This window comes from Gilliamella sp. W8128 (genome assembly GCF_016100545.1).
Lineage (GTDB): Bacteria > Pseudomonadota > Gammaproteobacteria > Enterobacterales > Orbaceae > Gilliamella > Gilliamella apis.
In genome coordinates this window covers 1-57671 of sequence record NZ_JACFSE010000007.1, presented here as the reverse complement: position 1 = coordinate 57671, position 57671 = coordinate 1, and the positions used below count along the sequence as shown (strand labels likewise).

General features: G+C 35.9%; 53 protein-coding genes (1 of these 53 running past the window's edge). 18 read left to right on the top strand and 35 right to left on the bottom strand.

Features of this window, described 5'->3' with window-relative positions; genetic code table 11:
- Together slmA and H3U97_RS08440 are read left to right on the top strand one after the other, a co-directional pair.
- Positions 1-391: the 3' portion of a nucleoid occlusion factor SlmA gene (gene slmA, locus H3U97_RS08445; RefSeq protein WP_242650638.1), read on the top strand. It extends 197 nt beyond the left edge of the window; 391 of the gene's 588 nt are visible here — the last part of the coding sequence; the start codon falls outside the window, past its left edge; the stop codon is at positions 389-391.
- A 60-nt stretch (positions 392-451) separates the two neighbouring features.
- Positions 452-1288, top strand: a complete 837-nt coding sequence (locus H3U97_RS08440; protein ID WP_065652052.1) for a mechanosensitive ion channel domain-containing protein — start codon at positions 452-454, stop codon at positions 1286-1288.
- 59 nt (positions 1289-1347) lie between these two features.
- On the opposite strand, the gene cysE is transcribed toward H3U97_RS08440, so the two are convergent.
- The gene (gene cysE, locus H3U97_RS08435; protein WP_065579143.1) at positions 1348-2109 is read right to left on the bottom strand and encodes a serine O-acetyltransferase; all 762 of its coding nucleotides are present in this window, start codon (positions 2107-2109) and stop codon (positions 1348-1350) included.
- Positions 2110-2290: 181 nt separating this feature from the next.
- Positions 2291-3535: an oligosaccharide MFS transporter gene (locus H3U97_RS08430; RefSeq protein WP_065579122.1), complete on the bottom strand. Its 1245-nt coding sequence runs from the start codon at positions 3533-3535 to the stop codon at positions 2291-2293.
- A 192-nt stretch (positions 3536-3727) separates the two neighbouring features.
- Here H3U97_RS08430 and H3U97_RS08425 point away from each other — a divergent pair, with 192 nt between their 5' ends.
- A complete protein-coding gene (locus tag H3U97_RS08425) occupies positions 3728-4732 on the top strand; it encodes a LacI family DNA-binding transcriptional regulator (RefSeq protein WP_086360769.1) in 1005 nt (334 codons plus the stop codon).
- A gap of 40 nt (positions 4733-4772) precedes the next feature.
- Here H3U97_RS08425 and H3U97_RS08420 read toward each other — a convergent pair whose 3' ends face one another.
- Positions 4773-6242, bottom strand: coding sequence for a glycoside hydrolase family 32 protein (locus H3U97_RS08420; protein WP_065652055.1), 1470 nt, complete (start codon positions 6240-6242; stop codon positions 4773-4775).
- Positions 6243-6533: 291 nt separating this feature from the next.
- On the opposite strand from H3U97_RS08420, the gene H3U97_RS08415 reads away from it, so the two are divergent.
- The 3 genes from H3U97_RS08415 (at position 6534) to bioB (ending at position 8773) form a co-directional block, all read left to right on the top strand.
- A complete protein-coding gene (locus H3U97_RS08415; protein WP_065613721.1) occupies positions 6534-7493 on the top strand; it encodes an aminoimidazole riboside kinase in 960 nt (319 codons plus the stop codon).
- 3 nt (positions 7494-7496) lie between these two features.
- Entirely contained in the window at positions 7497-7604 is a 108-nt protein-coding gene (locus H3U97_RS08410) for a maltose acetyltransferase domain-containing protein (RefSeq protein ID WP_198198704.1), read from the top strand.
- 125 nt (positions 7605-7729) lie between these two features.
- Positions 7730-8773, top strand: coding sequence for a biotin synthase BioB (bioB, locus tag H3U97_RS08405; protein WP_198198703.1), 1044 nt, complete (start codon positions 7730-7732; stop codon positions 8771-8773).
- Between the two features lie 43 nt (positions 8774-8816).
- On the opposite strand, the gene ispC is transcribed toward bioB, so the two are convergent.
- The 10 genes from ispC to H3U97_RS08355 form a co-directional block, all read right to left on the bottom strand.
- Positions 8817-9995 carry a 1-deoxy-D-xylulose-5-phosphate reductoisomerase gene (gene ispC / locus H3U97_RS08400; protein WP_198198702.1) on the bottom strand — a complete coding sequence of 393 codons (1179 nt, stop codon included), beginning with the start codon at positions 9993-9995 and terminating at the stop codon, positions 8817-8819.
- 1 nt (position 9996) lies between these two features.
- Entirely contained in the window at positions 9997-10758 is a 762-nt protein-coding gene (gene deoR, locus H3U97_RS08395; RefSeq protein WP_198198701.1) for a DNA-binding transcriptional repressor DeoR, read from the bottom strand.
- A gap of 59 nt (positions 10759-10817) precedes the next feature.
- Positions 10818-11483, bottom strand: coding sequence for a deoxyribose-phosphate aldolase (deoC, locus tag H3U97_RS08390; protein ID WP_065579129.1), 666 nt, complete (start codon positions 11481-11483; stop codon positions 10818-10820).
- Between the two features lie 238 nt (positions 11484-11721).
- The gene (frr, locus tag H3U97_RS08385; RefSeq protein ID WP_065579130.1) at positions 11722-12279 is read right to left on the bottom strand and encodes a ribosome recycling factor; all 558 of its coding nucleotides are present in this window, start codon (positions 12277-12279) and stop codon (positions 11722-11724) included.
- A 28-nt stretch (positions 12280-12307) separates the two neighbouring features.
- Entirely contained in the window at positions 12308-13042 is a 735-nt protein-coding gene (pyrH, locus tag H3U97_RS08380) for a UMP kinase (RefSeq protein ID WP_065579131.1), read from the bottom strand.
- Between the two features lie 119 nt (positions 13043-13161).
- A complete protein-coding gene (gene tsf / locus H3U97_RS08375) occupies positions 13162-14022 on the bottom strand; it encodes a translation elongation factor Ts (protein WP_065579132.1) in 861 nt (286 codons plus the stop codon).
- Between the two features lie 84 nt (positions 14023-14106).
- Positions 14107-14844, bottom strand: coding sequence for a 30S ribosomal protein S2 (gene rpsB, locus H3U97_RS08370; protein WP_065579133.1), 738 nt, complete (start codon positions 14842-14844; stop codon positions 14107-14109).
- 356 nt (positions 14845-15200) lie between these two features.
- The gene (locus H3U97_RS08365) at positions 15201-15536 is read right to left on the bottom strand and encodes a zinc ribbon domain-containing protein YjdM (RefSeq protein ID WP_065579134.1); all 336 of its coding nucleotides are present in this window, start codon (positions 15534-15536) and stop codon (positions 15201-15203) included.
- Positions 15537-15631: 95 nt separating this feature from the next.
- Positions 15632-16402, bottom strand: a complete 771-nt coding sequence (locus tag H3U97_RS08360; protein WP_198198700.1) for a class I SAM-dependent methyltransferase — start codon at positions 16400-16402, stop codon at positions 15632-15634.
- 14 nt (positions 16403-16416) lie between these two features.
- A complete protein-coding gene (locus H3U97_RS08355; protein WP_065579136.1) occupies positions 16417-16764 on the bottom strand; it encodes a cupin domain-containing protein in 348 nt (115 codons plus the stop codon).
- Positions 16765-16979: 215 nt separating this feature from the next.
- On the opposite strand from H3U97_RS08355, the gene H3U97_RS08350 reads away from it, so the two are divergent.
- A complete protein-coding gene (locus H3U97_RS08350; protein WP_086321046.1) occupies positions 16980-17693 on the top strand; it encodes a Crp/Fnr family transcriptional regulator in 714 nt (237 codons plus the stop codon).
- A gap of 39 nt (positions 17694-17732) precedes the next feature.
- Here the strand turns inward: H3U97_RS08350 and H3U97_RS08345 are convergent, their stop codons facing one another.
- The 5 genes from H3U97_RS08345 to rpsL form a co-directional block, all read right to left on the bottom strand.
- The gene (locus H3U97_RS08345; protein WP_198198699.1) at positions 17733-19796 is read right to left on the bottom strand and encodes a TonB-dependent receptor domain-containing protein; all 2064 of its coding nucleotides are present in this window, start codon (positions 19794-19796) and stop codon (positions 17733-17735) included.
- Positions 19797-20177: 381 nt separating this feature from the next.
- The gene (gene tuf / locus H3U97_RS08340) at positions 20178-21362 is read right to left on the bottom strand and encodes an elongation factor Tu (RefSeq protein ID WP_034900851.1); all 1185 of its coding nucleotides are present in this window, start codon (positions 21360-21362) and stop codon (positions 20178-20180) included.
- A gap of 65 nt (positions 21363-21427) precedes the next feature.
- Complete coding sequence (gene fusA, locus H3U97_RS08335; RefSeq protein WP_065614139.1) at positions 21428-23530, bottom strand: elongation factor G; 2103 nt, start codon at positions 23528-23530, stop codon at positions 21428-21430.
- A 106-nt stretch (positions 23531-23636) separates the two neighbouring features.
- Positions 23637-24107, bottom strand: a complete 471-nt coding sequence (gene rpsG, locus H3U97_RS08330) for a 30S ribosomal protein S7 (RefSeq protein ID WP_065578189.1) — start codon at positions 24105-24107, stop codon at positions 23637-23639.
- 100 nt (positions 24108-24207) lie between these two features.
- The gene (gene rpsL / locus H3U97_RS08325; RefSeq protein ID WP_034883792.1) at positions 24208-24582 is read right to left on the bottom strand and encodes a 30S ribosomal protein S12; all 375 of its coding nucleotides are present in this window, start codon (positions 24580-24582) and stop codon (positions 24208-24210) included.
- Between the two features lie 289 nt (positions 24583-24871).
- Between rpsL and H3U97_RS08320 the strand changes: the two genes are divergently transcribed.
- Entirely contained in the window at positions 24872-26062 is a 1191-nt protein-coding gene (locus H3U97_RS08320; RefSeq protein ID WP_198198698.1) for a DNA-binding transcriptional regulator, read from the top strand.
- An 85-nt stretch (positions 26063-26147) separates the two neighbouring features.
- Here the strand turns inward: H3U97_RS08320 and xylB are convergent, their stop codons facing one another.
- The 8 genes from xylB to parE all read right to left on the bottom strand — a co-directional run bounded on the left by xylB (position 26148) and on the right by parE (position 39071).
- Complete coding sequence (gene xylB / locus H3U97_RS08315) at positions 26148-27605, bottom strand: xylulokinase (RefSeq protein ID WP_198198697.1); 1458 nt, start codon at positions 27603-27605, stop codon at positions 26148-26150.
- A gap of 72 nt (positions 27606-27677) precedes the next feature.
- On the bottom strand, positions 27678-28997 hold the full coding sequence (gene xylA / locus H3U97_RS08310) for a xylose isomerase (RefSeq protein WP_065578186.1): 1320 nt from the start codon (positions 28995-28997) through the stop codon (positions 27678-27680).
- A 301-nt stretch (positions 28998-29298) separates the two neighbouring features.
- Entirely contained in the window at positions 29299-30609 is a 1311-nt protein-coding gene (locus H3U97_RS08305; RefSeq protein ID WP_065578185.1) for an NCS2 family permease, read from the bottom strand.
- Between the two features lie 290 nt (positions 30610-30899).
- Positions 30900-32474 (bottom strand): TerC family protein, encoded by a 1575-nt coding sequence (locus tag H3U97_RS08300; protein WP_065650729.1) that lies wholly within the window; start codon positions 32472-32474, stop codon positions 30900-30902.
- Between the two features lie 143 nt (positions 32475-32617).
- Positions 32618-34063: a TrkH family potassium uptake protein gene (locus H3U97_RS08295; RefSeq protein ID WP_065650737.1), complete on the bottom strand. Its 1446-nt coding sequence runs from the start codon at positions 34061-34063 to the stop codon at positions 32618-32620.
- 15 nt (positions 34064-34078) lie between these two features.
- Complete coding sequence (gene djlA / locus H3U97_RS08290; protein WP_198196619.1) at positions 34079-34924, bottom strand: co-chaperone DjlA; 846 nt, start codon at positions 34922-34924, stop codon at positions 34079-34081.
- Position 34925: 1 nt separating this feature from the next.
- Entirely contained in the window at positions 34926-37154 is a 2229-nt protein-coding gene (gene parC, locus H3U97_RS08285; RefSeq protein ID WP_198198696.1) for a DNA topoisomerase IV subunit A, read from the bottom strand.
- A gap of 27 nt (positions 37155-37181) precedes the next feature.
- The gene (gene parE, locus H3U97_RS08280) at positions 37182-39071 is read right to left on the bottom strand and encodes a DNA topoisomerase IV subunit B (RefSeq protein ID WP_065614146.1); all 1890 of its coding nucleotides are present in this window, start codon (positions 39069-39071) and stop codon (positions 37182-37184) included.
- Positions 39072-39293: 222 nt separating this feature from the next.
- Here parE and H3U97_RS08275 point away from each other — a divergent pair, with 222 nt between their 5' ends.
- The 5 genes from H3U97_RS08275 to ubiA all read left to right on the top strand — a co-directional run bounded on the left by H3U97_RS08275 (position 39294) and on the right by ubiA (position 44794).
- Positions 39294-41744, top strand: a complete 2451-nt coding sequence (locus H3U97_RS08275; RefSeq protein ID WP_198198695.1) for a DMSO/selenate family reductase complex A subunit — start codon at positions 39294-39296, stop codon at positions 41742-41744.
- Between the two features lie 19 nt (positions 41745-41763).
- A complete protein-coding gene (locus H3U97_RS08270; protein WP_232343785.1) occupies positions 41764-42378 on the top strand; it encodes a DMSO/selenate family reductase complex B subunit in 615 nt (204 codons plus the stop codon).
- 1 nt (position 42379) lies between these two features.
- Positions 42380-43219, top strand: a complete 840-nt coding sequence (locus H3U97_RS08265) for a DmsC/YnfH family molybdoenzyme membrane anchor subunit (RefSeq protein ID WP_198198694.1) — start codon at positions 42380-42382, stop codon at positions 43217-43219.
- A gap of 61 nt (positions 43220-43280) precedes the next feature.
- A complete protein-coding gene (locus H3U97_RS08260; protein ID WP_198198693.1) occupies positions 43281-43838 on the top strand; it encodes a molecular chaperone in 558 nt (185 codons plus the stop codon).
- 125 nt (positions 43839-43963) lie between these two features.
- Positions 43964-44794, top strand: a complete 831-nt coding sequence (gene ubiA / locus H3U97_RS08255; RefSeq protein WP_198198692.1) for a 4-hydroxybenzoate octaprenyltransferase — start codon at positions 43964-43966, stop codon at positions 44792-44794.
- A 326-nt stretch (positions 44795-45120) separates the two neighbouring features.
- Here ubiA and folP read toward each other — a convergent pair whose 3' ends face one another.
- From folP to rlmE, 3 genes are all read right to left on the bottom strand, one after another.
- Positions 45121-45960 carry a dihydropteroate synthase gene (folP, locus tag H3U97_RS08250; protein WP_198198691.1) on the bottom strand — a complete coding sequence of 280 codons (840 nt, stop codon included), beginning with the start codon at positions 45958-45960 and terminating at the stop codon, positions 45121-45123.
- Positions 45961-46112: 152 nt separating this feature from the next.
- Complete coding sequence (gene ftsH / locus H3U97_RS08245) at positions 46113-47993, bottom strand: ATP-dependent zinc metalloprotease FtsH (protein WP_370545682.1); 1881 nt, start codon at positions 47991-47993, stop codon at positions 46113-46115.
- Positions 47994-48068: 75 nt separating this feature from the next.
- Positions 48069-48695: a 23S rRNA (uridine(2552)-2'-O)-methyltransferase RlmE gene (gene rlmE / locus H3U97_RS08240; RefSeq protein ID WP_065578175.1), complete on the bottom strand. Its 627-nt coding sequence runs from the start codon at positions 48693-48695 to the stop codon at positions 48069-48071.
- A gap of 98 nt (positions 48696-48793) precedes the next feature.
- On the opposite strand from rlmE, the gene yhbY reads away from it, so the two are divergent.
- Entirely contained in the window at positions 48794-49087 is a 294-nt protein-coding gene (gene yhbY / locus H3U97_RS08235; RefSeq protein WP_086320154.1) for a ribosome assembly RNA-binding protein YhbY, read from the top strand.
- A 40-nt stretch (positions 49088-49127) separates the two neighbouring features.
- On the opposite strand, the gene greA is transcribed toward yhbY, so the two are convergent.
- Complete coding sequence (greA, locus tag H3U97_RS08230) at positions 49128-49604, bottom strand: transcription elongation factor GreA (RefSeq protein ID WP_065578173.1); 477 nt, start codon at positions 49602-49604, stop codon at positions 49128-49130.
- Between the two features lie 236 nt (positions 49605-49840).
- Here greA and H3U97_RS08225 point away from each other — a divergent pair, with 236 nt between their 5' ends.
- Genes H3U97_RS08225 through hslO form a run of 3 tightly spaced genes read left to right on the top strand, consistent with a single transcriptional unit; the run spans position 49841 to position 52769 of the window.
- Positions 49841-51445 carry a hypothetical protein gene (locus tag H3U97_RS08225; RefSeq protein WP_198198690.1) on the top strand — a complete coding sequence of 535 codons (1605 nt, stop codon included), beginning with the start codon at positions 49841-49843 and terminating at the stop codon, positions 51443-51445.
- 60 nt (positions 51446-51505) lie between these two features.
- Complete coding sequence (gene hslR, locus H3U97_RS08220; protein ID WP_065578171.1) at positions 51506-51904, top strand: ribosome-associated heat shock protein Hsp15; 399 nt, start codon at positions 51506-51508, stop codon at positions 51902-51904.
- A gap of 1 nt (position 51905) precedes the next feature.
- Entirely contained in the window at positions 51906-52769 is an 864-nt protein-coding gene (gene hslO, locus H3U97_RS08215; RefSeq protein WP_198198689.1) for an Hsp33 family molecular chaperone HslO, read from the top strand.
- A gap of 211 nt (positions 52770-52980) precedes the next feature.
- Here hslO and tsaA read toward each other — a convergent pair whose 3' ends face one another.
- The 4 genes from tsaA to metN form a co-directional block, all read right to left on the bottom strand.
- Entirely contained in the window at positions 52981-53691 is a 711-nt protein-coding gene (tsaA, locus tag H3U97_RS08210; RefSeq protein ID WP_198198758.1) for a tRNA (N6-threonylcarbamoyladenosine(37)-N6)-methyltransferase TrmO, read from the bottom strand.
- 84 nt (positions 53692-53775) lie between these two features.
- Positions 53776-54675 (bottom strand): MetQ/NlpA family lipoprotein, encoded by a 900-nt coding sequence (locus H3U97_RS08205; protein WP_065614158.1) that lies wholly within the window; start codon positions 54673-54675, stop codon positions 53776-53778.
- Between the two features lie 14 nt (positions 54676-54689).
- Positions 54690-55331 (bottom strand): methionine ABC transporter permease, encoded by a 642-nt coding sequence (locus H3U97_RS08200; RefSeq protein ID WP_110453845.1) that lies wholly within the window; start codon positions 55329-55331, stop codon positions 54690-54692.
- A gap of 112 nt (positions 55332-55443) precedes the next feature.
- Positions 55444-56475: a methionine ABC transporter ATP-binding protein MetN gene (metN, locus tag H3U97_RS08195; RefSeq protein ID WP_065614159.1), complete on the bottom strand. Its 1032-nt coding sequence runs from the start codon at positions 56473-56475 to the stop codon at positions 55444-55446.
- 119 nt (positions 56476-56594) lie between these two features.
- Between metN and gmhB the strand changes: the two genes are divergently transcribed.
- Positions 56595-57131: a D-glycero-beta-D-manno-heptose 1,7-bisphosphate 7-phosphatase gene (gene gmhB, locus H3U97_RS08190; protein ID WP_065578167.1), complete on the top strand. Its 537-nt coding sequence runs from the start codon at positions 56595-56597 to the stop codon at positions 57129-57131.
- A 307-nt stretch (positions 57132-57438) separates the two neighbouring features.
- On the opposite strand, the gene H3U97_RS11435 is transcribed toward gmhB, so the two are convergent.
- On the bottom strand, positions 57439-57671 hold a 233-nt coding region (locus H3U97_RS11435; RefSeq protein ID WP_232343783.1), incomplete at its 5' end, for a hypothetical protein.

Sequence of the window (57671 nt, the reverse complement as noted above, 5' to 3'; positions counted from 1 at the left end):
TTTGCTTTCTCGTATTAATGTTATTATGCAAGATGAACCGAATACCTTTGTTCGACTGCAACTTATTTTAGCCTTAATACTTGGTTTTTCTGAAAAGAACCCAGGTCTGACTCGTATCATGACTGGGCATGCCTTAATGTTTGAGCAAGAGCAATTGCAAGATCGAATTAGTCAATTATTTGAACGAATCGAAACCCAGATAAAGCAAGTCATACGAGAAAGAAAAATTCGTGAAGGTATCGCTTTTACCACTGATGAACGTATTTTGGCTGGTCAGTTACTTGCATTTTGTGAAGGAATGATGGCACGTTATTCTCGTTCAGGTTTTAAGTATTTACCCACAACAAACTTTGAAACCCGTTGGGCTTTATTAGCAAAACAGTTAGTTTAATTCGACTCACTAACAATTATCGTTCTAACTATTTCTGTTATTGTTACAGAGGATAATTTCATGAATTTTGAAAATATAACTAATCAAATTCTATTCTTTATAGAAAAATATGATGGGGTAGTATTAAGTTATGTAGCTCATTTTTGTTTTGCCATTGTTATTTTTCTTATTGGCCGAACCATTGCTAAATTTGTTGCTCGCCAATTAAGAAGAATATTAACCAATCGTCATGTTGATCCAACCGTAGTTAAATTTGTCAGCTCTTTATCCTATTACGCCATTATAGTGATGACTTTCGTTGCTGTATTGGGACAACTTGGTGTGCAAACAGCATCAATTGTTGCTGTGATTGGTGCCGCCGGTTTAGCTGTTGGTTTAGCTTTACAAGGATCTTTGTCAAATTTTGCTGCTGGCGTGATTTTAATTATTTTTCGTCCTTTTAAAGTCGGTGAAACAGTGGTTATTAATAACCAAAAAGGGGATATTGATTCTATTCAAATCTTTTCAACGACTATCGTTACACCAACTAATGAAGTTGTTGTTATTCCAAATGGACAAGTAGTTAGTGCCAATATTATTAACTATACCCGTTTGCCGGAAAGACGTTTAGATTTAGTCGTTAATGTTGGCTATGATTCAGATATTCAAAAGGTTTATCAAGTTTTAAATCAAGCAGTGAATAAAACAAATAATATCTTAACCAGTAAAGATACAATTATCCGTTTGGATTTATTGGATGCTTCATCGATGAATTTTAATGTTTTAGTTTGGACTCTCAATGCCAATTATGGACCAGTTAAAGCTGAATTGCTTGAAAATATTAAAAATGGCTTAACTGAAAATGGTATTAACATTCCATATCCAACTATGGATGTAAATGTAAACTCTCAATCATAATTTTCAACTATGGTATTCCGTTGTTGGTTAGCAACGGAATACAACACTTCTTTTTGCAGTTAGATATCTTGATCCATATTTAATGCTGGTTTATCACAGTCAGGACAACCAACGATTTTAGCTGGAACACCTGCCACAGTAGTATGTTCTGGTACAGGCTCTAGAACGACTGAACCGGCACCAATTTTAGCACCTTTACCAATTTCAATATTCCCTAATATTGTCGAATGGGCACCAATCATAACGCCTTCACGAATTTTCGGATGACGATCGCCATTTTCTTTACCGGTGCCCCCTAAGGTGACTGATTGTAGGATAGAGACATCATTTTCAATCACTACCGTTTCACCAATGACAATACCTGTTGCATGGTCAAACATAACACCACAACCAATTTGGGCTGCTGGATGAATATCAACGCCAAAAACAATGGCAATTTGGCTCTGTAAGAAGGTTGCTAATGATTTACGATCTTGTTTCCAAAGCCAGTGTGCAATTCGATAAGCTTGTAATGAAAGGAATCCTTTATAATAGAGCAATGGCGTTGAATAGTAATTAGTGGCTGGGTCACGAACGTACACAGCAAGAATATCGGTAATGGCGGCATGGATAATATTATCATCAGCCTGATAAGCTTGTCTGGCTATCTCGCGGATTTCAATTGCAGGTACAACTTGGGTGGCAAGTTTATTGGCTAAAATGTAACTTAAGGCACTACCTAGATTTTCATGATTAAGTAACGTTGCATGGAAATAACTCGCTAACATTGGTTCACTTTCAACTAGCTTCGATGCTTCTTGTCGAATTGTTTGCCACAACATAGCTGGTTTAACAAATTTTTTGCTTGTATTCATGCCAAATACCTATATAGATTTAAACATTAGTCATAATATTTAGTATTGTTTCGCAAACAATGGATAGACGCAAGCTTTAATAGACAAACAGATGATAATTTGTGAAATGGGAACCGACTGTTCCCATTTTTATTCAATTATTGAGTTATTATTGATTATTTGCTTGTTTATTATCACTTAAAGTAAATATCGCGATGCATGAAATGATTAGCACGATACTAGCAAGTATATAAAAAGTCGTTGAATAACCATGATTATCAAATAATTTACCCACAGGTTTTGACAACACAATAACCCCTAAATTTGATGAAATATTAAAACCAACCAAATAAAGTGTTGCTGAAAGTCTGGCATCGAAATTAGCTACAATATATTTGAACATTGCCAAAATAAATAGTGGAATTTCAATTGCATGAAATAGTTTGACCAAAGAGATTAGATAGACATTATCTAAGCTTGCTGATAAACCTATTCGACAAATCATAACTAATGCCGCCACTAATAGTGATTTTTTAGCTCCCAATTTATTAATAAAATAAGGTGCAATAATCATACAACTTGCTTCAAGAAAAACTTGGAATGAATTTAAATAACCATAAATTTTATAACCGGTTTCCTCTTTTTCGAAAAAACTGGTGTAAAAATTCGGAAATAGCTGTTGATCATAAATGGTATAAAAACTGAAAGTACCAATAATAAAGACAACAAATAGCCAAAATTTACGAAGAGCAAAAAGTGATAATATTTCACTGATTGTAGGAATATTTGGCTTCGGTACTATTATTTGCGGTGTGTTATTGCTTACCGATAATTTTTGTGTAGGTTTAAAAAATAAATTGATGATGAAATAGATAGCTGCGACGCCAGAAGCGAGCCAAAAGTTAATATGTGGATCAATGCCAAATGAAAGACCAGCAACAAGAGTCGCAGCAGCATAGCCAAATGAGCCCCAAAATCTTGCTGGGCCAAATTCAAAGTTACATAAACGACTTATCCGCTCGATAAATGAGTCAATTAAGGCACTGCCAGATATAAAGCCTGCACTTAATACCGGTGCTCCGATACAAACACCTAATATAAAATCCTGCCTTAATAGAGGTTCATAAACATAAATCAAAAAAGGGCCAATCAGTATCATCATGATACTTTGAAAAGTAACAACCGCTTTTCCTATCTGTAATTTATCTTGAATGAAACCGTAAAAGATCATAAAAAACATGGCTGCAGCAGAATTAGCTGCATACACAACCCCTAGTTGTTCTCCGGATAATCCAATTTTGCTTTTAAGCCAAATCGCATAAAAAGACCACCAAAGCGACCATGCAGCATAAAAGGTAATAAGATAGCCTGATGAGAACCAATAATTTTTATTTTTTATCATATCTATATTCATTTTTTAGTCTCTTCTATTTGGTAGTTTAACGTTAACATGTTAATGTTAACATTATGGTCATAATTGAAATAAAATAGATACAATCAGATCTCATAAATGTTACTTTCCTCACACTTTTTATCATTTTTATTTGTGGTATCATCACACTAACTAAATATTAATTATTTTTATGCTGAGTAAAAGGATCCAACTATGGCTTCACTAAAGGATGTGGCTAAACTGGCATCTGTTTCATTGATGACAGTGTCTAGAGCGATTAATAATCCTGAAAAATTAAATAAACAAACTTATAAAAAAGTGAAGAAAGCTATTGAAGAATTGAATTATGTGCCCGATTTATCGGCACGTAAAATTCGAGGTGATAATTCAGGACCACATGCTATTGGTGTGCTGGCATTAGAAACGGCAACGACACCATTTTCAGTTGAATTACTTCAGGCAATAGAAAAAACGGCACAGCAACATGGTTGGAATACATTTATTGTCAATTTATTTGATGATAAAGATGCTGATCATGCGATTAATACGCTTTTATCTTATCGGCCTAATGGTATTATTTATACCACAATGGGATTAAGAAAAGTTGAACTACCTGAAAAACTATTAGGTAAGAATCTAGTATTAGCCAATTGTATTAGTGATTCAGAACAACTTGCTTGTTACATTCCTGATGATTATTCTGGTCAGTATCAAGCCATGCAAAACGTGATCAACAAAGGCTATAAAAAACCACTCTGCATCTATTTATCAGAAAATACCTTAGCTGGTAAAATTAGACGTAAAGCGGTTGAACAAGCATGGCTAGATGCAGGTAATGATTTAGCGGATATCACAAGCTATCATACGTCTATATCCCCTGATAATCTTGCGTTAGAGTATATGATGACGGTAGAGATCTTAGCAAAACATTGTATTAAAAAACCTGATTTTGACGTATTGATCTGCGGTAATGATCGCATAGCTTTTGTTGCATATCAATTTTTACTTAGCAAAGGGTTTCATATACCGAAGGATATCGCCGTTCTTGGCTATGATAATATGGTTGGCACTGGTGAGCTTTTTTATCCTGCACTGACTACCGTGCAATTACCTCATTACGAAATAGGACAAGCTGCTGCCTTACATATCATTAATGGCCTAAGCGAAAAAAATGTCACGCATATCCCATCGCCTTATTTAGCACGAGAATCTGTCTAGAGTAAAAAAACCACCATAATATGGTGGTTTTTATTGTCAATTATTGATAAATAGATTTTAATTGCCAGCTTTCTAATTTGCTAATTCTTGCTTGTCCATTTTCAGCAAATAAATTAATTAAACGTGTAGCTGGTAATTTTGGATAAATACGGCTTGAAAGACTATATAAATCTTTGTTGACGAAAACCTCGACTGATGATGCATCCACAAAAATATGCAATGTTACTTTTTTGTTTTTTGGTAATGGCACGCTGCGATAACCTTTTAAATCGAGTCCAGAAAGGCTTCGATCAAGAACCAGTCGATTAGATTGCAAGTCAATATACAATAATGTAGCTTGTTTACCATCTGAGGTGGCAGCGAGTTGTAAGCCAAAACGTTCGGCATTACTATTGGCTAAATCAATTTCAACATTAACTTCACAACTAATTGACTCGATATCGGTATTTTTTAATTCATTATTTAATGTGATATTGGTTAATAATTGCGGTTTTTCTCGCAAAGCTTCAAGTTCTTTTACTGGTCGGTTACGAACTTTGTTTTGGCGGTCTAGTATTAATTCACGTGGTAAAGTAAAAACCCCCATCCATTTATCGTGTTTACTTGGCATTTTTGACTCCCACATATCCATCCATGCAAATACAATTCGGCGACCATCAGCGGCAAGAAATGATTGTGGTGCATAAAAATCATGACCAAAATCCATCTCTTGGAATGATTTAATGACGGTAAATGGTTTACCAGGTTGCCAATCACCAACAATATAACCTGACTGGAATCGATTACGATATTGATAACCTTTAGCGTGCATGCCTTGTGGTGAAAACATCAAGATCCATTTATCACCCAATGGGAAAAAGTCAGGACATTCAAGCATATAAACATTAGGATCAATATCACTGATAAGTACTTGATCAAATATCCAATCTTTTAAGTCAGTTGAGCGATAAAGCAATACTTGCCCGATGTCATTGGCTTCTCGTTGCCCAACCACCATCCACCATTTTCCTTGTTGTTGCCAAACTTTAGGATCACGAAAATGCATAATCCCTTCTTTTGGTGTCAGCACAGTACCATGTTTTTCGAAATGAATACCATCTTTACTGGTAGCAAGACATTGGGTTTCACGAATATGTTCATCATTGCCTTGACCATTTAGCCAGATATGACCAGTGTAAATTAAGCACAGTTCACCATTATTATCTACCGCTGAACCAGAGAAACAACCGCTTTGGTCATAATCATGATCGGGTGCAATAGCAATAGGTAATCTTCGCCATGTAATCAGATCATCACTTACTGCATGACCCCAATGCATAGGCCCCCAATTTTCATCATAAGGATGATGTTGGTAAAAGGCATGATATTGCCCTTTATAATAAACTAATCCATTGGGATCGTTCATCCAGCCAGCTGGTGGTGCTAAATGAAAATGAGGGTAATACTGTTTATTTATTTGTTGTTCTAGTTTTTCTACAGCTTGGTTTGCTTTATCAATTGCAGTATTCATAACATTACCTTCGTTCAAATTGAGTTAAGTTAATATAATTACATACTACCTCAAAATATTTGTTAACGTTAACCTATAATAAAATAAACGTTAATTTATGTGATACTAGTCACATATTTTTAACGTTAACAATGATTTTTTTTATAAATGTTTTAGTTTATTATTAATATTGATTATCAGCATATCAATTAATTAGTCATTAATTAACTAATTTAATCGAAAAGTATAGTGCAATAACATTAATCGTGTTACATACATTCAATCCCTTTTAACAATAATATGAGTGACAAAATGAAAAATACAAAAGTATGGTCTCTTGGTGATGCCGTTATTGACTTATTGCCATTTGGTGAAATGAACTATCGAGCTTGTGCTGGCGGGGCTCCCGCGAATGTTGCCATTGCGATAGCTAAGTTAGGGCTACCATCGGCTTTTATTGGTCGAGTTGGTAATGATCCATTTGGCCACTTTATGGAAAAAACTTTTTGTGAACATCATGTTGATTGTCAAAGTCTTGAAAAGGACGATGAGCATAGAACGAGTACAGTGGTAGTTGATTTAGGAGACAATGGTGAACGCAGTTTCACTTTTCTTGTTTCGCCTTCAGCTGATCAATTTTTATCTGAACAAGCATTGCCGGATTTTAATCAGGACATTTTACATTTTTGTTCTTTGGCGTTAGTTGGCACAACCTGTCGACAAACATTAAAAACAGCTATTGAAAAACTGACTGCCAAAAATGGCTTAATTAGCTTTGATATTAATTTGCGCGAACAAATGTGGCAGGATAAAAATGAAATGCGCACTATTATTACCCAATTTTGTCACGATGCAGATATTCTTAAACTTTCAGATGAAGAGCTATTCTGGTTAACGGAAAGTCAAGATTGGCATGTAGCACTTAATAAACTGCAACAACATTATAATGCACCACTTAAATTAATCACTAAAGGTAAAGACGGTAGTATTGTGTTATGGCAAGGTAAAACGTTTAGTTTTGACTCTTTCCACGTTAATAGTATTGATACAACAGGCGCAGGCGATGCGTTTGTTGCTGGATTACTTAGTAGTATTGCTTCATCGGGAATGCCGGAAGATAAATTAATGTTAGAAAGTATGATGACGATAGCCAGCGCTTGTGGGGCATTGGCTACTACTAAAAAAGGCGCATTAACAGCATTACCGGATAGTGCATTTTTACAATCCTTTATTAGTGATAACCCAGCGCTAATTGCTAAACAAATGGTGTAAATAATGACAGAAAAACAAAAAATGCTAACAGGACTACTTTATGATCCTAGTATCGATGAACTTGAAAATGAACGGCTTTATGCCCAAGATATCTGTTTTCAGTTAAATTAACTTTTGTATAGCAAAAAGGCATAGCAATCCTTTTATGTAAACAATTTAAAGTTAAAATAGTTGACAATGTAATGCTATGTATTATGATGCACACAGATTTATTTTGATTCTTAAAAGGATTTTCTATGTCATTAAATGGCATTCGCCATGACTGGGTATTGTCTGAAGTAATGGATATTTTTCAGTTACCTTTCAATGATCTTATTTTCAAAGCACAAACCATACATCGACAATATTTTGATGCGAATAAAGTACAGGTGTCTACTCTGCTATCAATAAAGACAGGTGCTTGTCCTGAAGATTGTAAATATTGTCCTCAGTCTATCCACCATGATACTGGCTTAGAAAAAGAAAAATTACTTGAAGTACAAAGAGTAATTGAAGAAGCTAAAGCCGCCAAAGCTGTAGGGGCTACACGTTTTTGTATGGGGGCTGCTTGGAAGCATCCAACAAATCGCGATATGCCTTATCTCTTGGAGATGGTAAAAGGCGTCAAAACTCTGGGGATGGAAACCTGCATGACTCTGGGGCAACTATCCCAACTACAGGCTTACGCATTAGCCGATGCAGGTTTAGATTTTTATAATCATAATTTAGATACTTCACCTGAGTTTTACCAGCAAATAATTACTACTCGTACATACAGTGAGCGTTTACAAACATTGGCTTATGTAAGAGAAGCTGGTATTAAAATTTGCTCGGGTGGTATTTTGGGTATGGGGGAAACTTTAAAAGATCGAGCCAATTTATTGATACAACTTGCTAATTTAGACCAACACCCAGAAAGTGTTCCCATTAATAATTTAGTCAAGGTTAAAGGTACCCCGTTAGCAAATGAAAAAGATATTGAACCATTTGATTTTATTAGAATGCTAGCTGTCACTCGTATTATGATGCCTAAATCTTATATACGCTTGTCAGCAGGAAGAGAACAAATGAATGAGCAAATGCAAGCACTGGCTTTTTTAGCCGGTGCTAATTCAATATTTTATGGTGATAAGCTATTAACTACATCTAATCCGCAAGTCGATAAAGATAATGCTTTATTTTTTAAATTAGGCATTAATCCAGAAAAGATCCAAGATTATAGCGATGAGGTACATAAGGCTGCTATTGTGCAAGCAATTAGTGAGCAAGCGCAAAATAATCAATCTGGCGATAATTCTTAAGATTTAAATATAAGAACATTAATCTTAACTTTTTGGCCGATTGCTATAAGTTTGCGCAGGTTTGTCTTGCCCACAGATCGATAGCAAATACGTCTTCAATCGTGGTTGGTTCAGGAAAATCAAGTGTTTCTAAAACTGTTGCTACCTGTTTAGCAATATCCATAAAGCCGATTTTATTTTGTAAAAAAGCCGCTACCGCCATTTCATTAGCCGCATTGAGTGCCGTTGTTGCTGCTTGTCCTTGATTGAATGCCTCAATAGCTAACTTTAAACAAGGATAACGGTTAAAATCGGGTTGAGAAAAAGTCAGTGATGAAATTTGCGTAAAATCTAATGCCGGCACGCTTGATGCAATTCTATCTGGATAAGACATTGCATAAGCAATTGGTGTACACATATCTGGAATGCCGAGCTCGGCAATCACACTGCCATCTTGGTAACGAACCATCGAATGTATAATTGATTGAGGATGAATGATAATTTCCATCTCTTCTTCACTGGCATTAAACAGCCAACGAGCTTCAATATATTCTAGTCCTTTATTCATCATGGTAGCTGAATCGACAGAGATTTTCTTACCCATTGACCAATTAGGATGAGCAACCGCTTGTTCAGGCGTAACTGTGGTTAATTGATTTAACGGTAAATCTCGAAATGGTCCTCCTGAACCGGTTAGGACAATTTTGGTGATGCCATAATCGGCTAAATTAGCAAATCCTAAATTTTGTTGAACTTCTGATGGGAGGCTCTGAAAGATTGCATTGTGCTCACTATCAACTGGTAATAACTGTGCTCTATATTGTTTAACTGCCTGCATAAATAAATGGCCACAAGTTACCAAAGATTCTTTATTCGCTAACAAAATCCGTTTGCCTTTTTTAATGGCGGCAAGGGTAGGTTTTAATCCTGCAGCCCCGACTATAGCTGCCATTACCATATCTACTTCAGTAAGCTCTGCTAAATCGCATATAGCTTGTTGACCATGAAATACTTCAATATTTAATTTTAGGTCTACGAGATTTTTTCTAAGTTGCTGTGCTGCTTCTTCATCAGCCATTGCGACATAATTTGGCCTAAATTCCAAACATTGTTCAGTCATTTTGCCAACATTTTGCCCACCAGTTAAAGCAAATGCTTTAAATAAATCTGGATTTTGTCGAATAATGGCCAAAGTGCTGCAACCTATTGAACCTGTTGAGCCTAAAATTGTGATATTTTTCATATTAGTAAATTAAACTTATGTTGATTTCATTAAAAAAAGAGACAAATTTTTCATCGGGCAGTTTATCAGTAATTATCTGATCGAACAAAGTCAATTCACTAATAAATGCCGGCTTTATTTGATTAAATTTAGTATGATCGGCAATCAATATTTTTTGCGCTGATTTTTTCATTGCTTGTTGCTTCATATCTAATTCTTCAAAATGATAACAGGTTACCCCTTGTTGCAAATCGATACCAGCAGCTGAAATAAATGCTTTATTCGGACATATAGAATCTAATTGATTGTGCTGATTTACACTTGTGAAGATAGCATTATTGAGTTGATAATGACCGCCACATAAAATAATTTTACATTTCGGTTTATGTTGTAGTGCCAATAAACTATTTAATGAATAACAGATAGCAGTAAATGCAATATCATTATCTATTGCATTAATGATAAAAGGCATGGTGGTGCCACAATCAAAAAATATTGTATCGTTTTCATTGATAAATTGACTAACAAGTTTTGCAATATAAGCTTTTTCTTCAACTTGCTTATCCTGCTGATCTGAAATGAAATACTTTGCGATTGAATGACGGTCTTCATTGACAATATAGCCACCTAAGACAATTAATGAGGAGGGGTAATTGTTAAGATCACGCCTGATAGTCATTTCTGACACGGCTAATTGTTCAGCCGCTGCTTTTAGGTGGATCTTGTCAGTGTTTTTTAGGATTTCAAGGAGTTCATTTATTCTTTTTTGTGGTTGAGTTTCCATTGTTTTTCCTAAATAACAATAAGCTACATAATATATATGTAACTTATTGTTATGATTGATTAGTAATTGCTAGATGATGTACTGTTACCTGAAACGATTGCAATACCAGCACTTGCGCCTAAACGATTTGCACCAGCTTGAACCATTTTTTCGGCAGTCATACGATCACGAATACCACCAGACGCTTTTACGCCCATATTTTCACCGACTGTTTCACGCATTAATTTTACATCTTCAACTGTTGCGCCAGAAGTACTAAAGCCAGTAGATGTTTTGACAAAAGCAACGCCAATATCTTTACAAATTGTACAAACTTTAACAATTTCTTCTTTGGTTAATAAGCAAGTTTCTAAAATAACTTTTAATGGTACTGAACCGCAGGCTTTGAATACCGCTTCGATATCATTTTTAACTGCATCCCAATTATTGCTTTTTAGCCAACCGACATTGATTACCATGTCAATTTCTTCTGCACCAGCTTTAACAGCCATTTCTGTTTCATAAGCTTTAGCTGACGTAAGCATAGCACCAAGTGGAAAACCGACTACTGAACATACTTTTACATCACTACCTTTTAATAACTCTGCCACTAAAGGTACATAGCCAGAATTAACGCACACAGAATAAAAATGATATTCTTTTGCTTCATCACAGAGTTTTCGAATCTGATCTTCAGTCGCATTCATCGCTAATAAAGTATGATCAATATACTTTGCATAATCCATAAGGGTTTCCTTAAATTTTTTATTAATGTTAAATCTAGTTAATTTTGTTAATCTGTAAATAGTAATGTTATAAAAATAACAAATATAACCAAATAATGTTACTTTAATAACATTATATCGCTAATTTGTGAGAATTTGAAATATAACAACTGCTATTAATATGTTAAAGAAATAAATAAAAACGCCCAATTTAATAAAATTGGGCGTCAAAATGGTATTTATGAATTTTTGAAATAGATTAGAATTCCATTAATTCTTTCTCTTTCTCAGCAAGTACCGCATCTAATTTTTTAATGGCAGCATCAGTAGCTTTTTGAATTAAGTCTTGTGATTTACGTTCATCATCTTCAGAAATTTCTTTATCTTTCAATAATGCTTTGATTTGATCATTGGCATCACGACGGATATTTCGGATCGATACACGGCCTTGCTCTGCCTCACCACGAACAATTTTAGTTAAATCACGACGGCGCTCTTCAGTAAGCGGTGGTAACGGAACTCGAATAACGGTACCCGCTGATGCCGGATTTAATCCTAAATCTGAAGTTAAAATTGCTTTTTCAATTAATGGTGTTAATGATTTATCAAATACTGTAATTGCAAGGGTTCTTGCATCTTCAGCAACTATATTGGCTAATTGACGAAGTGGTGTTGGGCTACCATAATACTCAACCATAATGCCATCTAATAAACTTGGCGATGCACGACCAGTTCTAATTTTAGAAATATGATTCTGAAACGCATCAATACTTTTTTCCATGCGCTCTTGCGCTTCTTTTTGAATCTCATTTAGCATAATAAAAAACCTTTTTAAATAAATAAGACTAGCAGCTAACTGTAGCCTGATTATTGATTAATGTTCCTTCTGATTCGCCTAGAATGACGCGACGTAATGCCCCCGGTTTATTCATATTAAACACACAAATTGGTAAATTATGATCACGTGCTAATGTAAATGCGGCTAAATCCATCACTTTTAATTCATCATCTAACACTTTCTCGTAATTAAGTGTTTTATAAAGTGTTGCATTAGGATCTTTTACGGGATCGGCTGAATAAACACCATCAACTTTGGTTGCTTTTAAAACCACATCAGCTTCAATTTCAATACCTCGTAAACAGGCTGCTGAGTCAGTTGTGAAAAATGGGTTACCGGTTCCAGCCGAAAGGATAACGACCTTACCATGTTTAAGCAAGCTGATTGCTTCAGTCCAGCGATAATCATCACAAACGCCGTTTAATGGAATTGCCGACATCAAACGGGCATTAACTTCAATTCGGTGCAATGCATCACGCATAGCAAGACCGTTCATTACTGTGGCAAGCATACCCATATGGTCACCAACAACACGGTTCATGCCTGCTTTAGCAAGTCCTGCACCACGAAATAGATTACCACCCCCAATAACAACAGCAACCTGAACTCCCATGTCGATAAGTTCTTTAATTTCTTGAGCCATACGATCAAGAACGGTTGGATCAATACCAAAACCTTCATCACCTTGCAGCGCTTCACCACTAAGTTTGAGAAGGATACGTTTATAGAAAGGGGTTACCATATGAAGTCTCACTATTTCGTTATTTAATTACTTAAAAAGCTAGCATAACTAGCTGGCAATCATTTTAAAATATTTTGTGGATAAACAAAACCGCCATGAAGGCGGTTTTGATAAAACAATTAAGATTGTTTCGACATCGCAGCCACTTCTGCTGCAAAATCAACTTCGACTTTTTCGATACCTTCACCCACTTCAAAGCGGATAAATGATGCAACAGTCGCTTTTTTCTCAGTAAGTAAATCACCAACTGTTTTGCTTGGATCCATTACAAATGGTTGACCAGTAAGTGATACTTCACCAGTGAATTTACGCATACGGCCTTCAACCATTTTTTCTGCGATTTCACGAGGTTTACCAGATTGCATTGCAATATCAATTTGAATATTACGTTCATGCTCAACCACATCTGCAGGTACATCGCTAGGGTCAACATATTCTGGTTTGCTTGCGGCAATGTGCATTGCAATGTGTTTAACTAATTCTTCATCACAACCACTGTTAGCTGCAACTAAAACACCAATACGTGCACCGTGTTGATAACTACCAACTACATCGCCAGTAATTTGTTGAACACGACGGATGCCGATGTTTTCACCAATTTTAGCAACTAATGCAGTACGTTCTTCTTCAAATTTTGCTTGTAAAGCTGCAATATCAGTGATTTTATCATTTAAAGCAGCTGTTGCTACTTTATCACTGAATTCTAAGAAACCAGCATCTTTAGCAACAAAGTCAGTTTCACAGTTAATTTCTAAAATAACACCAACTTTTTTATCTGCTGAAATTTTAGAAATAATTACACCTTCAGCTGCTACACGACCTGCTTTTTTAGCTGCTTTGGCTTGACCTGATTTACGCATGTTGTCGATAGCAAGATCGATATCACCATTTGCTTCAACTAATGCTTTTTTACATTCCATCATACCTGCGCCAGTTCTTTCGCGCAGTTCTTTTACCATAGAAGCGGTAACTTCAGCCATTTTAAAATCCTCTATTTAACCATTATGATGATTTTCATTAGAATGGGTCGACGATATTATCGACCCTGAAAATATTTGAGTTTATTATTCTGCTGCTGGAGCTTCTTCAACAAAGCTTTCTTCAGATACTGGAGATTGGTTTTGTTCACGACCTGAACGTACTGCTTCAGCAACTGCATTTGCATATAATTGAATTGCACGGATTGCGTCATCATTACCAGGAACAATGTAATCAATACCATCTGGATCTGAGTTAGTATCAACAACAGCAATGACTGGAATACCTAAATTGTTAGCTTCTTTGATTGCGATATGTTCATGGTCTGCACCAATAACAAAAATCACATCGGGTAAGCCACCCATATTTTTAATTCCACCCAAGCTATTTTCTAATTTAGCCATTTCACGAGCACGCATAAGTGCTTCTTTCTTGGTTAATTTATCAAATGTACCATCATTAGCTTGTGTTTCTAAATCTTTTAAACGTTTGATTGATTGACGTACTGTTTTCCAGTTAGTCAACATACCACCTAACCAACGGTGATTAACGTAGTATTGTCCACAGCTTTCTGCTGCTTGTTTAATTGCTTCACTTGCAGCACGTTTTGTACCAACAAATAAAATTTTACCTTTACGCGCAGCAACTTTGTTTAATTCAGCTAATGCTTCATTGAACATTGGTACTGTTTTTTCAAGATTGATGATGTGAACTTTGTTACGAGCACCAAAAATAAATGGTTTCATTTTTGGGTTCCAATAACGAGTTTGGTGTCCAAAGTGTACACCTGCTTGTAACATATCGCGCATTGATACTGTAGTCATGATTTCCTCATTTTTACGTTGGGGTTATGCCTCCACATATCCGCTTTATCCGACCTTATTACTTTAAGTAAAAGGCACCCCGGCAAAGAGTAATGATATGTGTGTGTTATAACGTTAATTAATTATTAAATTTTATGCTGATGTTTCATTATTATTTTCGATAAAAATAATCTGAAATATAGCGCGCGTTTTATACCACATTTAAATTAAGATTACCAGAAGTATTTATTTTTATAGGTGATGAAATATTAGTTTTTTATTAAAGGTTGTGGATTTGGTCTGGAAAAATAACGATATAAGCTAACAAAGTCAATTTATTAGCTTATATTAAAAAAGTTGCATGTTGCTTTAAATCATTAAGCCTTTTTAACAAAACAAGCTTTAAGCATTACTTTCATGCCATCGATTTTACAATCAATTTCGTGGTCACCGTCTACTAGACGAATGCCTTTAGCTTTAGCCCCTTTTTTGAGGACGGTTGATGAGCCTTTTAATTTTAAATCTTTAATCAAAATAATATCATCGCCATCAACTAACAAATTACCATTGCTATCTTTAACTTGTAATTCATCGGTTGTCGAAGTTTCTTGATTTGGATCCCATTCGTGTGCACATTCCGGACAAACATAAAAAGTACCATCGTGGTAAGTGTGTTCAGATTGGCAAGCCGGGCAATTAGGTATAGATTCCATAGTTTTTCATTAATCCAAATTAAATAAAATGATGTCCACTATAGCAAAAAAAGACTATTTAGTCATGATATTCAGCTATACCTAATAGTTTTTTATTATTTCGGTTTGACACTATAGATAGCAATGTAATTAAGGTATTTTTTATTTTTTCTAAATGTTTTAAACATTTTGATAAATTGTGGTCGATTTTGTTTATGTAATGCATTACCAACAATTTTGATTGCACCAAAAAATCCTTCATCGGTAATCATACCTCGTGGTGACATTAACGTCATAGCGGCATGTTCTGATTTTATATTGATAAATCCTATAGTTGAAAAAAGATTAATCCATTCATCATGACTCATAGGCTGTGCATTAACATTGATCGCATTATGAATTTGTGCCGTGACGTCTTGAGAGTTTTCTGGATTTACTAACATAATGTCATGCGTTAATAATTTTCCACCTGGTTTTAATACTCGAAAATACTCGCTGAGTAAGCGAGCTTTCGCTTTGTCTGCATACATGGTTAACATCGCTTCATTAATTACAATATCAAAGCTGTTATCAGCGAAAGGTAATTTGGAAGCGTCGGCTTGTTGTATATCGACTAACTGACTAACATTATTTTTTATAACATTTTGTTTGGCTTTCTCTAATGCCATTTTATCCATGTCGATACCAATAATATGGCATTTAAATCGCTTAGCTATTTCGATAGAGGTCGTACCCATATTGCATGCGATCTCTAACACTTGGCTTTGTGGCGTAAATTCTGCTTGTTTAAATAACCATTCTGTAGCTTTCTTTCCGCCTGGTCTTAAACGTGTTTTACCGAGACGGGCCAAAAATTTATGGCCGGCTTCTTTTTTAATTTGTTCCATTGTCTATCCTTAGTTTAATTAGTCTTTAATGTGATTTCTCTCAACATAATTAATAGCATTTTTGCTGGTATTGGTGCTTCAACAGCATGAGGGATATTAGCTGGCATTTTTACTATCGTTCCTGGTTCAGCTTTAACTGGTTTGCCATCAATAATTAAATTTAATTGCCCTTCTATGACCATAACGATCGCATCAAATGGTGCACTATGTTCAGAGAGCCCTTGTCCTTTATCAAAAGCAAATAAGGTTAAGTTACCACCAGATGTTTTAGCTAATACTCGACTAGCAATACCTTGCTCCGTTTGTTTAATTAATGAAGCTAAATTTAGTTCTTGTGCTGGAGGAATAGTATTATTTGGCATAAGATGCTCCTGTTTTTCAGTAAGTGCAAAACAAAATATAATTGTTATTTTGGTCAATGCTTATGATATAGGTTATAAGTGGTTAAATTATTATTGTTAAAAAACATTATATTTCATATGGTTATTGATAATTAATAATAAGGCTTTATTTATTGAAATAAGAATTATTATCAATTATATTGAAGTCATTCTAAAGTTATTATTAGGCAATCCCTATGACATTTGTCAAAAATATACCAACTCAAGATGAGATTTTAACTTGGTTAAATAATGTAAAAATGTTTGATGGGCTAACCACTGATGCATTAATACCAATTCTTGAAAATGCTAGTTATATGGAATTTAGTACCGGTGAGCTAATTAGTTATGAAGGTATGCCTTTTTCTGGTTGTTCGTTGGTTCTTGCTGGTAAAGTTGAGGTATTTAGAAATACTTATTTAGGTGAAGAAAAAGTTTTTGGGATTTTTTCGCCTTATGAATTAGTTGCCATTGCTGCAGTGTTTATGCCTCATAATCGCTTTCCCATGACAATTCGAGCAAAAACTAATTGCTCATTATTATTACTTGAAAAAAATAGCGTATTACAAGTTTGTATGAATAATCCTATTGTTATGCAACGCTTGTTAGTGCAATTTAGTACTAAACTATACGAACAAATTAATAACATCGATTGGTTAACATCCAGTTCGGCAGAACAGCGTTTAGCTGCTTATATTTTATCGTTATCTTCGAAACAAGATACAAGTTTTGTGTTACCAATATCACGCAGTCAATTGGCAACTAAGCTCGGTATCCGTTATGAAACGTTAAGCCGACTAATTTCTAGTTGGCGTAAACAAAAAATAATTGAAATTAAATTGAATCAGGTAACAATTTTAAAGAGAACCTATCTTCACCAGCTTACGCTTCCTTCACAACGTTCATTTTAAGTAGCTGTATCTGACAGCATTACTGTCAGATACACTTTTTTAGAAGTGATAAACAAGCCCACTATTGAGATTGAATCCCATAGCTGGGAATAAAGTATTTTCCTGTTTTGATTTTACTACATCATTAGCAACCGAGGCGGTAGCATAATGTTTGTTGGTTAGGTTATCTGCAGTTAAATAAGCCGACCAACCATTAGGATTTTGATAATTAATTTTAAAGCCTAAAGCTACATATTTATCTCGGTATTGAACATTCATATTATTGGCATGATCAACCGGCGTATTAGTTGGGGACCAGTGAATATTTGGGCCAAGTGTCCAGTTATCATATTTATATAAAATTTCTGCAGTAATCGTATTTCTTGGGATGCCGGCAATATAATTACGATTATATTCGCCACCCATAAAACGAAAATCGTTATACGTCCAAGCTAGACGATATTCAATATCGCCAGAAATAAAAACTGAAGGTATTAGTCCTTTTAGGCCTGCTTCTATCCCTTGATGACGTGTTTTGGCGCCATAATTAAATACCCCTATTGCCGTTCCACTTGTGTCGTAAGTGGTAATATATTCATCTTTAATGATGCTTCTATATAAAGCAATATCCCAGTTTAATTCTTGGGTTATCTTACCATTACCACCAATTTCAGCAGTAATGCCTTTTTGACGATTTAATTTGTTAATTTTGGCTTTCATGCCATCGCTAGTAATAATTTCACGAAAGGATGCGGGTTCGTTACTGGTACTTAAATTGGCATAAAATCGCGTATCATTTGTTTGATTCCAAATTACCCCTAATTTAGGTGACCAAAATGTCCATGCTTGATCAAGGGCGTTTTTATTGTGCCGCGCATCAACCTCTCGTTTGGCATGCGTGATTTTAGTATCTAAATTGAGTTGCCATTCATTGTTGATTTGCCATGAGGAACCAATGGATCCATATACGTTTTCTGCGGTAGCATCATATTTTCCCAGTGAACGTTTATTCATTTTGGTATGACGTCGATTCATCAATAATTGACGATCAAGATTGGTTTTATCCCATGCTAGAGCTGATCGATAGCTAAAATTATCAAAGGTCATATTATAAGTTAATTGACTACCAATAGTGTTACTATCACTTAAAACATAATCGGTTGGCGTAACAAAATTATCATGTGTACGCTGATACCATAATCCTAGCTCAATCGCTTGGTTATCTAGGGTCCAATTTGCGCGGTTAGCAATACGCCCCTGTTGAACATTACGATGCGGATCTCGCATTTGCACAACTTTAAAAATACTCGTTGGATCACTTTTGCTTTTACGTTGCGATAAAGGTCCTGGAATATCAAAACGTAAATCTGTCCAACTTAACCATGTTCTATTTTCAAAGTTTTCATTACTATAACCAAAGTTAGATCGAACTGTTTTCCGTTGCGAGGTTGAATGATCTCGATAACCATCAAAATGGTCATAAGATAGGCTAATGCGACCATCCATATCATCACCGCTATGACCTAATGCTATTTGCGCGGCTTCTCGACCAAATGCTCCATATTCATAACGAGCACTACCAAGTTCATCTTTTCCTGTGTAGGAGATGAAATTCAATTCTCCACCTAAACTATTAGCTTGAGGATGAGTATTATTGGCTCCACGGTAGACTGAAATTAACCGAGCTTCACGCATATCTAAGGTACTAATATGGAAATCACCATCAGCATCCGTGATAGGTAGCCCATCTTGTAATAGTAAGACACCTCGTGATAGCGGGGCACTTTGCACTCCGGAGCCACGAATGTTTAATCTTGGTTGATCTGTACCGCCAAAAAAGTTTTGAATAATAATTCCAGGTTGATAATCAAGCGCATCTTGTAGTGTGGATAATCTATTTTCCTGTTCTGGAATGATTAAGTTAGTTGCCCCAGCAGTTTGTTTCTGTTTAACTTGTTCCTGCTGAAAAGTCGGAGACAATGAATTTTTTCTATTATCACTATCATTAGGGGTAACAATAATTGTATCATGACTTGTCTCGGCTAATGCATAACCGCTAAACATCATAGGCGAATAGAATAGGGTTAATATACTTATTTGAATAACTTTATTTTTTCTGCACATAACATCTCACTTCTCATTCGATTTAATGATAATGATTATTATTTACACAAAAAATAAGAAACACTATGACATTTGTCAAATATAACAAAAAATAAACAATAAAAGTTTAAGGAATAGATTATCTCAGACTTTTGTCAATCAAGAATAATAGTATAAATTATTTTTCTTAGTTGCTTTTTCTTAGTTTTGGTAATGCCTTTAGCAGCTATATATAGCTGCATCTTCACTGATATCGCCTTTAGCTTGATACCTAGGTCTAAATAGGTTAATTAACCTGTTTAATTCGTTTAGTTAAATATTGAGGACAATAAAAAAGGTGCACAGAGTGCACCTTTTTGGAACTGATAAGAGCATTTAACATGCTCTTTAGTTACGCTCAAATTATTTGATAACTTTAGCAACAACACCAGCACCAACAGTACGACCACCTTCACGGATAGCGAAACGTAAACCGTCTGCCATTGCGATTGGGTGAATTAATGATACTGTCATTTTGATGTTATCACCTGGCATTACCATTTCTACGCCTTCTGGTAATTCAATAGTACCTGTTACGTCTGTTGTACGGAAGTAGAACTGTGGACGGTAACCTTTGAAGAATGGAGTATGACGACCACCTTCATCTTTACTTAGAATATACACTTCTGATTCGAAATCTGTATGTGGAGTGATTGAACCTGGTTTTGCTAATACTTGACCACGTTCGATTTCTTCACGTTTTGTACCACGTAATAATACACCTACGTTCTCACCAGCACGACCTTCGTCTAGTAATTTACGGAACATTTCAACACCAGTACAAGTTGTTTTAGTTGTTGGTTTGATACCAACGATTTCAACTTCTTCACCAACTTTGATTACACCGCGCTCTACACGACCTGTTACTACTGTACCACGGCCTGAGATTGAGAATACGTCTTCGATTGGTAATAAGAATGGTTTATCAATGTCACGCTCTGGTTCTGGAATGTAGCTGTCTAATGCTTCTGCTAATTCTACAATTTTGTCTTCCCATGCTGCATCGCCTTCTAACGCTTTAAGCGCTGAACCACGAATTACTGGTGTATCGTCACCTGGGAAATCATATTGAGATAGAAGTTCACGTACTTCCATTTCAACTAATTCTAATAACTCTTCATCATCAACCATATCACATTTGTTTAAGAATACGATGATGTAAGGTACACCTACTTGACGACCTAAAAGAATGTGCTCACGAGTTTGTGGCATTGGACCATCAGTTGCTGCTACTACTAAGATAGCGCCGTCCATTTGTGCCGCACCAGTGATCATGTTTTTAACATAGTCAGCATGGCCTGGGCAGTCTACGTGTGCGTAGTGACGAGTTGGTGTATCGTATTCAACGTGTGAAGTATTGATGGTGATACCACGAGCTTTTTCTTCTGGTGCGTTATCGATTTGATCGAATGCACGAGCTTGACCACCGTATTTTTTAGATAATACTGATGTGATCGCTGCAGTTAAAGTTGTTTTACCATGGTCAACGTGGCCGATTGTACCAACGTTAACGTGGGGTTTTGTACGTTCAAATTTTTCTTTAGACATCTTAATGTTCCTTTATTAAATCACTTCCCTAACAATAGGGAAGTGTTACTTATTTATATAAATAATTATTTCGCTTTACGAGCTTCAATAATTGCAGTTGCAATATTGGTTGGCGCTTCATTGTACTTCAAGAACTCCATTGAGTAAGAAGCACGACCCTGGGTTTGTGAACGAAGGTCTGTTGCATAACCAAACATTTCTGAAAGTGGAACTTGTGCTTTAACTGTTTTACCAGTTGCAGTATCTTCCATTCCTTCGATCATACCACGACGACGGTTTAAGTCACCGATAACGTCACCCATATAATCTTCAGGAGTTTCAACTTCTACTTTCATGATAGGTTCTAAAAGCACAGGTTTAGCTTTCATGAAGCCATCTTTAAATGCCATTGAACCGGCAATTTTAAATGCCATTTCTGATGAGTCGACATCATGGTAAGAACCATCATAGATAGTGACTTCAACATCAACAATTGGGTAGCCAGCAAGAACACCGTTTTTCATTTGTTCCTGACAACCTTTATCAACTGCTGGGATGTATTCTTTAGGAACCACACCACCAACAATTTCATTGTTGAATTTGTAGCCTTCGCCACCAGCTTCTAATGGTTTAATTCTTAACCATACATGACCATATTGACCACGACCACCAGACTGACGAACAAATTTACCTTCTTGTTCAACTTCATTACGAATAGTTTCACGGTAAGCAACTTGTGGTTTACCAACATTTGCTTCCACTTTAAATTCACGCTTCATACGGTCAACGATGATTTCTAAGTGAAGCTCACCCATACCAGAAATAATTGTTTGACCTGATTCTTCATCGGTGTGAACACGGAATGAAGGATCTTCTTGTGCTAGTCGACCTAAAGCAAGTCCCATTTTTTCTTGGTCAGCTTTAGTTTTTGGTTCAACAGCAACAGAAATTACCGGTTCTGGGAACTCCATTCTTTCTAGAATGATTGGTGCGCTCTCAGCACATAATGTATCACCAGTTGTTACCTCTTTAAGACCGATAGCTGCTGCAATATCACCTGCGCGAACTTCTTTAATTTCTTCACGTTTGTTAGCGTGCATCTGAACGATACGACCAAAACGTTCTTTTTTATCTTTAACAGAGTTAAGAACGGTATCACCAGAATTTACTACACCAGAGTAAACACGGAAGAATGTTAAGTTACCAACAAATGGGTCAGTTGCAATTTTAAATGCTAATGATGAGAACGGTTCATCATCACTTGAATGACGCTCTGCTGCTTCACCATTTGGTAATTCACCTTTGATTGCTGGAACATCTGTTGGTGCTGGTAAATATTCAATTACTGCATCAAGCATGAATTGAACACCTTTGTTTTTAAAGGCACTACCACAAGTTACTAAGATGATTTCGTTAGCAAGCACACGTTCACGTAATGCTAATTTAACTTCTTCTTCAGTTAACTCTTCACCACCAAGGTATTTTTCCATTAACTCTTCATTTGCTTCAGCTGCTGCTTCCATTAAGTTTGCACGCCATTCTTCGACTTGCTCAACCATATCTGCAGGAACATCTTCATAAGTGAAGCTTACACCTTGATCAGCATCATTCCAGTTAATTGCTTTACGTTTAAGTAAATCAACTACACCTGTAAAGCCTTCTTCAGCGCCGATAGGTAATACTAATGGAACTGGTACAGCTGCTAAACGAGTTTTGATTTGATCAACAACACGTAAGAAGTTAGCACCCATACGGTCCATTTTGTTTACGAACGCGATACGTGGAACTTTATATTTGTTTGCTTGACGCCATACTGTTTCTGATTGAGGTTGAACACCACCAACCGCACAGTAAACCATTACCGCACCATCTAAAACACGCATAGAACGTTCAACTTCGATTGTGAAGTCAACGTGTCCCGGGGTGTCGATGATATTGATTCGGTGTGGTTCAAATTGTTGACCCATACCAGACCAGAATGCAGTAGTTGCCGCAGAAGTGATAGTGATACCACGTTCTTGTTCTTGTTCCATCCAGTCCATGGTAGCTGCGCCATCATGAACCTCACCAATTTTGTGACTTACGCCAGTGTAAAACAAAATACGTTCAGTTGTCGTAGTTTTACCTGCGTCAATGTGTGCACTGATACCGATATTACGGTAGCGTGCTATAGGGGTTGTACGAGCCATATTAATCCTCTATTTAGAATCGTTTGCTTATAAAATATCTTTTTGGGGACTGATAATAAATATTAATTATCAGTCTAATTTCAAGCGTCTTATATAAGCGCTTAAATTACCAACGATAGTGTGCAAACGCTCTATTAGCTTCAGCCATACGATGAACATCTTCGCGTTTTTTCACAGCGGTACCTTTGTTTTCAAAAGCATCCATAAGTTCATTCGCTAGGCGTAATGCCATTGATTTATCGCCACGTTTACGTGCAGCATCTACAATCCAACGCATTGCAAGTGCATTACGACGAACAGGACGCACTTCAACAGGAACTTGGTATGTAGAACCACCAACGCGACGAGACTTAACTTCTACAGTTGGTCTTACGTTATCTAATGCAACTTCGAAAGCTGCTAAGTGGTCTTTTCCACTACGCTCAGCTAATTTATCAAGAGCTGAATATACGATTGATTCTGCGACAGATTTTTTACCATCTATCATTAAAATATTTACAAATTTCGCCAGCAAATCTGAACCGAATTTCGGATCAGGTAAAATTTTTCTTTGACCGACAACATGACGACGTGGCATTGGAATACTCCGTTTATATGTTACAAATTTTCAGGTTTACCCAAAACTCAAATGAGTTATATGGAATTTATATAGTTTGGCCTTACTTAACGGAGTTCCATTAAGCTTTAGGTCGTTTCACACCGTATTTAGAACGGCTTTGTTTGCGATCTTTAACACCTGCGCAGTCTAATGCACCACGAACAGTGTGATAACGAACACCAGGTAAATCTTTAACACGACCACCGCGGATTAAAATCACGCTATGTTCTTGTAAGTTATGACCTTCACCACCGATGTAAGAAGTTACTTCAAAACCGTTGGTTAAACGTACACGGCATACTTTACGTAATGCTGAGTTTGGTTTTTTAGGTGTAGTGGTGTAAACACGTGTACATACACCTCGTTTTTGCGGGCATGCTTCAAGTGCAGGAACGTTACTTTTCGCTTCCTTTAGTGCTCTTGGTTTGCGTACCAGCTGATTAATTGTTGCCATTAATAAGCTCCTGATTAATTAAAATAAATTTAAAAATTGCTTTTTAGATACGTAATTAATAACTGTAGCCCAAAGCCTATTTATATAAGTTTTGGGTCGCAAGATTCTAGACCTCAATAGCTATAATGTCAAGTATTAGCACAGGTTCTTTATGTTATTTATCAATAATTTTTATGCATGAATAAATGCAAAATAAAAATACATTTTTTTTATTTTATTGGTGCTTTTTATCGCACTAGTTTATCCTAATAGATGGGATATAAATTAATACCAATATATAAATGTGACAATGAAAGATACACAGGTTGAAAGTTACAAAGTTGTTTTGCTATTTAATGCAAATAATATTTATGATCGACAAATCCTTAAAGGAATAGGCGATTTTCTAAAAGCGAATAATATTCACTGGAATATCTATATTTCCGAAACCATGCGTTATGATACAAATACAGCTTTCCATTTTGATTGTGATGGTATTATTGCTAATTTTGATGATCCAGATATTCAAGATCTACTCACTAATGTTGATATTCCAATAATTGGCGTAGGTAGTTCACATCATGATAATTCAAGTTATCCAAAGGTTCCTTATGTTGCTGCGGATAATTTTGCGATTATTGAGAGTGCTTTTAATCATTTATGTTCTAAAGGCATTAATCAATTTGCTTTTTATGGTCTACCACCTCATCGGTCTTGTCGTTGGGCGGCAGTAAGAGAACAGTTTTTTGAGCAAATCGTAAGTCAAAAGGGTTATGAAGGGTTTATTTATCAAGGAACAACTACATCTCTTGATAATTGGCAAGATAGCTTAGATAAACTCTCTAAATGGTTATTAACTCTGCCAGTTAATACCGGCATTATTGCCGTAAATGATGCGAGAGCTCATCATATTTTACAAGCTTGTGATAGAGTTGAAATAAAAATACCTGAAGAGCTATGCTTAATTGGTATAGATAATGAAGAAGTAATCAATGATCTATCGATGGTTTCCTTATCTACTGTAAAACAAGGAACCGAGGAGATGGGATTTGAAGCAGCTAAACTGTTGCAAAAAATATTTAATAAGGGAAAGGTTTCTACCTCGCCACGGTTAATTTCACCGAAAAAAGTTATTGAACGTCGTTCGACCGATTACCGTTCAATACAAGATCCTTATGTTATACAAGCTATTCATTATATCCGTGATTATGCTTGTAAAGGTATTAAAGTAGATCAAGTAACTTCGGAATTGCAAATATCTCGTTCTAATTTAGAACTTCGCTTTAAAACATCATTAGGTAAAACCATTCACACGGTCATTCATGAAGAGAAGTTTAATCGAGCCAAATATCTATTAATTGAATCCTCATTATCGATTCAAGCAATATCTGAGCAATGTGGCTATCCATCAGTGCAATATTTTTATTTTTTATTTAAAAAGTTATATGGCATGACTCCGAAGGATTTCAGAAGTAAATTTACCAATCTTAATTTACTATAATCAACTTAACATAAAGTTGAAAAATAGATTTATTAACTCGCTAAAAAGCAGAAGAGTGTTACCAAAGATCTTCTGCTTTTTAATATCAAGACATTAGCGGTTTTAATTGTTGATAAATGTTTCTAAACATAGCACGCTGTTGTTGGTAATATTCATGTTTTTCCCTATCTGGCTGGTGAGTTTGAATGGTTGATAATGGTGTTAACCATTGTCCTAAATCACTATCTGGGTTACAGGCTATTTGTGCCAGTTTAGCGGCGCCTAAAGCGGGACCAACTTCGCCACCCTCACAATAAACTATAGTATAACCAGAGATATCGCTAATTAATTGGCGCCAATATTTACTTCTAGCTCCGCCACCAATAACAATAATTTTATCAGGTGAAATGCCGGTTTGTTTTACCACATCTATACCATCTGCTAGGCCATAACTCACACCTAACAAGATTGCTTTAGCTAAATCGACTTTATTATGTTGATAGGTTAAGCCAAAAAATACGCCTTTAGCTTCTGGGTTATTATGTGGTGTTCTTTCACCTGATAGATAAGGTAAAAAATAGACTGGTGGTTTATCGTCAGATGGTTGTTCTTCTATCAAGCTAAATAATGTAGCAACATCTTTAATGTCTAACAATTGGCATCCCCAATCAAGACATGAAGCACTACTTAACATAACCGACATAAGATGCCAGCGATTGGGTAATGCATGGCAAAAGCTATGAATTGCCTGTTCAGGCTGGCTGATAAACCGATCAGTAACGGCAAAATAAACCCCTGAAGTACCAAGTGAAAGCATTGCTTGTCCTGGTTGATAAAGACCAACACCGATAGCACCGGCAGCATTATCGCCACCACCGGCAATAACTGGAATTGAATTTATTTTCCAACGTTTAGCAATATCATCAGTAACATAACCAGTTATTTGATTGCCTTCAAATAAGGTTGGCATATGTCGTCGACTTAAACCACAAGCATTTAACAATTGATCGTTCCAATCACGTTTTTCAACATCTAACCACATGCTGCCAGCAGAATCAGACATATCTGATGCATATTCGCCTGTAATTTTAAAGCGTAAATAATCCTTTGGTAAAAGTACTTTATCTATTTTGGCAAATATTTCTGGCTCGTGTTTTTGCACCCATTTTATTTTGGGTGCAGTAAAACCTGCCATCATCAAATTGCCAGTAATTTTTCTAGAATTTGGCACTAATTGTTCTAATTCATGACATTCAATATCACAACGACCATCATTCCATAAAATTGCTGGCCTTAATACTTGAGATGAACTATCTAATAGTACTGCTCCATGCATTTGTCCACTTAAGCCAATTGCTTTGACTCGTGTTAAGTCATGTTGATGGCTAAGTTCTTGTAGTGCTGAATCTGTTGCTTGCCACCATTGCTGCGGATCTTGTTCTGACCATAATGGGTGGGGACGGGATACGGTGAGTGACTTTGTATTTGACGCCACAATGCGTTGTTTTTCATCCATTAAAATTACTTTGACACCAGAGGTGCCTAAATCAATACCAATATACATATCTGCCTCCATTATGCAGCTATCAGAACTATAAATATAATAGTTCTGATAGATAAATACACAATGATTTTTTTAACCAAAAATAGATTTATTAACAATATTTTCTAATTGCTCTTGTGCTCCACTACGCGCTTTAGGTTGCAGATTATTTGCAAGACTATATTGTGCAATTTCTTGTAGCGACATATTCCCTTGTAAAATATCTTTACCTAAATTTTTGTCCCAATCGGCATAACGCTCAGCCACTTTTTGATTTAATAGTTTATCTTCAATCATTTTCGCTGCACATTTTAATGATAATGCCATAGTATCGATAGCACCAATATGGCCATGAAATACATCATATTTATCAATGCTTTGTCGTCTTATTTTGGCATCAAAGTTAAGTCCACCAGTGGTAAATCCGCCACTTTTTAATATTTCATACATAACTAGGGTGTTTTCCTCGACACTATTCGGAAATTGATCTGTATCCCATCCCAATTGTGGATCACCTCGATTAGCATCAAGTGAACCAAATATATCTAAGGCAATAGCTGAAGCTACCTCATGTTGAAATGAATGGCCGGCAAGTGTTGCATGATTTGCTTCAATATTGACCTTGATTTCTTTTTCTAAGCCGAATTGTTTTAAAAAGCCATAAATGGTTGCAACATCATAATCATATTGATGTTTGGTTGGCTCTTGTGGTTTTGGTTCAATCAATAATGCGCCATTGAAACCAATCTTGTGTTTGTTTTCGACAACTAGTTGCATAAATTTACCAAGTTGTTCACGTTCTTGGCGTAAGTTAGTATTTAATAGCGTTTCATAACCTTCCCGGCCTCCCCATAATACGTAATTTTGACCACCTAACTTATGAGTAGCATTCATTGCATGGACAACTTGAGTGGCAGCACAGGCAAAAACTTCCGGATCAGGATTGGTGGCCGCACCAGCTGCATATCTTGGATTTGTGAAACAGTTAGCGGTTCCCCATAATAAATTAACGCCGGTTTCCTGTTGCTTTTGTAACAGGATATCCGTCATCATGGATAAATTAGAGATATATTCTTGAATTGAATTACCTTCTGGGGCAACATCGACATCATGAAATGCATAAAAAGGAACATTCATTTTATAAAAAAATTCAAAAGCAATATCTGCTTTTGCCTTGGCATTAGCTAGTGGGTCAGCCCCCTTTTGCCACGGATAATTAAATGAATTTGCACCAAACATGTCGGTGCCAGCCCAACAAAAAGTGTGCCAATAACAGATAGAAAAGCGTAAGTGCTCAGCCATTGTTTTTCCCAAAATTATCTGCTCTGGATTGTAATGCCTGAACGCAAAAGGATTATTAGTTTGTGTTCCTTCGTATTTAACTCTTTCTATTTTTTCATAATATTGACTCATAATGTACCTCTAAATACCATTAATTAACTTAAAATCTATATTTTGGTTACTAAGTTTTCTAGATAACTAAACGTTGCTAAATCAGGTAATCAATATGCATGAGTTTTAACAACAACAACAATTACTAAATTTTGTAGCGATTTTATGTTTTTTGTTTTTTGTGACGCAGATCAAATTCTATAAAGGGCTAAAAGAAGGTGAAATGATTGTTGTAGTCTGTTTGAAATTTCAGATGAAATAATTGTATGGGGGGGGAAGAAGCTATTTCTACCATGTTAATGGTAGAAATAGTTTGATGAAATTAATGATGATCAATAAAGATGAATTTTAAAGCAAACAGTAGTGCAAAAACTATCACACAAAGATTTAATTCTTTAAACTTACCAGTAAATGTTTTCAATATCACATAAGAGATAAAGCCAAGTGCGACCCCTTCAGTAATAGCAAAAGCAAATGGCATCATTAATGCGGTAATAAATGCTGGTGTTGCATCAGTTAAATCAGACCAGTTAACTTTCATTAAACTTGATACCATTAAGATACCAACAAAAATTAGTGCACCTGATGTGGCATAAGGTGGTACTAAATGTGCTAAAGGTGATAAGAAAGTCATCATTAAAAATAATAAGCCAACCACCACTGCAGTTAAGCCAGTACGTCCACCAACTGAAATGCCTGCGGAACTTTCAATATAAGTTAATACAGATGAAGTACCAAATAACCCACCAAGTGAAGAACTGAAACTATCAATTAATAAAGCTTGACGCATTTTAGGAAAACGACCTTTTTCGTCAGAAAGTCCTGCTTTATCGGTTAAAGCTAAAATAGTACCCGATGAATCAAACAAGCTGACAATCATTACTGAAAAGATTACCCCGAGGATACCAATATTCAGTGAACCAGCAAGGTCAACATGGCCAACAACGCTGCCAACACTCGGTGGAACTGCTGCAATTCCTTGATAACTAATATTTGGATCAAGCCATAGCGCTAGTAGGGTCACGACAAGAATAGAAACTAACACGGCAGCATGAAAATTGCGGGTAGCAAGGATAACGATAATAAAAAATCCAAGCGAACCTAATAAGACTTTAAGTGACAAAATATTGCCTAAGGTTAGTAATGTAGCTGGCGATGCGACCACAATACCCATATTTTGGAATCCCATAAAAGCAATAAATAAGCCAATACCAGCACTAATACCGGCGCGTAAACACTGTGGAATATGTTCGATTAACCAATGGCGGACTTTAAATAGTGATAATGCAAAAAAGACCAATGAGCCCCAAAATATCGCTCCCATCCCAACTTGCCAAGAATAGCCCATTGCACCGCATATTCCATAAGCAAAAAAGACATTTAGCCCCATGGCAGGTGCTAAAGCAATCGGTAGATTGGCAAATAATCCCATCATAATTGTCGCAAAAGCGGTGACAACACAAGTTAGGACAAACACTGCTGATTTATCCATTCCTGTTGCAGATAAGATTGAAGGATTAACAAAGATAATATAAACCATGGTTAAAAAAGTGGTGCAACCGGCGATAAGCTCGGTACCAGGGGTGGTTTTTTTCTCTTTTAATTGAAAGATTTTTTCGAATAGTGAATTCATAAATTAAAGCCCAATTTAGGTTGATAGTGATCCATTTTGATATAATTTTATATCTTTATTTTTACCGAAGTAAATTTACGGTAAAAATAAAAAAGATATAAAGTGATTACTTCATATCTTTAAAAAACGTAAAAACACTGCGCTATTATTGCCAGTAATTTATTTTGGTCAAGCGTTATTCTAAATAACAAATAGCATTTTATTAGTGATCAATTATGCTTATAACTTAGCGCTAACATAGTTTTTAGCTATTTAATGGTACACTGGATAAAATGCTGATTATCAATAGATTAGTTAGCCAAAATATCTAATTTATTTTTAGTAATTTTTACTTTTAAAATCCGATGACTTTCGATCTCGGCGACTTCAAATAGATAGTCACCAATCTGTATGGTTTCACCAACATTGAGTAGATGTTGGGCTTTTTCCATCAATAATCCCGCAAGGGTATGATATTCTCGCTTATCATCAATCGGAATCGGTACAAATCTTACTAATTCTTCTACTGGGATGTAGCCATTTGCAATCCAACTATCATCATCTAAACATTGGATGTCATGTTTAGCATCGATCTCTTCTTCTTCAGTTGGAAAATCACCAGCAATGGTTTCAATAACATCGGTCACTGACACCACACCTTGCATTGATCCAAATTCATCAACCACAAAAGCAAAGTGAGTTTTGGCTTTTTTGAATTGTTCCAGCGCTACAAGTAATGATACTGTTTCAGGAAAAATTAATGGTTGTTTGATTAATGAATTAATATCAAAGGGTTGTTTATTTTGTAAAATATCTTTTAACAGATCATTAACTTGAATGATACCTAATGGTTCATCAATTGAAGCATTATCAGTCACTACTAAACGTGAATGAGGATTGTCAAAAATTTCTTTTAATATTACTTCTCGATCATCATTGATATTGACCATATCAACATCTAATCGAGATGTCATGATACTGCTTACTGAACGTTGAGCTAAACCTAATACTCGCTCAACCATGTTTAATTCTTGATGATTAAATACTGAGGTTTTTTTATTATTATCAGATACCACATCAATGGTATGGCTATCGGGATCTTCTTCAGCATCGCCTTTAAGTAAATGTAAAATAGCTTCGGCGGTACGTTCGCGTAGAGGTTTTTTGTTTAATGCTTTTCGACGGTTAAATATGGCTAGTTGATTAAAGAATTCAATCATAATCGAGAAGCCGATAGCTGCATATAAATAGCCTTTTGGAATGACAAAACCGAAACCTTCGGCAACCAAACTAAAGCCAATCATCAATAAAAAGCTTAAACATAAAATAACAATCGTTGGATGGGAGTTAACAAAATAGGCTAATGGTTTACTGGCAACCATCATAATCGCAATAGCAATACAAACAGCGATAATCATCACAGGAATGTGCTCAACCATTCCTACAGCGGTAATTACTGAATCGAGTGAAAATACGGCATCAAGTACCACGATTTGCGCAACAACAGTCCAAAAATGTGAGGTTTTTTTCGGTTTGCCATCCTCGTGTGATGCACCTTCTAAACGCTCATTGAGTTCCATTGTCGCTTTAAACAGCAAAAATATTCCGCCAAGCAACATAATTAATTGCCGAGCATTGAAACTAATACCTGATATAGAAAATAGTGGGGTGGTGAGAGTAACTAACCAGCCAGTAAACATTAATAACAATATTCGGGTTATTAATGCAAAAGCAAGGCCTGTAATGCGTGCTTTATCTCGTTGTTGAGGCGGAAGTTTCTCGGCAAGAATGGCAATAAAAACAATGTTATCAATGCCAAGGACGATTTCAAGTACAACTAGAGTGGATAAACCAATCCAGATTGTAGGATCCATGATCCATTCCATATGTCAGGTGATTACCTCTAATGATCACAGCACATGCTGCTTGGTAATTCTGTCTGTAATTAGCAAAATAATCAATAAAATATTTAACTTTTTGACTATTTTATCGAAAATTGTTGATTAAAAGCCTTTATTAGGCGTAAAAATTAACTTCGCCAGAATGTCGGTGTGAATAAAACTAATAAAGTAAATATTTCTAGTCGACCAAATAACATGTCAACGACCATGACCCATTTCACCATATCACTGACATGAGCAAAATTATCACTGACACTACCAAGGCCAACGCCTAAATTATTTAGCGATGAAGCAACGATATAAAATGAGTCAGTTGCATCAATTCCTGTTGCCATAATAATAAATAAACTCACTAAAAATACTAATGCATAGGCAGAAAAGAATCCCCATACCGCTTCAATGATACGTTCTGGTACTACACGATTATTGAGTTTTAAGGTATAAATTGCATTAGGGTGAATAAGTCGTTTTAACTCTCGTGAACCTTGCATAAATAGTAGCAGTACCCGAACAACTTTTAGTCCACCACCAGTAGAACCAGCACAGCCACCAATAAACGAAGCACATAATAAAAAGATGGGTAATGACGATGGCCAAGTATTAATATCGTCGACGGTAAAGCCTACTGTTGCTGAAACAGACACGACTTGTAAAATAATTTTGTCGATACTAAGATGGCGTTGCGGCTGATAAATATAGATCACTAAAGCGCAGATAATAATTAAGATAAGCAGAATAAAGATAAACGTTCTAAACTCTTGATCGTGCCAATATACTTTAAGTGAAATGCCATTTAATGCGGCAAAATGTAGAGCAAAATTACATCCTGACAAAATGAGGAACAAGGTAACAATATAGTTAATTGTTGCACTATTAAAATAAGCTAAATTGTTATCATGGGTCGAAAAACCACCCATTGATATCGTTGAAAAGCTATGTGAAATAGCATCAAAGATATCCATTCCAGCACACCACAAACTTATTGCACATAAAGTAGTGAGTAAAATGTAAATCGACCAAAGGGTTTTTGCTGTTTCGGCAATACGTGGTCGCATTTTACTGTCTTTTTGTGGACCAGGAATTTCAGCTCGATAGAGCTGCATACCCCCGACCCCTAATAGTGGTAAAATTGCGACCGCAAGTACGATGATCCCCATACCACCTAACCATTGCAACATTTGACGATAGAAAAGTAGCGCTTTGGGTAAATGATCCAAATTGACAATAGTGGTGGCGCCAGTGGTTGTTAATCCAGAAAAAGACTCAAAAAAAGCTGTGGTTAAATTAAGATTGATATGATTATCAAATAGGAACGGGAATGCGCCAATAGTGCCTAAAACGACCCAAAATAATACAACAATGAAAAAGCCTTCTCGAGTACTTAATTCATGGCGTTGATGACGATTAGGAAACCACAATAACACACCTAAAATTAATGCTGCAAAAAATGAACGAACAAAAATAGCACCTGCGCCGTCACGATATATTAATGCCACTAGTGCAGGTATTAACATAAATACTGACAATAGTGATATTAATAAACCGATAATTCTTACAATTGAGCGCCAATGCATCATATATAGTAATCTCTATTTAAAGCCACGTGATGATTTTATAAGATCGTAAGCAGCTTGAATTTCTTGTGCTCGCTTTTTGGCTGCTTCTAACATCTCTTTTGGTAAGCCTTTGGATACCAATTTGTCTGGATGATGTTCATTCATTAATTTGCGATATGCTCTTTTAATTTCAGAAATTTCAGCAGATGAATTTATTCCTAATATTTTATAAGCATTTGCTAAATCTGATTGCCTAGTACTGCTTTGGTAACCACTATAATTATGATTTTGTTGATATTGATGTTGACTGTTTTGTTGATTGTACTGATATTCTTGACGGAAATGAAAGCTTCCCATCATCATTTGAATATATATTGCCATTTGTGGCCGTGGAATACGAAACTCATCGGCAACAATGAAAAGAATCTCTGACTCTTTGTCATCTAAATGACCATCAACTAAAGCTGCTTGAATTAATTGTTCGCAAAAGATATTTAAGACATTACGTCGATAACGATATTGGTGATATAACTCACTTAATCGTGATCGAAGTGGGTAATCACTCGCTTTACCACGATTGAATGATTCTTGCGCTAATTGACGATTTGTCGAATCAAGTTGGAGTCGATCCATAACTTGCCGAGCCAGATTAATATCATCACGAGTAACAACCCCTTTAGCTTTACTTAAATGCCCTAATACTTCAAAAACAACCGTTAAGTATAAGTTTGGATTAGATTGTGTCCTTTTCTCAGTCAATTTATTACCAAATGCTTGATATAGCATTGGGCCAATAAATAATCCGAGTATAAATCCCCACCCAGATTTTAATACTGAACTCAGTATTAAACCGGTAATAATGGACCAGATCAAAGACATATTATTCGTTTACCTCAATTCGATCTATTTTTTGCAATCCACGTGGTAATGATGTGCCTTTACGAGCACGCTCCGCTCTAAATTTTTGTAAATCAGCTGGATAAAGTGTAAGTTTGCGTTTACCAACATATAGAGTTATAGATGTTTCTGGTGTTATCAACATCATATAAGCGAGGCTATCATCGCTACCAGAGAGTGAAATAATTTTATTGCCTTTACCTTTAGATAATTCTGGTAAATCTTTTACTGGGAATATCAGCATTCTTCCTGCTTTAGTAATTGATAACAGCAAGCTTTCTTCTGATAAAATCTCTATTGGTGCTAATACATCTGCATCTTTAGATAAATTAATCACTGCTTTACCATTACGGTTGCGCGCAATTAAATCATTAAATTGACAGATAAAACCGTATCCAGCACTCGATGCAAGTAAGAATTTTTGTTGTTCATTGCCTGACATCAATACATGTTCAATGGTTGCTCCAGCTGGTAATGCCAGTTTACCAGTAAGAGGTTCGCCTTGTCCTCTAGCTGATGGTAATGTACTTGGCTCAATAGCGTAACTGCGACCAGTTGAATCGATAAATACCACTGGTTGATTACTTTTACCTTTTGCTGCGGTTTTAAAACTATCACCTGCTTTATAACTTAATCCTACAGGATCGATATCATGGCCTTTAGCAGCTCTGACCCAACCCATTTCTGATAATACGATTGTAACTGGTTCAGAAGGGATTAACTCTTGTTCAGTAATTGCTTTGGCTTCACTGCGTTCGACAATTGGTGAACGACGTTCATCACCATATTTTTCAGCATCAGCTTGTAGCTCTTTTTTGATTAAATTACTTAACTTTCTTGGTGAAGCTAATAATGCTTGCAGTTGATCTCGCTCTTTAGCCAGTTCGGCTTGTTCACCTTTGATTCGAATTTCTTCTAGTTTAGCTAAATGGCGGAGTTTTAATTCTAAGATAGCTTCAGCTTGTGTTTCGCTTAAGGCAAATCTTTGAATTAATTCTGCTTTTGGGTCATCTTCATGACGAATGATTTCAATCACTTCATCAATATTTAGAAAGGCAATTAATAAACCATCTAAAATATGTAGTCTTTTTAGTATTTTATCTAAGCGATAATTTAAGCGACGGGTTACAGTAATGCGTCGATATTCTAACCATTCAGTTAGGATCTCAACCAATCCTTTAACAGATGGACGATTATCTAGTCCAATCATGTTCATATTAACACGATAACTTTTTTCTAGATCAGTAGTGGCAAATAGATGATTCATTACTTGCTCTAGATCTACACGATTAGAACGTGGCACAATAACCAGACGAGTCGGATTTTCGTGATCGGATTCGTCACGTAAGTCTTCAATTAACGGTAGTTTTTTAGCGCGCATTTGGCTAGCAATTTGCTCTAAAATTTTAGCACCAGAAACTTGATGTGGCAGATCAGTAATAACAATGTCGCCATCTTCTTTTTTCCAAACTGCTCGCATACGTATTGAGCCACGGCCAGTTTTATAAATTTTGGCGATATCTTCCGGAGAGGTAATAATCTCTGCTTCTGTTGGGAAGTCAGGGCCTTTTATGTGCTCCATCACTTCGCTAAGTGTTGCTTTTGGATTATCAGCTAACATAATAGCTGCATTCGCCACTTCACGAATGTTATGAGGTGGAATATCGGTTGCCATACCTACCGCAATACCGGTAGTACCGTTTAATAAGATATTCGGCAATCTAGCTGGCAACATTTTTGGCTCTTGTAATGTACCATCAAAATTGGGCGTATAGTCGACAGTGCCTTGTCCTAACTCACCTAACAATAATTCGGCATATTTTGATAGACGTGATTCGGTATAACGCATTGCAGCAAATGATTTTGGATCATCGGGTGCCCCCCAGTTTCCTTGCCCATCAACTAATGGATATCGATAAGAAAACGGTTGCGCCATTAATACCATTGCTTCATAACAGGCAATATCACCATGAGGATGGTATTTACCTAAAACGTCACCAACAGTACGGGCTGATTTTTTAAATTTTGCTTGAGCATTTAGTCCCAATTCTGACATTGCATAAACAATGCGACGTTGTACTGGTTTTAAGCCATCGCCAATAAACGGCAATGCGCGATCCATAATGACATACATTGAGTAGTTTAAATAGGCGCTTTCGGTAAATGTTCGTAGCGACTGAACTTCTACTCCGTCATGAGTTATTTCACTCATTATTGTTCCTCTAAATTATTCTGTATATTAGACATCAAGTTCAACTTGGTCACCTTTTTCTTGTAACCATTCTCGGCGATCTTCGGCACGTTTTTTCGCCAGTAACATATCCATTAATGCCATTGTTTCTTCGGCATTATCTAGTGATAACTGCACTAATCTACGGGTGTTAGGATCCATTGTGGTTTCGCGAAGTTGTAATGGATTCATTTCACCCAACCCTTTGAAACGTTGAACATTTGGCTTACCTTTTTTACGTTTAAGCTGATCTAAAATCCCTTCTTTTTCTTCTTCATCAAGGGCGTAATGAACTTCTTTACCTAAATCGATACGATACAGTGGTGGCATGGCGACAAAAATATGACCATGTTCAACCATGGCTCGAAAGTGACGAACAAACAGTGCGCACAGTAACGTGGCAATATGCAATCCATCTGAGTCAGCATCGGCTAAAATACAGATTTTACCGTAGCGTAATTGACTTAAATCATCACTATCAGGATCAATACCAATAGCTACTGAAATATCATGAATTTCTTGCGATCCTAATACTTCGTCAGATGAGACTTCCCAAGTATTTAATATTTTACCTTTCAACGGCATAATTGCTTGATATTCACGATCACGGGCTTGTTTAGCCGAACCGCCAGCAGAATCACCTTCGACTAAAAATAGTTCAGTGCGACTTAAATCTTGTGATGCACAGTCAGCCAGTTTACCCGGTAAAGCTGGACCACTGGTTAATTTTTTACGGATGACTTTTTTGGATGCTCTTAAGCGTTTTTGCGCACTGGAAATTACCATCTCAGCAAGTAATTCGGCAATTTGTACATTTTGATTCAACCACAGGCTAAATGCATCTTTAACAATAGCTGAAACAAAAGCTGCACTTTGTCTTGATGATAAACGTTCTTTGGTCTGACCGGCAAATTGCGGTTCTTGCATTTTTACTGATAACACATAGGCACAGCGTTCCCAAATATCATCGGCGGTTAATTTTAAACCACGCGGTAATAAATTACGAAACTCACAAAATTCACGCATGGCATCAAGCAATCCTTGACGTAAACCATTGACATGAGTTCCACCTTGCACCGTTGGAATTAAGTTAACGTAACTTTCAGTTAACAGTTCGCCACCTTCTGGTAACCAAAGTAATGCCCATTCAACCGCTTCTGTTTCACCTGTATGGCTACCAGTAAATGGTTGTTCCGGTAATAGTGTGTAACCACTAACTGACTCTATCAGATAATCTTTTAAACCGTCTTGATAACACCAGCGTTGCTCAGTACTGTTAATTTTGTCTTTAAAAATGATTTCCAGTCCTGGGCAAAGTACAGCTTTCGCTTTAAGCAAATGAGTTAAGCGAGGTACTGAGAAGCGAGGAGAATCAAAATATTTTTCATCAGGCCAAAAACGTACTTTTGTACCAGTATTTCGTCGGCCACAGGTGCCAATTACATGTAAATCTTCGACTTTATCACCATTTTCAAAGGCGATTTGGTAAACTTGTCCATCACGGTTTACAGTGACTTCTACTCGTTTGGATAAGGCATTGACAACAGAGATACCTACCCCATGTAAACCACCAGAAAATTGATAATTTTTGTTGGAGAACTTACCACCAGCATGTAAGCGACAAAGTAATAGTTCAATAGCCGGTACGCCTTCTTCAGGATGGATATCAACAGGCATACCTCGACCATCATCAATAACCTCAAGTGAATTGTCTTCATAAAGGGTAACTTTCACTTGGCGAGCATGACCAGCAATAGCCTCATCGACACTATTATCAATCACCTCTTGCCCTAAATGATTGGGACGAGCTGTGTCAGTATACATTCCAGGACGATGACGAACAGGATCGAGCCCTTTTAAGACCTCAATATCAACTGCATTATAAGTGGATTGTGACATAACTTTTCTGTTTATTCGATTAAATGGGCTTATTATACCAATCTTTCCTTAAGATGCATGAAATTAAATTTATAATAAAAAGCAAAGCCATTTTTTTATTGATAATAATTCTTATTTCATTAATTTATTTTAAGTTAATTTCGATTTTAGTCTTTTTTCTGTTTTATAATCTTAACTATAGTATTATGATAATGACATGCCAAATATAAATAAGCGAATAGGATGAGCAAGTCAGATAATCAGATAACTCGGCGCGATTTTTTACAAAAATCATTGGCAATCGGTAGTGTGGCCGCATTAACCAATGATTTACAATTGCCTTTTGCTTATGCCGCGCCAGAGGCAGATCTTGCCAAGACCTCGGTACCTAATCCAACGAATCAAGAAAAGATTTTTTATAGTGCATGTTTAGTTAATTGTGGTAGTCGTTGCCCGTTAAAAGTACATGTTAAAAACGATATTATTACTAAAATATCTGCTGAAGATGGGATTAATGATGCGGTCTTTGGTCAACATCAAATCCGTCCTTGTCTGCGTGGACGAGCTGTGCGTTGGCGTACCTATGATCCGGAACGGCTAAAATATCCAATGCTACGAATCGGTAAACGAGGTGAAGGCAAATTCAAACGCATCTCGTGGGACGAAGCTATCGATCTATTAGCAGAAAAACTCAAATATACTATTAATCGCTATGGCAATGAAGCTATTTATTACCAATATGGTACGGGTACGACAGGGGCAAATATCTCAGGTCGTAATGCCTGTAAGCGATTTTTAAGTTGTATCGGTGGTCACCTGAATTATCATGGTGATTATTCAAGTGGACAGATCACCGCTATTCAACCTTTTATATATGGTAATGCTAAAGAGTCGTTGCTAGACCAAATCAAACATTCTGATCTAGTTGTGATGTTTGGACATAATGTTGCTGAAACTAGAATGTCGGGTGGTGGACAGGTTGCTGAGTTATATACTGCATTAGCACAAAGTAAAGCAAGGGTAATTATTATTGATCCACGCCGTAGTGAAAGTGTCGTTGGTTTTAATGCTGAGTGGCTGCCGATTATTCCTGGTACTGACGCTGCGTTAGTCGCTGCAATCATTTATGCTTTGCTTGAAGAAGATCGTGTTGATGAGGCGATGCTTAACCAATATTGTGTGGGTTGGAATGCTGATACATTACCTGAAAGTGCTCCGCCTTTTAGCGATTACAAATCTTATATTTTGGGACTAGGGCACGACAGAACCGCAAAAACGCCAGAATGGGCAGCTAAAAAAACCGGTATTCCAGCTAAACAAATTCGGCAGTTGGCATTAGATATTGTTAATGCTAAAGCAGCATGGATTTCACAAGGTTGGGGGCCTCAGCGCTGGCAAAATGGTGAGCATACTACAAGGGCGATTATGATCCTACCGGTTATCACCGGTCAGTTTGGTAAGCGTGGTACTAACATTGGTACTTGGGGCGGTAGCGTAACTTATCCTGTGCCTGGCTTGAATATGGTTAACCCGGTTAAAACCAGTATTCCTTTCTTTTTATGGACGAAGGCAATTGATGAACCGTTAAGCATGACTGCGAAAAATTCTTATATAAAAGGTAAAGATAAATTAGATGTGGGTATTAAATTTATCTGGAGCTATGCTAGCAATGTTATTGGTAATCAACACTCCGATCTCAATCGGACTCATCAAATTTTACAAGACGAATCAAAATGTGAATTTATTTTAGTTTGGGATACCCATATGACTGCTTCAGCAAAATATGCGGATCTACTGTTACCGGATGTCTCTTCTGTAGAGAGTAATGATTTAATCAATAATTCATATGCATCAGGTGCTTATCATTATTTTATTCGTTTGCAACGAGCAATAAAACCACTTTGGGAAAATCGTCCTGCTTATGAGGTTTTGACTGAATTGTCAGCGAAAATGGCAGTTAAAGATAAATTTACTGAAGGTCGGAGTCAAGACGATTGGATTGCTTATAGTTATGAAAAAATGCGTAAGCTCAATCCTAATTTACCGACTTTTGCCGAAACAGATGGAATGGGGATTGTAGATCGTAAATTAGCTGATAGCGATGCACAGATCGGATTAAAAGCTTTTCGCGATGATCCAATAAAAAATCCATTAAATACGCCGTCAGGTAAAATCGAAATTTATTCAGAAGCATTAGCAAAAATTGCCAATGAATGGGAGTTTGATGACGATGATAAACTTTATCCTATACCGGCATATTTACCGGCAATAGAGGGCAGTGAAGACCTGCAAACACAAGCGAAATATCCTCTACAACTAATCGGTTTTCATATCAAAGGGCATTGTCATTCAAGTTATAGTAATCTTCCGCAACTGCGAGAAGCGGTAGCTAGTAGTCTCTGGATTAATCCAGTGGACGCAGAACAAAGACAGATAAAGCATGGTCAATTGGTTGAAGTTTATAATGACCGAGGTCGACTTTACATTCCAGCTAAAGTGACACCACGGATACTGCCAGGAATTATCGCTCTTCCGCAAGGATTATGGGCCAAGACTAATGCTGCTGGCATTGATATTGGTGGTTGCATTAATCGTTTAACCTCCTTACGACCATCTGTGCTTGCTAAATCTAATCCTCAGCATACCAATTTGGTTGAAATTAAACCAATAGCAGCTATGCCGTCGGCATCTTAATCGGAAGGAGATGGTTTAAATGCAATATGGTTTTTATATTAATTCTACCAAATGTACTGGTTGCAAAACTTGCCAAGTAAGTTGTAAAGATGAAAAAGATAATGCGCTTGGTGTTCATTTCCGCCGTATTTATGAATATGGCGGTGGTACATGGAAGCAAGTAGATGGATGTTGGCAAAATGATACATTTACCTATTATTTGTCGATCTCTTGTAATCATTGTCAAGAGCCAACCTGTGTACAAGGTTGCCCAACTGGTGCTATGCATAAACGCCAAGAAGATGGGTTAGTGGTAGTAAATCAAGATGTGTGTATTGGTTGTCGCTATTGTGAAATGCGTTGCCCCTACGGAGCACCACAATATGATCATCAAAAAAAGGTAATGTCTAAATGTGATGGTTGTTATGAACGTGTAGCGCAAGGTTTAAAACCTGTATGTGTTGAGTCTTGTCCTCAACGCGCTTTAGATTTTGATGACATTGATAACTTGCGTCAACGTTATGGTGATGAGTGCGATATTGCTCCATTACCTAGTTCAGATTTAACCAAACCAAGTATTGTGATAAAGCCACATGCGCAAGCTAAAGCATCGGGTGACTCGCTTGGTAAAGTGCTTAATCCAGAGGAGGTCTAGTATGCATGAACTTCCACTGGTATTTTTTACGATATTTGGGCAATTATCCGCAGGAATGATCCTACTTAGTGGTTTGTTTTATCTTGTTTATCGTTCAAAAAACAAATTGGCTATCACTCAAAAAATTAATGCAGTAGCGTTAATTTTCATGGCGATCGGTATGGCGATTGCATCATTTCATTTAGGTCAACCATTACGAGCATTCAATGTGATTTTTGGTATCGGCCGTTCACCAATGAGTAATGAAATTTTTACCTTTGGCTTATTATTTGCTATGACATTTGCTTTTGTCTTGCTTAACTATTTTGTCTTGTATCCAAATAGTAGCAAATTACAAATCATCAAACCTCTGTGCCAAAAAATTAACCGTATACCACATTTAAACTATTTATTGGCTATGATCTTGGTTATTTTAAGCCTATTTTTTGTTTGGACCATTGTATTAACCTATATGTTAGCAACAATAAAAACGTGGAATAGTTGTTATACAGCGATACAAATGTATACTGCGATGTTGGTATTGGGGGGAATTGCCGTTACTTGGTTAGGACTATATCGAATAGGTTATTGTGCTTTTTTTATTGGTAGTTTACTGATTCTGCTATTAAAAATGCCTTACTTAAAGCTAATGAGTGAAATTGCTCCAGACTTAACCTCTAATCAATATTGCTGGATAATAGCCCAGTGCGCATTATTAATTATTTCTATCACATTGGTTTTATTTGCGATTTTAAGAAAGCAACATCAGGTAATGATTTATCTATTGGCTTTTATTGGCGTATTTATCGCAGAAATTTGCGGACGTATCACTTTTTATAATTTGTGGATGATAACCGTTTAATTGTGCGGTAATTGATGGTAATGGCATAATTAATTGGCTAATCAATATAGGATTGAATAATTTGGATAATCTGACTTCTATCACATTGGCGAAATTATTAGGCGCTTTTTTTTATTATCCGCCTACCAGTAAACAAGTCGCTGGTTTAATTGATGGATTATTACAGCTAGATCAGTTAGCAAAGTGGCCAAACCAACAATTAGTAACTGAACAATGCCAAATCTTGACTACTCAGATACAGCATCCAGAAATAGAATATCAATTCTCACTATTATTTGAAGGGCAAGGCATTATGTCGGCGCCACCATGGGGTTCAGTCTATTTAGATCAAGAAAAACTACTAATGGGTGAATCACAAGAACGCTATCGAGAATTTTTACAGCAGCAAGGGTTGATTCTTGATACGGGTATGAATGAGCCAGAAGATCAGTTTGGATTGATGTTAATGGCATATGCGATACTACTAGAAAAGCAGCAATTTGCTGCTGCACAGCAGTTAATGACCGAATACCTTTTAAATTGGGCACCAATGTATTTGGATTGCTTAAAACAAAATCAAGTCAGTCTATTTTATCAAGCATTAGCGATTATTGCTGAACAATATTTGCAAATGGTATAACTCTGATTATATAGCAAATAAAGCGCTCACTTATTTAAGTAAAAATATGCATTGATAGCTGTTGTTTGCAGCTTTTTAACGAACAGGTATAATCCGCCTATTATGATTCAGGACAATGACAATCTATGTTAGCTTATTTACAACTGATGCGATTAGACAAGCCAATTGGTTGCTTACTGCTACTTTGGCCAACATTGTGGGCGATTTGGCTTGCTACATCTACGCCATCTGTTCATGTTGTTGTTGTGTTTGTTGTTGGTGTGATTGTTATGCGCTCAGCTGGTTGTGTGGTTAATGATTACGCTGATCGGCATTTTGATGGTAAAGTCGAACGTACTAAGAATCGTCCTCTCGCGCGTGGCGCATTGAGCGAAAAAAATGCCTTATACACTTTATTCGTATTACTGCTGATTGCGCTTGGTTTATTGCTTACTTTGGATAAATTAACTTGGTTAATGGCTGGTTTTGCATTAATCACGGCAATGATTTATCCATTTATGAAACGTTACACACATTTACCCCAAGTGACTTTAGGCATTGCCTTTAGCTGGGGAATTCCGATGGCCTATGCGGCAACAATAGCTCAATTTCCGATAACTTGTTGGTTACTGTGTTTAGCCAATATTTGTTGGACAATAGCTTATGATACCGAATATGCTATGGTCGATCGCGATGATGATCTTAAAATAGGCATCAAGTCCACTGCTATCCGATTTGGTGACTATGACAAGTTTATTATTGGATTACTGCAAATCATAACCTTAGTTTGCCTGACATTGATCGGCATAAACAATCATTTTCAGCAATTTTATTATATTGGTTTAATCATCGCCTTATTGCTATTTATTTATCAACAATGGTTGATCAAAGACCGTGATAGAAGCAACTGTTTTAAAGCGTTTATGAATAATAATTATGTAGGATTGTTTATATTTATAGCGATCTTGGTTAGTTAAAAACACATTTACCATCATTATTTAACTTCCATCGCGGACATTAATCGCTTTAAATGATATATCTTAAATTGTAAAAGTGTAGCTTATTAAAAAAGTAAAATGGTGGTATAGACTCCTCAATATTTTTTACAAGATTATTCTCAATTTTTTAAATTATTGAATTTAATTTGCCAGCGCCATTCGGAAGAGAAATACTATTGTAATATAGGTAAGGTAGGCATTTACCTACCTTTAAGGTTATTCGATTGCTAGTAGTAAAACAAACATATTATTTGCAAGTTAATGGTATAGACTCCTTAATATTTTTTACATCTATACCAGCTAATTTATAGATTTTGTTCTGCTAATGTGGCTTGCACTATTCGCATGGCATCGAAGGTTTCTTTGACATCATGAACACGGATAATTTGCGCTCCTTTCATTGCTGCAATAACTGCACAAGAAACACTACCTAATACACGTTCTTTAGGGGGAACATTTAGCACTTGCCCGACCATCGATTTTCTTGACATGCCAACCAAAATTGGCAAATTGAAGTGATGGAATTTTTCCAGTGTAGCCAATAGACGATAGTTATGGGCTAACGTTTTACCAAACCCGAAGCCTGGATCAAGGATGATTTTTTCCCGAGCAATGCCAGCAGTTACACATCGTTGGATATGTTCTGCAAAAAATGAATCGACTTCTTGATAGATATCTTGTTGGTAATGAGGTGCATTTTGCATCGTTTTGGGATCACCTTGCATATGCATAATACATACTGGTAATTCCGTTTTTTGTGCTGCTTTTAATGCTCCAGGTAAAGTTAATGCCCGAATATCATTAATTAAATGTGCACCAGCTTTGGCGGCTTCTGTGATGACTTCTGGTTTTGATGTATCAACTGAAATCCAAACGTCAAAATAGCGAGCAATTTTTTCCACTAGCGGTATAACTCGATCAAGTTCTTCACTGGTTGAAACATCAGCAGCACCAGATCGAGTTGATTCTCCGCCAACATCAATAAAGGTTGCCCCAGCTTGAATCATATTATCAACTCGCCGCATAGCATCATCAAGATTGTTGTAATTACCGCCGTCAGAAAAAGAATCTGGCGTCATATTAACAATTCCCATTACTTGAGGAAAAGAGAGATCCATTACGTGATTTTGAAAACGAATTTCCATGATTTTAGGCCTTATTTTATTAATATTTTTAATGCTAATTGCACTGTTGCAATGCTGAAGTATGATTGTTAGTACTGGTTTATTATTTCACAAAATTAATTGCGGTTGGATGATAAAAAACGCGCCGAAGCGCGTTTTAGATTTAGTCGTAATTAATTTTCTGATTGAGGTGGTATGTCTGTTCCCTCATTTGGTATCTCTTTTGCTGCTTGTTCATCACTTTCAGTCCAATCTTCTGGAGCAGTAATTGGTCTACGAGCAATCAAATCAGCAACTTGTTTTGCGCCAATGGTTTCGTATTTCATTAATGCATCTTTCATCGCATGAAGTACGTCCATATTGTCAGTTAAAATTTTACGTGCTCGTTCAAAGTTACGATCGATTATTTTTTTAACTTCTTCATCAATAATTCGCGCAGTTTCATCAGAGATATCTTTTGGTCGGCCATAAGATGAATTATCATCCATTTCATAAAATAACGGACCTAAACGATCAGAAAAGCCCCATTGGGTAACCATTGCTCTGGCATATTGAGTGGCAACTTTAATATCGTTAGATGCACCAGTTGAAACTTTATCAACACCATAAATCAGTTCTTCGGCAAGACGTCCACCATATAGCGTGGCGATATCACCTTCTAATTTTTCTCGGCTTTCACTAACTCGATCGCCTTCAGGTAAGAAGAACGTTACCCCTAATGCTCGGCCACGAGGGATGATAGTTACTTTATGGATTGGATCATGATCAGGCATTAAATAACCGATAATGGCGTGTCCAGCCTCATGATAAGCGGTTGAGATAAGTTGCTCTTGTGTCATGGTTAATGAACGTCGTTCTGTACCCATGTTGATCTTATCTTTGGCTTCTTCAAACTCGTCCATCGTGACTAAGCGTTTGTTACGTCGAGCTGCAAATAGTGCTGCCTCATTGACTAGGTTTGCCAATTCTGCACCAGAATAACCAGGGGTACCACGAGCAAGTACCGATAAATTGACATCTGAACCAAGTGGCACTTTTTGTACATGAACTGCTAGAATTTGTTCACGACCTTTCATATCCGGTAAGCCAATTTGTACTTGGCGGTCAAAACGACCAGGACGAAGTAAGGCTGGATCTAGGATATCAACACGGTTGGTTGCAGCAATTATGATAATGCCACTATTAGCTTCGAAACCATCCATTTCAACTAACATTTGGTTAAGAGTTTGTTCGCGTTCGTCATGGCCACCCATTGAACCGGCACCACGTTTACGACCAACAGCATCGATTTCATCAATAAAGATAATACATGGTGAATGTTTACGTGCTTGTTCAAATAGATCACGGACACGTGAAGCACCCACCCCAACAAACATTTCAACAAAGTCTGAACCAGAAATACTAAAGAAAGGTACATTTGCTTCACCAGCGATGGCTTTAGCTAGTAATGTTTTACCGGTACCTGGCGGTCCAACCATTAAAATACCTTTGGGAATACGACCACCAAGTTTTTGATATTTTCCTGGGTCTCGTAAAAAATCGACAACTTCGGTAACTTCTTGTTTCGCTTCTTCACTGCCTGCAACATCGCTAAATTTAGTCTTAACTTGGTCAGGTGTTAACATTTTAGCTTTACTTTTACCTACCGACATTGGTCCACCTTTACCACCACCTTGCATCTGGCGCATGATAAAGAACCAGAAACCAAGTAGTAAAATAATCGGGAACCACGAGATTAAAATGTTAACTAATAAGCTTGGTTTTTCGTCAGGGCTGCCATAGACCGCAACATCATTTAGCACCAAATTATCAACTAACTTTTCATCCAAATAAGGGATATAAGTAACATAATTATTACTCCCTTTGGTGGTAGCAACGATTTCGCGGCCATTAATATGCACTTCTTTCAGTTTGCCACCCGTTACATCCGCATTAAATTTGGTGTAATCGACTTGAGGACCGCTATTGGATATTGAGCTGAATTGACTAAAAACAGCAATCAATACGACGGCGATAACACCCCAGATCAGTAAATTCTTTACCATGTCGTTCAAAAGAAAAACCTCTCATAAAATTAATAGTTACGACTAAAATTAACCAAGTATGGTACTACAAAATTGTACGGCTGGCTACTTCATCCCCATTGCTACAATATATACTTCTCGAGACCGTGCCCGCGAGGCTTCTGGCTTGCGAATTTTGACTGTTTTAAACAGTGATCTTACTGTTTTTAGATATTCTTCAAATCCCTCACCTTGGAATACTTTAACGATGAAACTACCATTTGGAGCAAGAACGTCTTTACACATATCTAATGCTAATTCAACTAAATACATAGCTCTAGGTATATCAACGGCGGGTTGTCCACTCATATTTGGTGCCATGTCGGACATAACAACTTGTACTTTTTCTTCACCAACTCGCTCAAGTAGGGCATTTAATACCGCTTCATCACGAAAATCACCTTGCAAAAAGTCAACGCCAACGATAGGATCCATTGGCAATAAATCACAGGCAATAATTCGCCCTTTATTGCCAATGAGAGATGCAACATATTGTGACCATCCTCCTGGTGCAGCGCCTAAATCCACCACAGTAATTCCTGGTTTAAATAATTTGTCACTTTTTTGTATTTCTTCTAATTTGAACCATGCTCTGGATCTCAGGCCTTTTTTTTGTGCTTGTTGCACAAAACGATCGTTAAAATGTTCATTAAGCCAACGAGTAGAGCTTGCTGAGCGTTTTTTGTTACTCACAGAGAATAAATCCTTAATGTAATGAGGTCACTTCAATTGATTACAAATATATATAAGGGTAGAATAGCAAAATTACAACTTAATGTGATAAAAAATTAATGAATTTATCGAATAAACAAAAACAGTATTTAAAAAGTGAAGCTCATCATTTAAAACCGATAGTGATGATTGGGGCTAATGGATTTACCGAAGGCGTGCTAGCTGAAATTGAAAATGCCTTAAATTTCCATGAGTTAATAAAAATTAAAGTATCCGCTGAAGATCGTGAAACTAAAAAGCTAATTTGTGAAGCAATCATCCGCGAAACAAAAGCTTTAGCTGTACAACAGGTGGGTTCTATTTTTACGATATACAGACCGAGTGAAGAGAAAAAAATTACACTACCAAAATAAAAAATAGGGCTAATCGCCCTATTTTTTTGCAACAGTTTAATTAAATATATTCAACTTTAACAATATCAAATTCAACATCGCCACCAGGTGTTTTAATTTGTACTGTATCACCATCTTCCTTGCCAATAAGTCCACGAGCAATTGGAGAGTTAACTGAAATTAAATTCTGTTTGTAATCCGCTTCATCGTCGCCAACGATTCGGTAAGTTGTTTCTTCATCGGTATCAATATTTACTACTGTGACGGTAGCACCAAATATAATACGACCGGTATTTTTAACTTTAGTGATATCGATAATTTGTGCTTGCGACAATTTACCTTCAATTTCTTGAATACGACCTTCACAAAATCCTTGTTGCTCTCTCGCAGCATGATATTCAGCGTTTTCTTTCAAATCACCGTGTGCTCTAGCTTCAGCAATAGCGGCAGTAATTTGAGGTCTTTTTACATTTTTAAGTTCTTCAAGTTCTGCACGTAATAATTCGGCTCCCTTTACTGTCATTGGGATCTGTTTCATTTCGGTTTTTTCCTATATATAGTAAATAAAAAGAATAACAAATGTTCATCTTAATCAAAAGAGAGGTAAATTATTAATTTGGTTTGTTATTCTAATGTTACAATTGGCTTTAGTTATATATTAACTTCAAAACTAGTTTAACAACAAATCATTTATAGCAAAATCAAGTGCTATTTTAGTCAAAATCGGGTATCGTAATACAATTCAACCCTTCATTATAACTATTTAGCTTATTTATGAGACGATTACGATTTAGTTTAATCATCCTCTTTTCGATTTTCTGGTTGTTAATTGTAGTTGGCTATTTTTTGTTACAGACCAATTTTGGTGCCAAAATAGTAAGCCAACAATTATCAAAGCTGGGTGCCTATTCTATTACAATTGGTAAAATAAATCATTCCTTTGCTAATTTTTATGAGTTAAGCGTTGATAATTTATTGGTAAAAAAAGATCAGCAAGAAGTAGCTAATATTGGCAAATTAATCATTGGTTTTGATAAGCAAAATTTGTGGCAGCTTCATCATTTTAACTATATCAATCTCATTGATGCCACGCTAGATGGTTCTCAAATCAGCGAATCGAATTTTACAGCAAATATGTTACGGTTGTATAACACAACCTTAAAATTTTCATTGAATAATGCTCAAGCCCCCTTGTTGTTAAAACAAATTAATGGTGGTATAAAACCGTTTGATTTGCCGAGTAAACAACCATATCAATTTGATTTTACTGCCCAGCAAGTATTGTTTAAGCAAAAGGCTGTAGATAATGTGTTATTACAAGGATATTACCGTGATGGTATAACTTCAATTACTAATTTAGGTGGTAATATTGATAATGGTTTTTTTGTTAGCAAATTAAAAATGCTAGCAGAAGGTAGTTTGGATATAGCACAATTAAAATTAAATAATATACATTTTAATGCTAATAATGGGACTGATTTAAACAGCTATTTGTCTGAGCTGCCAAAATTCAAATTACAAGAATTTTCGATATTTGATAGTAATATTCAATTACCTAATTTAGTAATAGAAAAGGGTAATATGGAGATAACTAACATTGGTTATGATAATCAGTGGCAGTTACAGCAAAGTAATTTCATTATTAGTGCTGATAATGTTGTGTGGTTTGATGAAATATTTTCATCATTATTACTGCAACTATCTTGCAAAGATGATGAAGTAGACATTTTAAAAGCGGTCGCAGGGTGGAGTGATGGTAATGTCCATTTAACTGGTAACTGGAAAAACAATGTATTACATTTACAAACATTATTACTAGCCAGTATTAATTATCAGTTACCTGATGACTTAAAACAACGGTTATTACCTAATATATTCAATCAAGTCGATATTGATCAGCTAACTGTTTTGCCAAGTACGTTAATCAGCACTAAGTCTGACTATCCATTTAATCTCACAGATTTTAATGTTTCAGGAACCAACATTAGGTTAGTGGAAGATAAAAAGTTTGGCATATATTCAGGCTCGTTATTTTTTAAAGCTAATGATGCAACAATTAATAAAATTGCGGTTAAATATCCTAATTTATCGGTGAATTTTGATAGTCAGCATCGAGCATTATTAAGTTTTAGCGCATTAATTAATAGTGGTCAGCTTGATGCAACCGCAACGATAAATCCTTTGCAAACCGAGTTTGAATCATTACATATTATTGCTAAAGGGATTACTAGTGAACTGTTAAATCGATGGAAGTTAGTTGAAACTTCGCCTGAATCATCAAATTATCGTGTTGATTTACATGGTGAAATTTCACCATTTAGCCTATCTGGGACATTTTTTACCAATGATAATGAGTATTCAATTCATTCACAACATTGATTTTAATAAAATTATCCTTATATCTGTTTTGAGATTTATTTAGTTTTAAATGAGGAAACGATGTATCTAGTAAGATTAGATAAATGGTTATGGGCGGCTCGGTTTTATAAAACTCGTTCCATCGCTCGCGATATGATTGATGGTGGCAAAGTCCACTATAATGGTCAACGAGCAAAACCAAGCAAAATTGTTGAAGTTGGTGCTATATTAACCCTTAGACAGGGCAATGAACAAAAAACAATTCGTGTCTTAGCTATTAGTGATCAACGTAGGCCGGCTAGAGAAGCAGAATATCTTTACCAAGAGACCTTAGAAAGCATAACCAAACGAGAAAATATTGCTGAGGCTAGAAAACTTAATGCATTAACTATGCCGCATCCTGATCGAAGACCAGATAAAAAAGAGCGGCGAACATTAATTAAATTTAAATATGATAGACAACAAGGCGACAAGAATTAATATGGATACTTTAAATCGGTTTTTATTTGATAATCATTCGGTTCGTGGTGAGATTACTCGACTTGAAAATACCTACCAAGCAATTTTAGAAAACCATACTTATCCTATAGCTGTACAAAATTTATTAGGTGAATTGTTAGTAGCAACCAGTTTATTAACCGCGACTTTAAAATTTGATGGTGATATAGCGGTACAATTACAAGGGGATGGCCCGCTGACATTAGCGGTAGTAAATGGTAACAATGAGCAGCAACTACGTGGCGTTGCACGAGTTAATGGTGAAATTGCAGATAATGCTACTCTTAAAGATATGGTGGGTAACGGCTATATTGTCATTACCATAACACCTAAAAAAGGAGAGCGTTATCAAGGTATTGTTGGTCTTGAAAAGGACACTTTAATTGGTTGTATAGAAAATTACTTTATGCAATCTGAACAACTTCCTACCCGTTTATTTGTCAAAACAGGGGTTCATAATAACAAACCGATGGCAGCAGGTATTTTATTACAAGTATTACCGGCAAATGAAGATATTGAACAATCATTTGAACATCTCTGTGCATTGACGGAGACTATCACTAGCGATGAGTTATTCCAATTGCCAACTGATGAGATATTATATCGTCTTTATAATCAAGAAGAAGTTCGTTTATTTGAGACGCATGATATTGTGTTTAAGTGTGGTTGTTCACGACAACGTTGCGAAGATAGCTTAATGACATTACCAGCTAACGAAGTTGATGATATTCTCAATGAAGATGGTGGTAAGATTGATATTCATTGTGATTATTGCGGTAAACATTATTTATTCGATGCTATTGATATAGCAGAGTTAAGAAACAAGAAAAGTAATAATTATCATTGAGTTATAAAAGGGCCACTAAAGTTATAAAATTTTAGTGGCAAAGTGAAATATAGGGAATTAAACCCGTAGTTAATTTATCAAAATAATTTCAACTCACCAAATTAATATTATCGGTTTAGCATAACTTTTTTGTAAATTATCTTTACAAATAGATCGATTAATATTCTGCATACGACATCAATAAGTTATTTTTATAAGAGTATCTGTATGATTAACTAATTATGTGAATATTTTCCACAATGGCCTCATGTCCTAATACTTTCCAAGTTATATTGAAATGATATAGGGTAATCGCGTAGTTTTGCTCATGAAGACTTTTTTGTTTATAAGCTGGCCTCGGATCTTGAGAAATGACTTGTTCAATTAGTTCACTTAGTTGTGGATAATTCTGTGTTTGGCTTTGTAAAAATATGTCAGCTTTAGATGAAAATGTTACCTTAAGTTTTTGTGTTGGAAGTTGTTGAGCATAACCAGCTATTGCCTCTGGATGGCTATCACAATAAGGTAAATAGGGTTTTATATCAATTATCGGCGTACCATTTACCAGATCCAATCCACCTAGTTTTAATATCACCTGCTTGTTTTCAACAATAATATCTAGTAATTCAACAACTGAGAGCCCAATATTATTGGGTCTAAATGGTGATCTTGTTGCAAATACACCTAAACTTTTATTGCCACCTAAACGAGGTGGGCGGACGGTTAGTTTTTGTTTGCTAGTATCAATATGATGAAAGTGAAATAATAACCATATATGTGAAAACTGTTCTAATCCCTTAATACTCATGGGATTATTGAATTTATCTAGCAAATGTAGTTCACCTTCAGCTGCTGTAACAAGATTCGGTTGACGTGGTACAGCAAATTTTTCAGTATAGGGTGAGTAAATGATGCCAATTGGCTCAAATTGCGATGTCATTATTAAATTATTGTGTAATTGTTTTAAATCAGCTCCCATCGACAATAGTCGATGAGAGTAAGTTGTTCATAGTTTGCTAATTTAGGATTACCAACCACGAATTGCGCCACCTTTGAAAATTTCATCGGCTTTTTTAGCTACAGCATCAGATTGATAAGCTTTAACAAAGTTTTTAACTCTTTCATCGTCCTTATTCTCTTCACGAGAAACAATAACATTGACATATGGTGATTCTTTATCTTCAACAAAAATACCATTTCTACTTGGGATTAAATTTGCAGGTGCAGCAAAAGTGTTATTGATTATTGCTAAATCAACTTGTGAGTCGTCTAAAGAACGTGGCAGCATTGGTGCTTCAAGTTCAACAATTTTATAGTTATATGGATTGCTAGTGATATCTAATACAGTCGGTAATAGACCTTTGGCTTTATCAACCGTTAACATTCCTTCATGTTGTAATAAGAGTAAAGCACGACCTAAATTAGTAGGGTCATTAGGTATAGCAATAGTTGAATTAGCAGGAATAAAGAATATTTCACCACGAGGTGAAGTCACTTTGACTCCTTCACCAACTTGCTCATCAGCTGCGATTGGTTTTAGTTTTTTGGAATAAGAAGCAATTGGGAAAACGAAAGTATTACCAACTACTGCTAATTTATAGCCTTGTCCTTTCATTTGCTCGTCTAAATATGGTTTATGTTGAAATACATTAACATCAATTAAACCATCGTTTAAGGCTCGGTTTGGCGTGACATAATCATTAAAAATAACTAGCTCAACATCAAGATTAAATCGTTCTTTTGCTTGTTGTTGCGCTATTTCGGCTTCTTCTTGGTCTGCTCCGGCAATCACACCTACTTTTAAAGGACTAACTTTTGCTGGTTCTGCTGGTTTGTTATCAGTAGCAGTGGTTTGTTTGTTATCACAACCGGTTAAGAAAAATGCACTTACTAGTGTGGTTATTAGTGCTAATTTTTTTATAGACATAACTCTCTCCATGATTAATGATGGGTAACACGTTTAACAATAGTATTACCTAAAAATTGAATAAAAAATGTAAAAATTACTAATATATATACTACTGAATCTGTTATTGCTGGTTTATGACTGATGTATCCATACTGTATTGCAAGTTGCCCCAAGCCACCAGCACCGACAGCTCCAGCCATAGCAATATATCCAGTTAATGTGATGAGTGTAATTGTCATACTATTCACAATGACAGGTAATGATTCTGGTAATAAAACTTTATAGATAATTTGTAATGGTGTTGCCCCCATAGAGCGTGCCGCTTCTATTAAACCTTTCGGCACTTCTAATAACGCATTTTCAATCATCCGAGCAACTAATGGTGCTACACCAATACTTAATGGTACAACAGCAGCTTGTTTGCCAATAAATGTCCCCATTAACAAAGCAGTAAAAGGAAGAATCCATAAAATTAATATAATAAATGGTATTGAACGAAAGAAATTCGCAGCAAATGAAATAAGGTTATTTAAAATAGTACAATCTAATATCTGCCCTTTACGTGTGGTAAAAAGCAATACACCTATAGGTAAACCAATAAGTAGACCAAAGAATACAGACAAGGAAACCATATAAATAGTGTCATCGGTAGATTGTGCTATTTTTATTATCATTGCTTCGCTAAAACCATCAAAAGAAGATACAAAAGCAATAAAATCTGACCAAAATTCAAAATGAGATAAATATAAAACTAATGATTCAAATGGTTTAAATGATGGGATAAAATCAAACATAACCTAGTACCTCAACTTTAGTGTTATTCTTTTCTAAAAACGCAATTGCCGATGCTGTACTTTTTTGTTTGCCTTTCATTTCAGTCAACATTAAACCAAATTTAACACCGCCAGCATAGTCCATTTGAGCGCTAATAATATTACTATCAACTTCAAATTCTTTAGCTATTTGAGACAGTAATGGTAAATCAACCGACACTCCTGTGAACTCCATACGAACTAGCGGATTAAGTCCTTCTTTGTGTTCCGGTGTAAGTCTAGCTAAATAATCATCTGGAATTGTAAGATGCAAAGTTGATTGAATAAATTGTCTTGCAATATCCGTTTTTGCATGTGAAAACATCTCGCCAACTGAAGATTGTTCAACTAACTCACCATTACTAATTACTGCTACTTGGTCACAAATCTGTTTAACTACATCCATCTCGTGAGTGATTAATAAAATGGTTAAGCCCAGTTTTTGGTTGATATCTTTTAATAATTCTAATATTGAACGGGTTGTTTCTGGGTCAAGAGCGCTCGTTGCTTCATCACATAATAATACTTTCGGATCACTGGCCAATGCTCTAGCAATAGCGACGCGTTGTTTTTGTCCACCAGATAAATTAGCAGGGTAAACATTCGCTTTTTCACTTAAACCAACAAGAGCAATAAGTTCATTTACTTTTTGTTTAATGACCGCTTTAGGGGTTCTGTTGAGTTCAAGAGGAAAGGCGATATTATCAAATACCGTTCTTGAGGAAAGTAAATTGAAATGTTGAAAAATCATGCTAATTTTTCGACGAACTTCAATTAACTTTCGATTAGATAAATGGGTGATATCTTGGTTATCAAAAAATATTTTTCCACTTGTTGGTTTTTCTAACAAGTTAACGCAACGTATTAATGTACTTTTACCTGCGCCGGATTTGCCAATCACACCATAAATTTTACCTTCTGGAACATGTAACGAAATGTCCTTTAAAGCATGAATAATGGTTTTATTTTGCTCAAATGTCTTTGAGATATGTTCTAATTTTATCATGATATATAACAACAAAAATATGAATAGATAAATATTAAGACGTCTAGACATCTAAGTCAATCAATAATATCCTATATAAAGCTAGAAAAGAAATCCATATAAAAGGAAGACGATTAAACATGAAACCAGCTATATTTTTAGATCGAGATGGGACAATTAATATAGATTATAATTATGTGCACACTATTGATAAATTTCACTTTATTGATGGTGTGATTGATGCAATGCAAGAATTGAAAAAGATGGGTTTTCTATTAGTTATTACCACTAATCAATCAGGAATTGCTAGAAATAAATTTACTCAAGAGCAGTTTGATACCTTAACTGAATGGATGGATTGGTCACTACAAGATCGTGGTGTTGATTTAGATGGTGTCTATTATTGTCCTCATGATCCACTAGTGGATGAATGTGAATGTCGCAAACCAAGTCCTGGTATGATTCAATCTGCAGCTAAAGAACTCAATATCGATATTGCAAATTCTTATATGGTTGGTGATAGGGTTTCTGACTTGTTATCAGGAAAACGGGCTGGGGTTAAAAAAACAGTATTAGTTAAAACTGGTGATGAAATAACTGAAGAGGCGTTAGCACAAGCAGATTGGTTAATTGATAGTTTAGCTGATTTACCAAAAAAGATTAAAGCAGGATTATAATAAAACTATAGCGTTTAATTTAAATGCTGTATATTTTTAATGATGGATGATGTGATTGTTAATCAATAAAATAGTACATTAATTTATAATACAACTATATTTGCTATTCTATTTATGATGAGAGAATATCGAAAAGAATAAAAAGTACGACTATATAGCTGAATGTATAAAAGCAAATAGCTATGGCTCTCGGATAGTTATTTTAAAGATAGTTATTTTAAATTTTGTAGTTTGATTTTTCTTTTATTAAAGAATCTAATCGTAGAATAATGATTGAAAAGGTAAAATTGCTACAAAAGGTATCGTTTTAGTTTGTTTTTAGCTCATCTTGCGTAAAAAAAAGACAAACAAAAATAAATTTGCAATAATCACTTGCCAAAAAAAAAGAAGTGCCTATAATGCGCATCCACTGACACGGCGTCAGCGACAAGCAGACAAAGGTCGTGTTAGTGAGTAAGGTCAAAAATTTTAAAAAAAGATCTTGACGAATAAAAAGGTGTAGCGTAGTATACGCAGCCCTTGAGACAGCAAACTGAAACA

What these genes read in the sequence shown, in the direction of transcription:
- H3U97_RS08440 (WP_065652052.1), top strand. Translation starts at nt 452, where the DNA reads ATGAATTTTGAAAATATAACTAATCAAATTCTATTCTTTATAGAAAAA.
- cysE (WP_065579143.1), bottom strand. Translation starts at nt 2,109, where the DNA reads ATGTTGTGGCAAACAATTCGACAAGAAGCATCGAAGCTAGTTGAAAGT.
- H3U97_RS08430 (WP_065579122.1), bottom strand. Translation starts at nt 3,535, where the DNA reads ATGAATATAGATATGATAAAAAATAAAAATTATTGGTTCTCATCAGGC.
- H3U97_RS08425 (WP_086360769.1), top strand. Translation starts at nt 3,728, where the DNA reads ATGGCTTCACTAAAGGATGTGGCTAAACTGGCATCTGTTTCATTGATG.
- H3U97_RS08420 (WP_065652055.1), bottom strand. Translation starts at nt 6,242, where the DNA reads ATGAATACTGCAATTGATAAAGCAAACCAAGCTGTAGAAAAACTAGAA.
- H3U97_RS08415 (WP_065613721.1), top strand. Translation starts at nt 6,534, where the DNA reads ATGAAAAATACAAAAGTATGGTCTCTTGGTGATGCCGTTATTGACTTA.
- H3U97_RS08410 (WP_198198704.1), top strand. Translation starts at nt 7,497, where the DNA reads ATGACAGAAAAACAAAAAATGCTAACAGGACTACTTTATGATCCTAGT.
- bioB (WP_198198703.1), top strand. Translation starts at nt 7,730, where the DNA reads ATGTCATTAAATGGCATTCGCCATGACTGGGTATTGTCTGAAGTAATG.
- ispC (WP_198198702.1), bottom strand. Translation starts at nt 9,995, where the DNA reads ATGAAAAATATCACAATTTTAGGCTCAACAGGTTCAATAGGTTGCAGC.
- deoR (WP_198198701.1), bottom strand. Translation starts at nt 10,758, where the DNA reads ATGGAAACTCAACCACAAAAAAGAATAAATGAACTCCTTGAAATCCTA.
- deoC (WP_065579129.1), bottom strand. Translation starts at nt 11,483, where the DNA reads ATGGATTATGCAAAGTATATTGATCATACTTTATTAGCGATGAATGCG.
- frr (WP_065579130.1), bottom strand. Translation starts at nt 12,279, where the DNA reads ATGCTAAATGAGATTCAAAAAGAAGCGCAAGAGCGCATGGAAAAAAGT.
- pyrH (WP_065579131.1), bottom strand. Translation starts at nt 13,042, where the DNA reads ATGGTAACCCCTTTCTATAAACGTATCCTTCTCAAACTTAGTGGTGAA.
- tsf (WP_065579132.1), bottom strand. Translation starts at nt 14,022, where the DNA reads ATGGCTGAAGTTACCGCTTCTATGGTAAAAGAACTGCGCGAAAGAACT.
- rpsB (WP_065579133.1), bottom strand. Translation starts at nt 14,844, where the DNA reads ATGACTACAGTATCAATGCGCGATATGTTACAAGCAGGTGTACACTTT.
- H3U97_RS08365 (WP_065579134.1), bottom strand. Translation starts at nt 15,536, where the DNA reads ATGGAATCTATACCTAATTGCCCGGCTTGCCAATCTGAACACACTTAC.
- H3U97_RS08360 (WP_198198700.1), bottom strand. Translation starts at nt 16,402, where the DNA reads ATGGAACAAATTAAAAAAGAAGCCGGCCATAAATTTTTGGCCCGTCTC.
- H3U97_RS08355 (WP_065579136.1), bottom strand. Translation starts at nt 16,764, where the DNA reads ATGCCAAATAATACTATTCCTCCAGCACAAGAACTAAATTTAGCTTCA.
- H3U97_RS08350 (WP_086321046.1), top strand. Translation starts at nt 16,980, where the DNA reads ATGACATTTGTCAAAAATATACCAACTCAAGATGAGATTTTAACTTGG.
- H3U97_RS08345 (WP_198198699.1), bottom strand. Translation starts at nt 19,796, where the DNA reads ATGTGCAGAAAAAATAAAGTTATTCAAATAAGTATATTAACCCTATTC.
- tuf (WP_034900851.1), bottom strand. Translation starts at nt 21,362, where the DNA reads ATGTCTAAAGAAAAATTTGAACGTACAAAACCCCACGTTAACGTTGGT.
- fusA (WP_065614139.1), bottom strand. Translation starts at nt 23,530, where the DNA reads ATGGCTCGTACAACCCCTATAGCACGCTACCGTAATATCGGTATCAGT.
- rpsG (WP_065578189.1), bottom strand. Translation starts at nt 24,107, where the DNA reads ATGCCACGTCGTCATGTTGTCGGTCAAAGAAAAATTTTACCTGATCCG.
- rpsL (WP_034883792.1), bottom strand. Translation starts at nt 24,582, where the DNA reads ATGGCAACAATTAATCAGCTGGTACGCAAACCAAGAGCACTAAAGGAA.
- H3U97_RS08320 (WP_198198698.1), top strand. Translation starts at nt 24,872, where the DNA reads ATGAAAGATACACAGGTTGAAAGTTACAAAGTTGTTTTGCTATTTAAT.
- xylB (WP_198198697.1), bottom strand. Translation starts at nt 27,605, where the DNA reads ATGTATATTGGTATTGATTTAGGCACCTCTGGTGTCAAAGTAATTTTA.
- xylA (WP_065578186.1), bottom strand. Translation starts at nt 28,997, where the DNA reads ATGAGTCAATATTATGAAAAAATAGAAAGAGTTAAATACGAAGGAACA.
- H3U97_RS08305 (WP_065578185.1), bottom strand. Translation starts at nt 30,609, where the DNA reads ATGAATTCACTATTCGAAAAAATCTTTCAATTAAAAGAGAAAAAAACC.
- H3U97_RS08300 (WP_065650729.1), bottom strand. Translation starts at nt 32,474, where the DNA reads ATGGAATGGATCATGGATCCTACAATCTGGATTGGTTTATCCACTCTA.
- H3U97_RS08295 (WP_065650737.1), bottom strand. Translation starts at nt 34,063, where the DNA reads ATGCATTGGCGCTCAATTGTAAGAATTATCGGTTTATTAATATCACTA.
- djlA (WP_198196619.1), bottom strand. Translation starts at nt 34,924, where the DNA reads ATGTCTTTGATCTGGTCCATTATTACCGGTTTAATACTGAGTTCAGTA.
- parC (WP_198198696.1), bottom strand. Translation starts at nt 37,154, where the DNA reads ATGAGTGAAATAACTCATGACGGAGTAGAAGTTCAGTCGCTACGAACA.
- parE (WP_065614146.1), bottom strand. Translation starts at nt 39,071, where the DNA reads ATGTCACAATCCACTTATAATGCAGTTGATATTGAGGTCTTAAAAGGG.
- H3U97_RS08275 (WP_198198695.1), top strand. Translation starts at nt 39,294, where the DNA reads ATGAGCAAGTCAGATAATCAGATAACTCGGCGCGATTTTTTACAAAAA.
- H3U97_RS08270 (WP_232343785.1), top strand. Translation starts at nt 41,764, where the DNA reads ATGCAATATGGTTTTTATATTAATTCTACCAAATGTACTGGTTGCAAA.
- H3U97_RS08265 (WP_198198694.1), top strand. Translation starts at nt 42,380, where the DNA reads ATGCATGAACTTCCACTGGTATTTTTTACGATATTTGGGCAATTATCC.
- ubiA (WP_198198692.1), top strand. Translation starts at nt 43,964, where the DNA reads ATGTTAGCTTATTTACAACTGATGCGATTAGACAAGCCAATTGGTTGC.
- folP (WP_198198691.1), bottom strand. Translation starts at nt 45,960, where the DNA reads ATGGAAATTCGTTTTCAAAATCACGTAATGGATCTCTCTTTTCCTCAA.
- yhbY (WP_086320154.1), top strand. Translation starts at nt 48,794, where the DNA reads ATGAATTTATCGAATAAACAAAAACAGTATTTAAAAAGTGAAGCTCAT.
- greA (WP_065578173.1), bottom strand. Translation starts at nt 49,604, where the DNA reads ATGAAACAGATCCCAATGACAGTAAAGGGAGCCGAATTATTACGTGCA.
- H3U97_RS08225 (WP_198198690.1), top strand. Translation starts at nt 49,841, where the DNA reads ATGAGACGATTACGATTTAGTTTAATCATCCTCTTTTCGATTTTCTGG.
- hslR (WP_065578171.1), top strand. Translation starts at nt 51,506, where the DNA reads ATGTATCTAGTAAGATTAGATAAATGGTTATGGGCGGCTCGGTTTTAT.
- hslO (WP_198198689.1), top strand. Translation starts at nt 51,906, where the DNA reads ATGGATACTTTAAATCGGTTTTTATTTGATAATCATTCGGTTCGTGGT.
- H3U97_RS08205 (WP_065614158.1), bottom strand. Translation starts at nt 54,675, where the DNA reads ATGTCTATAAAAAAATTAGCACTAATAACCACACTAGTAAGTGCATTT.
- H3U97_RS08200 (WP_110453845.1), bottom strand. Translation starts at nt 55,331, where the DNA reads ATGATAATAAAAATAGCACAATCTACCGATGACACTATTTATATGGTT.
- metN (WP_065614159.1), bottom strand. Translation starts at nt 56,475, where the DNA reads ATGATAAAATTAGAACATATCTCAAAGACATTTGAGCAAAATAAAACC.
- gmhB (WP_065578167.1), top strand. Translation starts at nt 56,595, where the DNA reads ATGAAACCAGCTATATTTTTAGATCGAGATGGGACAATTAATATAGAT.